The organism is Streptomyces sp. NPDC006602, from assembly GCF_042870385.1.
GTDB lineage: Bacteria > Actinomycetota > Actinomycetes > Streptomycetales > Streptomycetaceae > Streptomyces.
The window spans coordinates 1-57671 of the sequence record NZ_JBIAHG010000037.1; the positions used below are offsets into that span (position 1 = coordinate 1).

44 protein-coding genes, 1 tRNA gene, 1 rRNA gene and 3 pseudogenes are annotated in these 57671 nt (G+C 70.1%); 30 read left to right on the plus strand and 19 right to left on the minus strand.

Annotated elements, in window-relative coordinates; translation table 11 throughout:
• The 3 genes from rrf to ACFYO2_RS42300 form a co-directional block, all read left to right on the plus strand.
• Positions 1-88 (plus strand): 5S ribosomal RNA (gene rrf / locus ACFYO2_RS42290); the annotation flags it as partial.
• Positions 89-202: 114 nt separating this feature from the next.
• The gene (locus tag ACFYO2_RS42295) at positions 203-865 is read left to right on the plus strand and encodes a DegT/DnrJ/EryC1/StrS family aminotransferase (protein WP_388360917.1); all 663 of its coding nucleotides are present in this window, start codon (positions 203-205) and stop codon (positions 863-865) included.
• A gap of 84 nt (positions 866-949) precedes the next feature.
• Positions 950-1025 (plus strand) — tRNA-Thr (locus ACFYO2_RS42300).
• Positions 1026-1084: 59 nt separating this feature from the next.
• On the opposite strand, the gene ACFYO2_RS42305 is transcribed toward ACFYO2_RS42300, so the two are convergent.
• Complete coding sequence (locus ACFYO2_RS42305; RefSeq protein ID WP_388360788.1) at positions 1085-3835, minus strand: SpoIIE family protein phosphatase; 2751 nt, start codon at positions 3833-3835, stop codon at positions 1085-1087.
• Between the two features lie 376 nt (positions 3836-4211).
• Between ACFYO2_RS42305 and ACFYO2_RS42310 the strand changes: the two genes are divergently transcribed.
• The 9 genes from ACFYO2_RS42310 (at position 4212) to ACFYO2_RS42350 (ending at position 18647) form a co-directional block, all read left to right on the plus strand.
• Entirely contained in the window at positions 4212-9701 is a 5490-nt protein-coding gene (locus ACFYO2_RS42310; protein WP_388360791.1) for a HAMP domain-containing protein, read from the plus strand.
• A gap of 318 nt (positions 9702-10019) precedes the next feature.
• Entirely contained in the window at positions 10020-10700 is a 681-nt protein-coding gene (locus ACFYO2_RS42315; RefSeq protein WP_388360793.1) for a two-component system response regulator, read from the plus strand.
• Positions 10701-10824: 124 nt separating this feature from the next.
• Positions 10825-13527: a DNA translocase FtsK gene (locus tag ACFYO2_RS42320; RefSeq protein WP_388360796.1), complete on the plus strand. Its 2703-nt coding sequence runs from the start codon at positions 10825-10827 to the stop codon at positions 13525-13527.
• Positions 13528-13761: 234 nt separating this feature from the next.
• On the plus strand, positions 13762-14601 hold the full coding sequence (locus ACFYO2_RS42325) for a helix-turn-helix domain-containing protein (RefSeq protein WP_388360799.1): 840 nt from the start codon (positions 13762-13764) through the stop codon (positions 14599-14601).
• Between the two features lie 91 nt (positions 14602-14692).
• A complete protein-coding gene (rimO, locus tag ACFYO2_RS42330; RefSeq protein ID WP_388360802.1) occupies positions 14693-16165 on the plus strand; it encodes a 30S ribosomal protein S12 methylthiotransferase RimO in 1473 nt (490 codons plus the stop codon).
• On the plus strand, positions 16162-16980 hold the full coding sequence (gene pgsA, locus ACFYO2_RS42335; protein WP_388360805.1) for a CDP-diacylglycerol--glycerol-3-phosphate 3-phosphatidyltransferase: 819 nt from the start codon (positions 16162-16164) through the stop codon (positions 16978-16980). Before rimO ends, pgsA begins: the two co-directional genes overlap by 4 nt.
• Positions 16977-17534, plus strand: coding sequence for a CinA family protein (locus ACFYO2_RS42340; protein ID WP_388360808.1), 558 nt, complete (start codon positions 16977-16979; stop codon positions 17532-17534). Before pgsA ends, ACFYO2_RS42340 begins: the two co-directional genes overlap by 4 nt.
• Positions 17535-17643: 109 nt before the next feature.
• Positions 17644-18024: a helix-turn-helix domain-containing protein gene (locus ACFYO2_RS42345; RefSeq protein ID WP_003993396.1), complete on the plus strand. Its 381-nt coding sequence runs from the start codon at positions 17644-17646 to the stop codon at positions 18022-18024.
• 344 nt (positions 18025-18368) lie between these two features.
• Positions 18369-18647, plus strand: a complete 279-nt coding sequence (locus ACFYO2_RS42350; protein ID WP_388360811.1) for a hypothetical protein — start codon at positions 18369-18371, stop codon at positions 18645-18647.
• Here the strand turns inward: ACFYO2_RS42350 and ACFYO2_RS42355 are convergent.
• The 4 genes from ACFYO2_RS42355 to ACFYO2_RS42370 form a co-directional block, all read right to left on the minus strand.
• The gene (locus ACFYO2_RS42355) at positions 18595-19359 is read right to left on the minus strand and encodes an SDR family NAD(P)-dependent oxidoreductase (protein WP_388360813.1); all 765 of its coding nucleotides are present in this window, start codon (positions 19357-19359) and stop codon (positions 18595-18597) included. The two genes, ACFYO2_RS42350 and ACFYO2_RS42355, sit on opposite strands and share 53 nt — an antisense overlap.
• Before the next feature lie 33 nt (positions 19360-19392).
• Positions 19393-20235, minus strand: coding sequence for a DNA-formamidopyrimidine glycosylase family protein (locus tag ACFYO2_RS42360; RefSeq protein WP_388360816.1), 843 nt, complete (start codon positions 20233-20235; stop codon positions 19393-19395).
• An 83-nt stretch (positions 20236-20318) separates the two neighbouring features.
• Positions 20319-25307 (minus strand): ATP-dependent helicase, encoded by a 4989-nt coding sequence (locus tag ACFYO2_RS42365; protein ID WP_388360819.1) that lies wholly within the window; start codon positions 25305-25307, stop codon positions 20319-20321.
• 365 nt (positions 25308-25672) lie between these two features.
• Entirely contained in the window at positions 25673-26617 is a 945-nt protein-coding gene (locus tag ACFYO2_RS42370; protein WP_388360822.1) for a hypothetical protein, read from the minus strand.
• An 80-nt stretch (positions 26618-26697) separates the two neighbouring features.
• Here ACFYO2_RS42370 and ACFYO2_RS42375 point away from each other — a divergent pair, with 80 nt between their 5' ends.
• From ACFYO2_RS42375 to recX, 4 genes are all read left to right on the plus strand, one after another.
• Positions 26698-26892 carry a DUF3046 domain-containing protein gene (locus ACFYO2_RS42375; RefSeq protein WP_388360825.1) on the plus strand — a complete coding sequence of 65 codons (195 nt, stop codon included), beginning with the start codon at positions 26698-26700 and terminating at the stop codon, positions 26890-26892.
• 124 nt (positions 26893-27016) lie between these two features.
• Positions 27017-28273, plus strand: a complete 1257-nt coding sequence (locus ACFYO2_RS42380; protein WP_388360827.1) for an AI-2E family transporter — start codon at positions 27017-27019, stop codon at positions 28271-28273.
• 412 nt (positions 28274-28685) lie between these two features.
• Positions 28686-29822, plus strand: coding sequence for a recombinase RecA (recA, locus tag ACFYO2_RS42385; RefSeq protein WP_388360829.1), 1137 nt, complete (start codon positions 28686-28688; stop codon positions 29820-29822).
• Positions 29823-29825: 3 nt separating this feature from the next.
• Complete coding sequence (gene recX, locus ACFYO2_RS42390; RefSeq protein WP_388360832.1) at positions 29826-30725, plus strand: recombination regulator RecX; 900 nt, start codon at positions 29826-29828, stop codon at positions 30723-30725.
• Between the two features lie 547 nt (positions 30726-31272).
• On the opposite strand, the gene ACFYO2_RS42395 is transcribed toward recX, so the two are convergent.
• The 7 genes from ACFYO2_RS42395 to ACFYO2_RS42425 form a co-directional block, all read right to left on the minus strand.
• Positions 31273-31815 (minus strand): cysteine dioxygenase, encoded by a 543-nt coding sequence (locus ACFYO2_RS42395; protein ID WP_388360835.1) that lies wholly within the window; start codon positions 31813-31815, stop codon positions 31273-31275.
• An 82-nt stretch (positions 31816-31897) separates the two neighbouring features.
• Entirely contained in the window at positions 31898-32065 is a 168-nt protein-coding gene (locus ACFYO2_RS42400) for a putative leader peptide (protein ID WP_388360837.1), read from the minus strand.
• Position 32066: 1 nt separating this feature from the next.
• On the minus strand, positions 32067-33695 hold the full coding sequence (locus ACFYO2_RS42405) for an FAD-dependent monooxygenase (protein ID WP_388360840.1): 1629 nt from the start codon (positions 33693-33695) through the stop codon (positions 32067-32069).
• A 177-nt stretch (positions 33696-33872) separates the two neighbouring features.
• The gene (locus ACFYO2_RS42410) at positions 33873-34793 is read right to left on the minus strand and encodes an amino acid ABC transporter permease (protein ID WP_388360842.1); all 921 of its coding nucleotides are present in this window, start codon (positions 34791-34793) and stop codon (positions 33873-33875) included.
• Positions 34790-35458: an amino acid ABC transporter permease gene (locus tag ACFYO2_RS42415; protein WP_388360845.1), complete on the minus strand. Its 669-nt coding sequence runs from the start codon at positions 35456-35458 to the stop codon at positions 34790-34792. The genes ACFYO2_RS42410 and ACFYO2_RS42415 overlap by 4 nt, the downstream gene beginning before the upstream one ends.
• 99 nt (positions 35459-35557) lie before the next feature.
• Positions 35558-36403 carry a glutamate ABC transporter substrate-binding protein gene (locus ACFYO2_RS42420; RefSeq protein ID WP_388360848.1) on the minus strand — a complete coding sequence of 282 codons (846 nt, stop codon included), beginning with the start codon at positions 36401-36403 and terminating at the stop codon, positions 35558-35560.
• Positions 36404-36493: 90 nt separating this feature from the next.
• The gene (locus ACFYO2_RS42425; protein WP_388360851.1) at positions 36494-37270 is read right to left on the minus strand and encodes an amino acid ABC transporter ATP-binding protein; all 777 of its coding nucleotides are present in this window, start codon (positions 37268-37270) and stop codon (positions 36494-36496) included.
• A gap of 287 nt (positions 37271-37557) precedes the next feature.
• Between ACFYO2_RS42425 and ACFYO2_RS42430 the strand changes: the two genes are divergently transcribed.
• Together ACFYO2_RS42430 and ACFYO2_RS42435 are read left to right on the plus strand one after the other, a co-directional pair.
• On the plus strand, positions 37558-38244 hold the full coding sequence (locus ACFYO2_RS42430; RefSeq protein WP_388360854.1) for a response regulator transcription factor: 687 nt from the start codon (positions 37558-37560) through the stop codon (positions 38242-38244).
• Positions 38245-38253: 9 nt separating this feature from the next.
• Positions 38254-39645, plus strand: a complete 1392-nt coding sequence (locus ACFYO2_RS42435; protein WP_388360857.1) for a sensor histidine kinase — start codon at positions 38254-38256, stop codon at positions 39643-39645.
• Positions 39646-39799: 154 nt separating this feature from the next.
• Here ACFYO2_RS42435 and ACFYO2_RS42440 read toward each other — a convergent pair whose 3' ends face one another.
• A complete protein-coding gene (locus ACFYO2_RS42440; RefSeq protein WP_388360860.1) occupies positions 39800-40789 on the minus strand; it encodes a TAXI family TRAP transporter solute-binding subunit in 990 nt (329 codons plus the stop codon).
• 137 nt (positions 40790-40926) lie between these two features.
• On the opposite strand from ACFYO2_RS42440, the gene ACFYO2_RS42445 reads away from it, so the two are divergent.
• Positions 40927-41331 (plus strand): MazG nucleotide pyrophosphohydrolase domain-containing protein, encoded by a 405-nt coding sequence (locus ACFYO2_RS42445; protein WP_388360863.1) that lies wholly within the window; start codon positions 40927-40929, stop codon positions 41329-41331.
• Positions 41332-41363: 32 nt separating this feature from the next.
• Here the strand turns inward: ACFYO2_RS42445 and ACFYO2_RS42450 are convergent.
• A pseudogene (locus ACFYO2_RS42450) lies at positions 41364-41846 on the minus strand (cation:proton antiporter); the annotation flags it as partial.
• On the opposite strand from ACFYO2_RS42450, the pseudogene ACFYO2_RS42455 reads away from it, so the two are divergent.
• From ACFYO2_RS42455 to ACFYO2_RS42465, 3 genes and pseudogenes are all read left to right on the plus strand, one after another.
• A pseudogene (locus ACFYO2_RS42455) lies at positions 41838-42145 on the plus strand (sensor histidine kinase); the annotation flags it as partial. The pseudogenes ACFYO2_RS42450 and ACFYO2_RS42455 overlap by 9 nt on opposite strands.
• Positions 42146-42263: 118 nt before the next feature.
• Complete coding sequence (gene miaB / locus ACFYO2_RS42460; protein WP_388360865.1) at positions 42264-43781, plus strand: tRNA (N6-isopentenyl adenosine(37)-C2)-methylthiotransferase MiaB; 1518 nt, start codon at positions 42264-42266, stop codon at positions 43779-43781.
• Between the two features lie 133 nt (positions 43782-43914).
• The gene (locus tag ACFYO2_RS42465; protein ID WP_388360868.1) at positions 43915-44628 is read left to right on the plus strand and encodes a class III extradiol dioxygenase subunit B-like domain-containing protein; all 714 of its coding nucleotides are present in this window, start codon (positions 43915-43917) and stop codon (positions 44626-44628) included.
• 124 nt (positions 44629-44752) lie between these two features.
• Here the strand turns inward: ACFYO2_RS42465 and ACFYO2_RS42470 are convergent, their stop codons facing one another.
• On the minus strand, positions 44753-45052 hold the full coding sequence (locus tag ACFYO2_RS42470; protein ID WP_388360871.1) for an antitoxin: 300 nt from the start codon (positions 45050-45052) through the stop codon (positions 44753-44755).
• Positions 45053-45076: 24 nt separating this feature from the next.
• Positions 45077-45394 (minus strand): hypothetical protein, encoded by a 318-nt coding sequence (locus tag ACFYO2_RS42475; RefSeq protein ID WP_388360874.1) that lies wholly within the window; start codon positions 45392-45394, stop codon positions 45077-45079.
• A gap of 182 nt (positions 45395-45576) precedes the next feature.
• Here ACFYO2_RS42475 and miaA point away from each other — a divergent pair, with 182 nt between their 5' ends.
• The 6 genes from miaA (at position 45577) to hflX (ending at position 53805) form a co-directional block, all read left to right on the plus strand.
• Positions 45577-46515 carry a tRNA (adenosine(37)-N6)-dimethylallyltransferase MiaA gene (gene miaA / locus ACFYO2_RS42480; RefSeq protein WP_388360877.1) on the plus strand — a complete coding sequence of 313 codons (939 nt, stop codon included), beginning with the start codon at positions 45577-45579 and terminating at the stop codon, positions 46513-46515.
• Between the two features lie 108 nt (positions 46516-46623).
• Positions 46624-47127 (plus strand): hypothetical protein, encoded by a 504-nt coding sequence (locus ACFYO2_RS42485; RefSeq protein ID WP_388360919.1) that lies wholly within the window; start codon positions 46624-46626, stop codon positions 47125-47127.
• A gap of 78 nt (positions 47128-47205) precedes the next feature.
• Positions 47206-48075 (plus strand): diaminopimelate epimerase, encoded by an 870-nt coding sequence (gene dapF / locus ACFYO2_RS42490; protein WP_388360880.1) that lies wholly within the window; start codon positions 47206-47208, stop codon positions 48073-48075.
• Between the two features lie 209 nt (positions 48076-48284).
• The gene (locus ACFYO2_RS42495; RefSeq protein WP_388360883.1) at positions 48285-50501 is read left to right on the plus strand and encodes a RelA/SpoT family protein; all 2217 of its coding nucleotides are present in this window, start codon (positions 48285-48287) and stop codon (positions 50499-50501) included.
• Between the two features lie 139 nt (positions 50502-50640).
• A complete protein-coding gene (locus ACFYO2_RS42500; protein ID WP_388360885.1) occupies positions 50641-52143 on the plus strand; it encodes a M1 family metallopeptidase in 1503 nt (500 codons plus the stop codon).
• A gap of 168 nt (positions 52144-52311) precedes the next feature.
• Entirely contained in the window at positions 52312-53805 is a 1494-nt protein-coding gene (gene hflX, locus ACFYO2_RS42505) for a GTPase HflX (RefSeq protein WP_388360887.1), read from the plus strand.
• A gap of 67 nt (positions 53806-53872) precedes the next feature.
• Here hflX and ACFYO2_RS42510 read toward each other — a convergent pair whose 3' ends face one another.
• Both ACFYO2_RS42510 and ACFYO2_RS42515 read right to left on the minus strand, forming a co-directional pair.
• On the minus strand, positions 53873-54007 hold the full coding sequence (locus ACFYO2_RS42510; protein WP_388360889.1) for a hypothetical protein: 135 nt from the start codon (positions 54005-54007) through the stop codon (positions 53873-53875).
• A gap of 167 nt (positions 54008-54174) precedes the next feature.
• Positions 54175-55398, minus strand: a complete 1224-nt coding sequence (locus ACFYO2_RS42515; protein ID WP_388360891.1) for a trypsin-like serine peptidase — start codon at positions 55396-55398, stop codon at positions 54175-54177.
• A 332-nt stretch (positions 55399-55730) separates the two neighbouring features.
• Between ACFYO2_RS42515 and ACFYO2_RS42520 the strand changes: the two are divergent.
• Both ACFYO2_RS42520 and ACFYO2_RS42525 read left to right on the plus strand, forming a co-directional pair.
• Positions 55731-56292, plus strand: a pseudogene (locus ACFYO2_RS42520) (DM13 domain-containing protein).
• Positions 56293-56619: 327 nt separating this feature from the next.
• Positions 56620-57210 carry a class I SAM-dependent methyltransferase gene (locus tag ACFYO2_RS42525; RefSeq protein ID WP_388360893.1) on the plus strand — a complete coding sequence of 197 codons (591 nt, stop codon included), beginning with the start codon at positions 56620-56622 and terminating at the stop codon, positions 57208-57210.
• Positions 57211-57267: 57 nt separating this feature from the next.
• On the opposite strand, the gene ACFYO2_RS42530 is transcribed toward ACFYO2_RS42525, so the two are convergent.
• Positions 57268-57450: a hypothetical protein gene (locus ACFYO2_RS42530; protein WP_388360895.1), complete on the minus strand. Its 183-nt coding sequence runs from the start codon at positions 57448-57450 to the stop codon at positions 57268-57270.
• Between the last annotated feature and the right edge of the window lie 221 nt (positions 57451-57671).

The following is a 57671-nucleotide window of genomic DNA, read 5'->3' on the forward strand; positions in this document are numbered from 1 at the left end:
CGGTTACATTCCGAACCCGGAAGCTAAGCCTTACAGCGCCGATGGTACTGCAGGGGGGACCCTGTGGGAGAGTAGGACGCCGCCGAACAAATTTTCAAAGGGTTGGATCCTGAACTTCGGTTCGGGGTCCAACCCTTTTTTGTTGTGCGTTACTTGACGTTCACGTCGCGCAACCACGATCGCTGACATGGGTACTGCTGCAATGCTCAGGGCCGCCGGTGTCCGAGTCGGTGACGAGGTTGTCGTGCCGGCCTTCGGGGACGCGGACGTCGCCGAGGCCGTGGTCCTGGCCGGGGCGCTTCCGGTGTTCGCCGACATAGACCCGGTGACGTACTGCCTCGACGCGTCAGCTGTCGAGGCGGCCATAACTCCGCGGACGGCGGCCGTCGTTGTCGTACATCGCTTTGGCCGGCCGGCCGACATGGTGCGGTTGCTCGGGGTGGGGGAACGGCACGGCTTGCTCGTGCTCCAGGAGGGGGAGCCCGAGGCGCCGTACGACGACATCGCCCAGCGGCGGCAGCGGGCCGGCTATCTCGATGCGAAGTTGAGGGGTGTGCGAACGCCTGAGCGCGGTGACGGGCACACCTATCAGCAGTACGTCGTGCGGGTGCCGGGGAACGGGCGGCCGGATCGGGACGCCTTTGCGCGGGCCGTGCGGGGCAGGGGTGTCGAGTGCTGGGTGCCGGTGAAGACGCCTGTGCATCGGTTGCCCGAATACCGTCGGTGTGTGTCTTTGCCGGAGACCGAGCGGGCCGCCGACGAGACGCTCGCTCTGCCCGTCGATGCGGCGTTGACCAAGCGGGACATGCAGCGGATCGTGGGCGCGTGCAATGCCCTGGGAGGACTGCTCCAGCCGGCCTTCTGAGGGTCCGTGAGCTGGTTGGGGTACGGGTCCGTTCGGGGTATGATCTATTTCGTCGCCGCGGGGAAACCCCCGAAAATGTGACTGGCCCCTATAGCTCAGTCGGTAGAGCGTCTCCATGGTAAGGAGAAGGTCAACGGTTCGATTCCGTTTGGGGGCTCCAGAAGAAAAGGCCCTCGCCCTTCCGGGCGGGGGCCTTTCCGCATGTCCTGTTCGGTTCTCTCAGTCCTTGTGGAGGCCCGGGACGCGCATTGCGAGAATCGCCATGTCGTCGGACGGAGCGTCCTGCGCGAAGCGTTCCACTGCGCGCATGATGCGGGCGGCGACCGCTCCTGCCGTGAGGCCTGTGCAGGTCGTGAGGACATCGGCGAGGCCGTCGTCGCCCAGCATGCGGGTGCCCTCACGGCGTTCCGTGACGCCGTCCGTGACGCAGAGGAGTACGTCGCCCGGGTCGAGGGTGACCGACTGCTCGTAGAGCTCCAGGTCCTCCATGACGCCGAGGAGCGGCTGGGGTTCGGCGGCCGGTTCGACCGTGCCGTCCTGGCGCAGGCGCAGCGGCAGGGGGTGGCCGGCGCAGACCACCTTCAACTGGGCGCTGCCGTCCTCCTGGGGCCACAACTCGCCGTAGAGGAGGGTCAGGAAGCGGCTGCGGGCGCCCTCGTCGAGGATCGCGGAGTTCAGGCGCTCCAGGACCGCGGGGCCGCTCAGGCCCTCGCGGGCCAGGAGCCGGAGGGCGTGGCGGGCCAGGCCCGTGACCGCCGCCGCGTTCGGGCCCGTGCCGCAGACGTCGCCGATGGCGAAGCCGTACGCGCCGTCGCGGATCGGGAAGAGGTCGTAGAAGTCGCCGCCGACTTCGTTGCCCTCGCCGGCCGCGCGGTAGATGACCTCGACCTCGACGCCGTCGATGTCGGGGAGTTCGGGCGGCAGAAGGCTGCGCTGGAGGGACTGGCTGATGGCGGTGCGCTCTGAGTAGAGGCGGGCGTTGTCGAGGGCGAGGGCGGCCCGGCGGGACAAGTCCTCGGCCAGTTCCAGGATTTCCTGGCGGAAGTGGTCGTCCGTGGGCTTGCCGAGGGTGAGCATGCCGATGACTCGGTTGCGGGCCACCAGGGGGAGGACCACGGTTTCGCCGCCGACGGCGGAAGCCGTGGCGAGGGTGGGGCCGATGCCCGACGTGACCTGGTGCGGCGGGCCGCCGCTCATGCCGAGGCTGCGCATGGAGCTGCGCAGGGCGGCCTGGTGGGCCGCTTCGCCGGGGGCCGACCAGATGCGGGCGCCGGGGGTGGGGACCGGGTCGGGCGGGGAGATCTTCGACAGCAGGGACTTGATGCCGTCGATCAGTTCCTCGTCCTCGTGCAGGACGTACGACAGATACGGCTCGGAGGCCTGGTCGGCGATCGTGTAGACCGCGCACCAGGTGGCCAGGGTGGGGACCGTCATCTGGGCCATCAGGGCCAGGGTCTGGTCGCGGTCCAGGGTGCCGGCGAGGAGGTCGGAGGCCTCGACGAGGAAGCTCAGGGAGCCTCGGCGCAGGCGTTCGAGTTCGCCGAGACGGGCGGACTCGACCGCCAACGCGATGCGGTCGGCGGCGAATTGGAGGCGCAGGGCCTCTTCGTTCGAGTATCTCCCGGGGGACTCGGCGGCGACGCCCAGTGAGCCGGTGAGGCGGCCCTCCACCTTCAGGGGGACCGTGACGACCGAGCGCATGCCGGTGCCGCTCAAGAGGGGCACGGCGCCCGGTACGGCCGTGAGGTCGTCGTGGACGGCCGGCATGCGGGCCGAGCCGTAGCGGCCGGGGCCCGCCTCCACGGGGACGCGGGCGAAGCGCTGGCGGGCGGAAGGCAGGCCGGTGGAGGCGCGGACCTCCAACTCCGTTTCGTCGTCGGTTGCGAGGAGAAGGAAGGCGGAGTCGCCGTCGAGCATGTCGCGGGCGCGTTCCACCGTGCGCTGGAGGAGGCCGTCCAGGTCGTCCGGGGCCGGGGAGCCGATGAACACCTCGAAGGGGTCGGCGCTCTGTCCGTCGGACGTGGAGGCGCTGTCGGCCGGGACGCGCAACGGGGACTGCAGGACGGCCCGTTCGTGGTCGCGGACCAGGAGGCAGACGGTGGAGGGCTCGCCGCCCGTGTCGCGGACGCGGAGGTGGGAGGCGTACACCGAGCTGACGCGGCCGTTGGCGGCCCTGATGCCGTAAGTGCCCTCCCAGCGCGAGAGTTGGAGGGCCTCCGCGATGCCGGTGCTGGTGCCCGGGGTGTGCGGCCAGGCGGCGAGGTCGGTCAGCGGTTTGCCGAGGACCTGTTCGACGGAGTAGCCGAAGAGTTCCTCGGCGTCCTCGTTCCACGACGTGAGGGCGCCCGTGCGGTCGATCTGGACCACGGCGACGCGGACGCGGCCGTCGGCGAGCGGGAGGAGGTCGGCGGGCAGCGCGGGGCCTGCGGCGCGGGTGCCCACCGGGCGTCCGGGGAGGTCGAGTTGGAACCAGACGTGCTTGTGGGTGGGCGTGTACTCCACGCCCCAGTGGCCGGCCAGCGCGGCGCAGAGCTGGAGGCCGCGGCCGCCCTCGCGGTCGGGGCTGCCCATGTCGACGGCCTGGCCCTGGAGGGGGATCTCGCGCTCCGGATACCGGTCGGCGACCTCGATCCGTACGCCTTCGTCGCTCCGTAGACACAGCACGTCCGCGGAGGTGCCGGCGTGCACCACGGCGTTGGTCACGAGTTCGCTGGTGAGGACCACCGCGTCGTCGATGATGTCGGCGAAGCCCCAGCCCTGGAGGGTGTCGCGGACGAAGGAGCGGGCGCTCGCGACCGATCGCCCGACGGGCTCGAAGCTGGCGGCCGCGCGAGCGGTGATCACAGAACTCCTCGACCGGTTGTCGACGTGCAGGGCTTCCTGGCCGCCAAGCTCGTGCCGCTGATGCGGCGGACGGCTGGTCGGCCGGGGGTCCGGGGGCTGTCCCCCAGGGATCAGTCCGGTGGTCATGTGTGCGGCCGCCCCTCCGATGCCCGCTCGTTCTTGTGCCACCGCCCAGGCCGGACGGACCGGCGCGGCTGGACAGCCGCATGCAAGGTTACTTACCTTCCGCGTCCATGCGGATGCCGGTCTGCAGTGTTTCCGTCCGGAGGGTGTGCGGACGATGTGCGAAGCTGCCGAACTGTTATGGCCTGGTTCAGCCAGGGTGAAACACTGGGCAAGCTTCTGGTGAAGGTACTGGCAGGCTGAGTGTGATGTGCACACGTTGGGCAGCAGCCCCGGGTGTGGCCCGGTACAGCGGGCATGGATACGCAGCAGTAAGCGACAGGCCGAGCAGTAATACCTGAGCACAGCAGTAACGGTCGACCCCTGCGGGAGGGACACAGTGGAGTCTGGCGCAGCGACGCGGGGCACTAAGACGCGCGCGAAAGGCGGACAGTCCCTGAGTAACCAGCGCAAACCGCGCAATGGGACCACCGCGGTGGATACGGCCGCCCTGAACAAGCTGTTGGCGGCACTCGTGTCGATGCGGGACGGGAACTTCCGCAAGCGGCTCACCGTGTCCGGCGACGGCGTGATGTCGGAGATCGCCGCGGTCTTCAACGAGGTGGCTGACCGGAATCTCCATTTGACGGGTGAATTGTCGCGCGTCCGGCGCATGGTGGGGCGCGAGGGAAAGCTCACAGAACGGCTGGAAACAGGCGCCTGTGAGGGCTCCTGGGCATCGGCCATCGATGCTTCGAACGCGCTGGTCGACGATCTCGTACGGCCTGTCGCCGAGGTCAGCCGGGTGCTGTCCGCGGTGGCCGAGGGCGATCTGTCGCCGCGTATGGAACTGCGGACCCAGGCGCCCGACGGGACCGGGCATCCGCTGCGCGGGGAGTTTCTGAAGGTCGGGCGGACCGTCAACAACCTGGTCGATCAGCTGTCGACGTTCACCGACGAGGTCACGCGGGTGGCCAGCGAGGTGGGCACCGAGGGCAAGCTGGGCGGCCAGGCCCGGGTGCGCGGTATGTCGGGTTCGTGGAAGGACCTGACCGAGTCCGTCAACACGATGGCGTATCGGCTGACGGCCCAGGTACGGGACATCGCGCTGGTGACGACGGCGGTTGCCAAGGGTGACTTGTCCCGGAAGGTCACGGTTCATGTCGCCGGCGAGATGCTGGAGCTCAAGAACACCGTCAACACGATGGTGGACCAGCTGTCGTCCTTCTCCTCCGAGGTGACGCGAGTCGCGCGCGAGGTGGGCGTTGAGGGCGAGCTGGGCGGTCAGGCGCAGGTGCCCGGCGTGGCCGGTGTGTGGAAGGACCTCACCGATTCGGTGAACCTGATGGCCGGCAACCTGACGGCTCAAGTGCGTGGCATCTCCCAGGTGACGACCGCGGTCGCCAGCGGTGACCTGTCGCAGAAGGTGACGGTCTCGGCGCGCGGCGAGGTGGCGCAGCTCGCGGACACGATCAACCAGATGACCGAGACGCTGCGGATCTTCGCGGACGAGGTCACGCGCGTGGCCAACGAGGTCGGTGCCGAGGGACAGCTCGGCGGGCAGGCGAACGTGCCGGGTGCGGCGGGGACGTGGAAGGACCTCACCGATTCGGTGAACACGGTCTTCCGGAACCTCACAACGCAGGTGCGGGACATCGCGGCCGTGACGACCGCCGTGGCCAACGGTGACCTCTCGCAGAAGGTCACCGTGGACGTGGCCGGCGAGATGCTGGAGCTGAAGAACACCGTAAACGGGATGGTGGACCAGCTGTCCGCGTTCGGTGCCGAGGTCACGCGCGTGGCGCGCGAGGTCGGGGTCGAGGGTGAGCTGGGCGGGCAGGCGCAGGTGCCCGGGGCCGCCGGTACGTGGAAGGACCTGACCGACTCCGTCAACACCGCGTTCCGGAACCTCACCGGACAGGTGAGGAACATCGCCCAGGTGACGACGGCCGTGGCCAACGGTGACCTGTCCCAGAAGGTCACCGTGGACGTCTCCGGCGAGATGCTCCAGCTGAAGAACACCGTGAACACGATGGTCGACCAGCTGTCCGCCTTCGCCGACCAGGTGACGCGGATGGCCCGGGACGTGGGCACCGAGGGACGGCTGGGCGGTCAGGCCGTGGTGCCGGGGGTGTCCGGTACGTGGAAGGAGCTCACCGACTCCGTCAACTTCATGGGCGGCAACCTCACCTCGCAGGTGCGGCAGATCGCCCAGGTGACGACCGCGGTGGCCCGGGGTGACCTGTCGCAGAAGATCGACGTCGACGCGCGCGGCGAGATCCTGGAGCTGAAGAACACCATCAACACGATGGTCGACCAGCTGTCCGCCTTCGCGGACCAGGTGACGCGGGTCGCCCGCGAGGTGGGTACCGAGGGCCGCCTCGGCGGGCAGGCGCAGGTGCCCGGCGTCGCCGGTGTGTGGCGTGACCTGACCGACTCCGTGAACGGCATGGCGGGCAACCTCACCGCCCAGGTGCGCAACATCGCGCAGGTCGCCACGGCGGTGGCCCGCGGTGACCTCTCCCAGAAGATCACCGTGGACGCGCGCGGCGAGATCCTGGAGCTGAAGAACACCCTGAACACGATGGTCGACCAGCTGTCGTCGTTCGCCGAGGAGGTCACGCGTGTGGCCCGCGAGGTGGGTACGGAGGGCATTCTCGGCGGCCAGGCCGAGGTGCAGGGTGTCTCCGGGACCTGGAAGGACCTCACGCAGTCCGTGAACTTCATGGCGAACAACCTGACCATCCAGGTGCGTCAGATCGCCGAGGTCACGACCGCTGTCGCCAAGGGCGACCTGTCGAAGAAGATCACCGTGGACGCGAAGGGCGAGATCCTTGAGCTCGTCAGCACCGTCAACACGATGGTCGACCAGCTGTCGTCCTTCGCCGAGCAGGTGACCCGGGTGGCCCGTGAGGTGGGCACCGAGGGCATCCTGGGCGGCCAGGCCCATGTGCCGGGCGTCGTGGGCATCTGGAAGGACCTGAGCGACAACGTCAACCTGATGGCCAACAACCTGACCGTGCAGGTGCGCAACATCTCCCAGGTCGCGTCGGCGGTCGCCAACGGTGACCTGACGCGGACGGTGACGATCGAGGCGCGCGGCGAGGTCGCGCAGCTCGCGGACACCTTCAACACCATGGTGAAGACGCTGAGTTCGTTCGCCGACCAGGTCACCAAGGTGGCCCGCGAGGTGGGCACGGACGGGATCCTGGGCGGGCAGGCGCGGGTGCCGGGTGTGGCCGGTACCTGGAAGGACCTCACCGAGTCGGTGAATCAGATGGCGTCCAACCTGACCGGTCAGGTGCGGAACATCGCCATGGTGACCACGGCCATCGCCAAGGGTGACCTGACCAAGAAGATCGACATTGACGCGCGCGGCGAGATCCTCGAGCTCAAGACGACGATCAACACCATGGTCGACCAGCTGTCGTCCTTCGCCGAGGAGGTCACCCGAGTCGCCCGTGAGGTGGGTACGGAGGGCCAGCTGGGCGGTCAGGCACGCGTGCGTGACGTCGACGGAACCTGGCGCGACCTCACCGAGTCGGTGAACGAGATGGCCGGGAACCTGACCCGGCAGGTGCGTGCCATCGCGCGCGTGGCTACCGCGGTGACCCGTGGTGACCTGAACCTGAAGATCGACGTGGACGCCTCCGGCGAGATCCAGGAACTCCAGGACTACATCAACAAGATGATCGCCAACCTGCGCGACACCACGATCGCCAACAAGGAGCAGGACTGGCTCAAGGGCAACCTCGCCCGTATTTCCGCGCTGATGCAGGGCCGCCGGGACCTGGCCGACGTGGCCTCGCTGATCATGAGCGAGCTGACGCCGGTCGTGACCGCGCAGCACGGCGCGTTCTTCGTCGCGATGCCGCTCCTGGACGGCAAGGACCTGAGCGCCGAGGCGGAGGACCAGTACGAGCTGCGGATGCTCGGGTCGTACGGCTACTCGATGGGCTCCATGCCGACGTCCTTCAGGCCGGGTGAGGCGCTGATCGGGACGGCCGCCGAGGAGAAGCGCACGATCCTCGTGGAGAACGCGCCCAGCGGCTATCTGAAGATCTCCTCCGGGCTCGGAGAGGCGCCGCCCGCGCAAGTGATCGTCCTCCCGGTGCTGTTCGAGGGCAAGGTGCTCGGTGTCATCGAGCTGGCCTCCTTCACTCCCTTTACGCAGATCCAGAAGGACTTCCTCAACCAGATCGCCGAGATGATCGCGACCAGCGTCAACACCATCTCCGTCAACACCAAGACGGAGGTGCTGCTGAAGCAGTCTCAGGAGCTGACCGAGCAGCTGCGCGAGAGGTCGGCCGAGTTGGAGAACCGGCAGAAGGCCCTCCAGGCCTCCAACGCCGAACTCGAGGAGAAGGCGGAGCTGCTGGCTCAGCAGAACCGCGACATCGAGGTGAAGAACACCGAGATCGAGGAGGCGCGGCAGGTCCTGGAGGAGCGCGCCGAGCAGCTCGCCGTGTCGATGCGCTACAAGAGCGAGTTCCTCGCCAACATGTCGCACGAGCTGCGTACGCCGCTCAACTCGCTGCTGATCCTCGCCAAGTTGCTCGCCGACAACGCGGAGGGCAACCTCTCCCCGAAGCAGGTCGAGTTCGCCGAGACGATCCACGGGGCCGGCTCCGACCTGCTCCAGCTGATCAACGACATCCTCGACCTGTCGAAGGTCGAGGCGGGCAAGATGGACGTCTCCCCGACGCGCATCGCCCTCGTCCAGCTCGTGGACTACGTGGAGGCCACCTTCCGGCCGCTGACCGCAGAGAAGGGCCTGGACCTGTCGGTGCGGGTGTCGCCGGAGCTGCCGGCCACGCTGCACACCGACGAACAGCGGCTCCTTCAGGTGCTGCGCAACCTGCTGTCCAATGCGGTGAAGTTCACCGACTCCGGGGCCGTCGAGCTGGTCATCCGGCCCGCCGGCCGGGATGTGCCGATGGCGATCCGGGAGCAGCTGCTGGAGACCGGTTCGCTGCGTGATCCGGACGGGGACCTGATCGCGTTCTCCGTGACGGACACGGGGATCGGGATCGCGGCCAGCAAGATGCGGGTGATCTTCGAGGCTTTCAAGCAGGCGGACGGTACGACGAGTCGCAAGTACGGCGGTACGGGCCTCGGGCTGTCGATCTCCCGGGAGATCGCGCAGTTGCTGGGCGGTGAGATCTACGCACAGAGCGAGCCGGGGCGCGGATCGACCTTCACGCTGTATTTGCCGCTGTACCCGAGCGAACTGCCGCCCCAGGGCTATCAGCAGCTCGCGCCGCCCGCCCTCGAGGCCGGTGACCTGGTGGCGTCCACCTCGGGGCGGCACGAGCCGACCGAGTTGTCCGAGGTGGAGATCGAGACGCCGGCCGAGGTGAGGTCGTACCGGGAGACGCAGAACGGTGCCGCGGCGCTCTTCAGGCGCCGCCGGCGGCCGATTCCGGAGATCGAGCAGCGTCTCGCGCAGCAGGAGCAGTGGCCGGTGGCGGCGGAGCAGCAGGCGGCGCCGAAGTCGCGCCGGGGTATCCGGTTCGGCGGGGAGAAGGTGCTGATCGTCGACGACGACATCCGCAACGTCTTCGCGCTGACCAGCGTCCTCGAACAACACGGACTGTCCGTGCTGTACGCCGAGAACGGGCGTGAGGGCATCGAGGTACTGGAACAGCACGACGACGTGGCGGTCGTCCTGATGGACATCATGATGCCCGAGATGGACGGTTATGCGACGACCACGGCGATCCGCAGGATGCCGCAGTTCGCCGGGTTGCCGATCATCGCGCTGACCGCGAAGGCGATGAAGGGCGACCGGGAGAAGGCGATCGAGTCGGGTGCCTCCGACTACGTGACCAAGCCGGTCGACCCCGATCACCTGCTGACGGTGATGGACCAGTGGATGCGTGGCGAGTGACGGGACCGGTCGGGCTTTGCGTGGGCTTCGTGCGGATGTGGCGGGAACCTGCGGCGGGTACCCGGAGTTGCTGACTCTGGGTGGCCGAAGCCGTGTAGAAGTACGGGATTCGGGGAACCTTCTGGTCTCCCGCCGCGTTTCTGCTACGAGCACAGTGACATCACGGTGACAGGGTGTGGCGACGGGCGGGGTGCGGCTACGATGACCGGCACAAGGACGGGCGGCGCAAGGGAGTCGTCCCCTGGGGCGGCGCCGGTCGGCGTCACCCCAAGTCCTACGGACAGGGGAGGCCCCACGCCGGGGCGAGGAGGGCGGGCCATGGTGCAGAAGGCCAAGATCCTCCTGGTCGATGACCGGCCGGAGAATCTGCTGGCGCTGGAGGCCATCCTCTCTGCGCTCGATCAGACACTGGTGCGGGCATCGTCCGGGGAGGAAGCGCTCAAAGCACTGCTCACGGACGACTTCGCGGTCATTCTGCTGGACGTTCAGATGCCGGGAATGGACGGCTTCGAGACAGCCGCGCACATCAAGCGGCGAGAACGGACCCGGGACATCCCGATCATCTTCCTCACCGCGATCAACCACGGACCGCACCACACGTTCCGCGGCTACGCGGCGGGCGCGGTCGACTACATCTCCAAGCCGTTCGACCCCTGGGTGCTGCGCGCCAAGGTCTCCGTCTTCGTCGAGCTGTATATGAAGAACTGCCAGCTGAGGGAGCAGGCAGCTCTGCTGCGGCTCCAGTTGGAGGGCGGCGGCAAGGTGGCCGCCGGGGACGCGAAGGAGCCGGCGGGGTTGCTCGCCGAGCTGTCGGCGCGGCTGGCGGCGGTGGAGGAGCAGGCCGAGGCGCTGTCGAAGCAGCTGGACGACGAGTCCGCGGATGCGGCGGCGGTGGCCACGGCGGCTCATCTCGAACGCAAACTCACGGGATTGCGGCGGGCGCTGGACGCGCTGGAGCCGGGCACGGGCAGCTCTACCTCGGTGCCCTCACAGAACTGACGCGTGCCGCAGGCGTCGTTGCGCGTGAGCGTGCGTCAGTTGAGCGCCTTTTCCTGGGCGACACGAACGGGTGAAGCATCGGGCACACGTGTCCGTTGTCGTCTCCACCGGTAACCTCACACCTATGGCCTCACGTCCCTCCGCAGCCAAGAAGCCCGCCAAGAAGGCGGCCGCTCCCGCGAAGGGTCCTGCGAAGAAGGCCGCCGCGAAAAAGGCCCCCGCGAAAAAAGCGCCCGCCAAGAAGGCCGCGGCGAAGAAGGCCGCGCCGCCGAAGCCGGCGCCCAGCCCGACGGGGGGCATCTACCGGCTCGTGCGCGCGCTCTGGCTCGGGGTCGCGCACGCCGTCGGTGCGGTGTTCCGCGGCATAGGGCAGGGCGCGAAGAACCTCGACCCGGCCCACCGCAAGGACGGCGTCGCGCTGCTGCTGCTCGGCCTCGGTCTGATCGTGGCCGCCGGTACCTGGTCCAACCTGCGCGGTCCCGTCGGTGACCTCGTGGAGATGCTGGTGACCGGCGCCTTCGGCCGGCTCGATCTGCTGGTGCCGATACTGCTCGCGGTCATCGCCGTACGGTTCATCCGGCACCCCGAACAGCCCGAGGCCAACGGCCGCATCGTGATCGGCCTGTCCGCGCTCGTCATCGGAGTGCTCGGCCAGGTCCACATCGCCTGCGGCTCGCCCGCCCGCGGTGCGGGCATGCAGGCGATAAGGGACGCCGGCGGTCTCATCGGCTGGGGAGCGGCGACCCCGCTGACGTACGCCATGGGCGACGTCCTCGCCGTACCGCTGCTCGTGCTGCTGACGATCTTCGGGCTGCTCGTCGTCACGGCCACCCCTGTCAACGCCATCCCGCAACGGCTGCGGCTGCTCGGGGTGCGGCTCGGGATCGTGCACGACCCCGCCGAGGACGAGTTCGGGGAGGACGCCGAGCGCTACGACGACCAGTGGCGCGAGGCGCAGCCCGCGCGCCCCCGCCGACGCGGTCCTGCCCCCGCGGCGTACGACCCCGACGGAGCGGAGCAGGAGGCCCTCTCGCGGCGTCGTGGCCGTCCCCGGCGCTCCGCGGTGCCGCAGCCCGATCTGGACCGCCCCATGGACGCCGTGGACGTCGCAGCGGCCGCCGCCGCGGCCCTCGACGGTGCGGTGCTGCACGGCATGCCGCCCTCGCCGATCGTTGCCGACCTCACCCAGGGCGTGAGCGTGGGGGAGCGCGAGGAGGCGACCCCTGCTCCCACCCCGGTCCCGGCCGCGCGCCCCAAGCAGGAGAAGCTCGACGTGGGGGTCGCGGACCTCACCAAGTCCGCGCCCGACGTGCCCCGCGAACTCCCTGCGCGCGCCGAGCAGCTGCAACTGTCCGGGGACATCACCTACGCGCTGCCGTCGCTCGACCTCCTCACGCGCGGGGGCCCCGGAAAGTCCCGCAGCGCCGCGAACGACGCGGTCGTCGCCTCGCTCACGACCGTCTTCTCCGAGTTCAAGGTCGACGCCGCGGTCACCGGCTTCACGCGCGGGCCGACGGTCACGCGCTACGAGGTCGAGCTCGGTCCCGCCGTGAAGGTCGAGCGGATCACCGCGCTCACCAAGAACATCGCGTACGCCGTCGCCAGTCCGGACGTACGGATCATCAGCCCGATCCCCGGCAAGTCGGCGGTCGGCATCGAGATCCCCAACACCGACCGGGAGATGGTCAACCTCGGTGACGTCCTCCGGCTGGCCGCGGCCGCCGAGGACGAGCACCCGATGCTGGTGGCGCTCGGCAAGGACGTCGAGGGCGGCTATGTGATGGCCAACCTGGCGAAGATGCCGCACGTCCTCGTCGCCGGAGCCACCGGTTCCGGCAAGTCGTCGTGCATCAACTGCCTGATCACGTCGATCATGGTCCGCGCGACTCCCGAGGACGTCCGCATGGTCCTCGTCGACCCCAAGCGCGTCGAGCTGACCGCCTATGAGGGCATCCCGCACCTGATCACGCCCATCATCACCAACCCCAAGCGGGCCGCCGAGGCGCTCCAGTGGGTCGTACGGGAGATGGACCTTCGGTACGACGACCTCGCGGCGTACGGCTACCGGCACATCGACGACTTCAACGAGGCCGTGCGCAACGGCAAGGTGAAGTCGCCGGAGGGCAGTGAGCGGGAGCTCCAGCCGTATCCGTATCTGCTGGTGATCGTCGACGAGCTTGCCGACCTGATGATGGTCGCCCCGCGGGACGTCGAGGACTCGATCGTGCGGATCACGCAGCTCGCGCGCGCGGCCGGCATCCACCTGGTGCTCGCCACGCAACGGCCGTCGGTCGACGTCGTCACCGGCCTGATCAAGGCGAACGTGCCCTCGCGGCTCGCCTTCGCCACCTCCTCGCTCGCCGACTCGCGGGTCATCCTCGACCAGCCCGGTGCCGAGAAGCTGATCGGCAAGGGCGACGGGCTGTACCTGCCGATGGGCCAGAACAAGCCCACCCGTATGCAGGGCGCCTTCGTGACCGAGGACGAGGTCGCGGCGGTCGTGCAGCACTGCAAGGATCAGATGGCGCCGGTCTTCCGGGACGACGTCACCGTGGGTACCAAGCAGAAGAAGGAGATCGACGAGGAGATCGGCGACGATCTCGACCTGCTGTGCCAGGCCGCCGAGCTCGTCGTCTCCACGCAGTTCGGGTCGACCTCCATGCTGCAGCGGAAGCTGCGGGTCGGCTTCGCCAAGGCGGGGCGGCTCATGGACCTCATGGAGTCCCGGGGGATCGTCGGGCCGAGCGAAGGCTCCAAGGCTCGTGATGTTCTTGTGAAGGCTGACGAGCTGGACGGAGTGCTCGCGGTGATCCGCGGGGAGGCTTAAAGGGAGTCACAAGGCCGATGTTCGATCGTGACTCATCCGTAAGGGATCATTGAGCAACTGTTTCCCTTCCGCGTACGTCAAGTTGAGGGAAGCGAAAAGCTGCTGCCCCACCATCGGCGTGTCCGGCCATTCCGATGGCGTACAAAGTGCCACCGCCCGGTTGCCCCACCCTTTCGTACCCCCCCTAGACTGAACCTCCAGCACAGGCGGCTAAAACGCTCGAAAGGCGCCCCCGTGTCCATCGGCAACTCCCCTGAAGACGAGCGTCCGTTCGAAGACGACCGTGAGGAAGACCGCCCCTCGATCGGCCGTGCCCTCCAGCAGGCGCGTATCGCGGCGGGGCTGACCGTCGACGACGTCAGTTCCGCCACTCGGGTCCGTATCGCCATCGTGCACGCCATCGAGGCGGACGACTTCGACCCCTGTGGTGGTGACGTCTACGCCCGCGGTCACATCCGGACCCTGGCCAAGGCTGTCCGTCTCGATCCCGCCCCGCTGCTCGCCCAGTACGACGCCGGTCACGGCGGGCGCCCGGCGCCGACCCCGGCGGCCCCGCTGTTCGAGGCGGAACGCATTCGTCCGGAGCGGCGCGGACCCAACTGGACCGCCGCCATGGTCGCCGCGATCGTCGCGGTGGTCGGCTTCGTCGGGTTCACCGCGTTCGAGGGCGGTGACGACGGGGGCACGAAAACTCAGGTCGCCGAGGGTTCCAAGCCCTCGACCAGCAAGACCGCCTCGCCCACCCCGAAGAACGACAAGCCCGAGGACCCCACGCCCGACCCCACGGACAGCGCCATCGCCGCCGCGCCCCAGGACAAGGTCACTGTCCAGGTCAGCGCAGCCGACGGGAAGAGCTGGATCTCCGCCAAGGACCACAACGGCCGACTCCTGTTCGACGGGCTCCTCAAGCAGGGCGAGTCCAAGACCTTCCAGGACAACGAGAAGATCAACCTCGTCCTCGGTGACGCCGGGGCGATCCAGCTGTATGTGAACGGCAAGAAGATCGACGACGACTGGCAGCCGGGGGCCGTGGAGCGGCTCACGTATACGAAGGGTGACCCTCAGGTCGGTTAGGACCGCGTGACGGGGTGTGTGGACGGGGTTGGCCAAGATCGGCCAACCCCGTCGACGTGGGGTGTCAGTGGGACGAAGTAGTCTTGAGCCCATGCCTGAACGCCGTACCGTCGCACTCGTCACTCTTGGCTGCGCCCGTAACGAGGTGGACTCGGAGGAGCTCGCAGGCCGCTTGGAGGCGGACGGCTGGGCCCTCGTGGAGGACGCCTCGGACGCTGACGTCGCCGTCGTCAACACGTGCGGCTTCGTCGACGCCGCCAAGAAGGACTCCGTCGACGCCCTCCTGGAGGCCAACGACCTCAAGGGGCACGGCAGAACCCAGGCCGTCGTGGCGGTGGGCTGCATGGCCGAGCGGTACGGCAAGGACCTCGCCGAGGCTCTCCCGGAGGCCGACGGCGTGCTCGGCTTCGACGACTACGCCGACATCTCCGACCGGCTGCAGACCATCCTGAACGGCGGAATCCACGCCTCCCACACCCCGCGCGACCGGCGCAAGTTGCTGCCGATCAGCCCCGCCGAGCGGCAGTCGGTCTCCGACGTCGCACTGCCCGGGCACGGTGGCGCGTCCGACCTGCCGGAGGGGCTCGCTCCGGCCTCCGGTCCTCGTGCGCCCCTGCGCCGCCGCCTCGACGGCTCTCCGGTCGCCTCGGTGAAGCTCGCCTCCGGTTGCGACCGGCGCTGCTCCTTCTGCGCCATCCCGTCCTTCCGCGGTTCCTTCATCTCGCGCCGCCCCAGCGACGTGCTGAACGAGACCCGGTGGCTGGGCGAGCAGGGCGTCAAGGAGATCATGCTGGTCTCCGAGAACAACACGTCGTACGGCAAGGATCTGGGCGACATCCGCCTGCTCGAGTCCCTGCTGCCCGAGCTCGCCGAGGTCGATGGCATCGAGCGGGTGCGCGTCAGCTACCTCCAGCCCGCCGAGATGCGTCCCGGACTCATCGACGTGCTGACCTCCACACCCAAGGTCGTGCCCTACTTCGACCTGTCCTTCCAGCACTCCGCGCCCGACGTGCTGCGCGCGATGCGCCGCTTCGGCGACACCGACCGCTTCCTGGAGCTGCTCGACACCATCCGGAGCAAGGCGCCCCAGGCCGGCGTGCGCTCCAACTTCATCGTGGGCTTCCCCGGCGAGAGCGAGGCCGACCTGGCCGAGCTGGAGCGCTTCCTGAACGGCGCGCGGCTGGACGCCATCGGCGTCTTCGGGTACTCCGACGAGGAGGGCACCGAAGCGGCGACCTATGAGAACAAGCTCGACGAGGACGTCGTCGCCGAGCGGCTGGCCCGCGTCTCCCGACTCGCCGAGGAACTCGTCTCGCAGCGGGCCGAGGAGCGGGTGGGCGAGACCGTGCACGTGCTCGTGGAGTCGGTGGACCCCGTCGAGGGTGTGTACGGCCGTGGCGAGCACCAGGCGCCCGAGACCGACGGCCAGGTGCTGCTCACGAGCGGCGAGGGACTGAGCGTCGGTCGTATCGTCGAGGCGAAGGTGGTCGGTACGGAAGGTGTCGACCTGGTGGCCGAGCCGCTGCAGGGCTCGCTCGCATGTAGTGAGGAGGCGGGCAGATGACCGGAGTTCCGGCGTCCGCTGCGGGTGGCTCCTCCGCCGCGAAGGGCACGGCCGCGGGCACGGCTTCGGGTGCTGCCTCCGCGTCCGGCGGGTCCGGTAGCTCTGGCGCCTCTGCCACATCCGGTGCTCCTGCTATCGCCGGTACCTCTGGTGCATCCGGTACCTCCGGTGCCGATTCCGGTTCGAAGACCGCGCGGGGCGGGAAGCTGGCGGCGGCCGCCGTCAACCAGGCCAGCGTCTGGAACATCGCCAATCTGCTGACCATGCTCCGGCTGCTCCTCGTGCCCGGCTTCGTCGCGCTGATGCTCGCCGACGGCGGTTACGACCCGGCATGGCGCGCGTTCGCCTGGGCGGCCTTCGCCGTCGCCATGATCACCGACCTTTTCGACGGGCATCTGGCCCGCAGGTACGACCTCGTCACCGACTTCGGAAAGATCGCGGACCCCATCGCCGACAAGGCGATCATGGGGGCGGCGCTGATCTGTCTGTCCGCGCTCGGAGACCTGCCGTGGTGGGTGACGGCCGTCATCCTCGGCCGGGAGCTCGGGATCACGCTGCTGCGTTTTCTGGTCATCCGGTACGGCGTCATTCCCGCGAGCCGCGGCGGCAAGCTGAAGACCCTCACACAGGGCGTGGCCGTGGGGATGTACGTCCTGGCGTTGACGGGTTGGCTGGCCACCCTGAGGTTCTGGGTGATGGCGGCCGCGGTGGTGCTGACCGTGGTGACCGGACTGGACTATGTGAGACAGGCCATTGTGCTGCGCCGGCAGGGAATCGCCGAGCGCAAGGCGGCGTTGGAGGAGACGGAAGCGTGAGTTCCCCGGCCGCCGACGTGGCCGTAGAAGTGGTACGACTACTCACGGTGAAAGGTGAGACGCTCGCCGTTGCCGAGTCGCTCACGGGCGGACTGGTTGCGGCGGAAATCACAGCGGTGCCCGGCGCGTCCAAGGCCTTCCGGGGTTCGGTGACCGCCTACGCCACCGAACTGAAGCATGAACTGCTGGGCGTCGACGCCACTGTGCTGGCGGCGCGCGGGGCAGTGGATCCGCAGGTGGCGAGCCTGATGGCGGCCGGAGTGCGCAAGGCGCTCGGTGCCGACTGGGGCATCGCGACCACCGGAGTCGCCGGCCCGGATCCGCAGGACGGCAAGCCCGTCGGAACGGTTTTCGTGGCCGTCGACGGGCCCCTCGCAGGGGATCCCGGCGCCATGGGTGGCGGGAAAGTGACCGCGTTGCGGTTGAACGGCGACCGTGCGGAAATTCGTATGGAGAGTGTACGGAGCGTACTCGCACTGCTCCTGGAGGGGCTTGCGAGCGAACAGACTGGGAATGAGCGGACACAGGATACGGAACGGAACGGGGGGTTTTGATGTTTGCAGCCCTGAGTGAACACGACATCGCTCCCCGCACGGCCGCGGCGCAAGGCGGTACGGTGGGGCGAGAAGGATGCGGCTACGCGGTCCGAGGAGGGAGCCACCGATGATTCTGCTCCGTCGCCTGCTGGGTGACGTGCTGCGTCGGCAGCGCCAACGCCAGGGCCGTACTCTGCGCGAAGTCTCCTCGTCCGCCCGAGTCTCACTCGGCTATCTCTCCGAGGTGGAGCGGGGGCAGAAGGAGGCTTCCTCCGAGCTGCTCTCCGCCATCTGCGACGCGCTGGACGTACGGATGTCCGAGCTCATGCGGGAAGTGAGCGACGAGCTCGCCCTCGCCGAGCTGGCCCAGTCTGCTGCGGCCACCCCCAGCGAGCCTGTACCGACGCCGGTTCGCCCGATGCTGGGTTCCGTCTCGGTGACCGGTGTGCCACCGGAACGGGTGACGATCAAGGCGCCTGCCGAAGCGGTGGACGTCGTCGCCGCGTGACGCTCATGCGGGTGTGCTTGCGCTGACGGACGTGTGCTGATCGCGTCCGAATGCGCTCAGGAAGTGTGTGAGGCCCCGGCCGGGGCTTCCCCGGGAGATCCGGAGGAGAGCGGTCGGGGTTTTTCGCGTTGTGGGGGTGTTTCGGGGGTGCCCGGGGGTGGGCTTCTTCGGGTGTGGGGCCTCGGGTCCGTTTGCCGGTGGGGTCCGTGGCGGTGATGGTGGAGCTGGGTTGTGCCAGGCCGGGACCGAGTGACGGGCGGTGCTTCCGTGTACCGCCGGTGCGCCCTCCCCGTGGGTGAGACGGCGGCCTGGCGTCGGGACTGGTCGGGCTGGAGGTGACGTCCATGGCGAGGCCGATAGTGCGCTGGGGGGCGGTTCTCGGGCTCGGGTCGCTGTGGTGGTGGGCCGTGTTGCGGCTCGCCCTTGCGCCGGACGCGGGGGTGCTGGAGGGGGTGGTCGCGGCCGGGGGATGGGGGCTGAGTCTGCTGCCGGTGCACTGTGTGCCCAAGGACCGGGCCGCGGGGGCCGTGGCTTCGGGGCGGTGGGCGGCGGCCTGGCGGGCGGCGCCGGTCACCACGGCATCGCCACACCGCCGTTCGGACGCAGGATCTGGCCGGTCATGAAGGACGAGGCGTCGCAGGCCAGGTAGAGCACCGCCTGCGCGACGTCCTCCGGTTCGCCCACCCGGCCCAGTGGTGACATACGGGCCATGAGCGACTCGGTGTGCGTCTGTGCCTCGGTGTCGTGGCGGTCGGTCATGGGGGTGCGGATCCAGCCCGGCGCGACCGCGTTGACCCGGATGCCGTGCCGGCCGACCTCGGTCGCCAGCGTCTTCGTGAGCTGGACGACGGCCGCCTTGGCCGCGCCGTAGCAGAGCAGGCCGGGGCCGCCGGTGTCCACGGCGCCCGAGGCCATCGTGACGATGCTGCCCCTGATGTGCCGGGCGAGCATCAGGCGGGCCGCCTCCTGGCAGGCGTGGAGCACGCCTTTGAAGTTGACGTTCAGCACCCGGTCGAGGTCCTCGTCCCGGGTCTCCAGGACCGGGCTGCTGTGCATGATGCCGGCGACCGCGGCCATCACGTCCAGTCGCTCGCACGAGGCGACCGCCTCGCGCAGCTGTTCGCGGTCGGTGACGTCGAGGTGGTGGGTGTGGGCCGTGCCGCCGGTGTTCCTGATGGCCTTGGCGGTCTCTTCGAGGCTCGGTGCGTCGAGGTCCGCACAGTGCACGGTGGCGCCGGCAGCGGCGATCAGGACGGCCGAGGCGCGGCCTATGCCACTGGCGGCGCCGGTGACGAACGCGGTGCGGCCGGTGAGGTCGTACGCCTTGAGGGGCATGAAGGGGACGGTACGAGGGTTTCTGACGGGTCGTCAATTAGTCGTACGGCGCTGTGTTCCGCGGAGCGGGGTGGTGGCCGGTGCCGGGCCCCGCTGGCAGGTCGGGCACCAGTACGTGGGGCGTTCGCGGGAGCCGTCGCCCTGGTCGGCCACGCGGACGGGGGTGTGGCAGCGGAGGCAGGGGCGAGGTGCGCGGCCGTACACGAACAGGTCCTGACCGCGGCGGCCCGTCGTGGTGGTGGCGCGGATCGGGCGGTCGCGGTTGGCTTCCAGGAGCTGCTTGGCGAGCGCGGGCAGCTGTGCGGCGCGATCGGCGGGGAGGGCGCCGACGGGCAGCCAGGGGGTGACGCCGAGGAGGAAGCAGAGCTCGCTCTTGTAGACGTTGCCGATGCCGGCGAGGTTGCGCTGGTCGAGCAGGGCCTCGCCGAGGGGGCGGGCGGGGTCGGCGAGGAGGTTGGCCAGGGCCTGGTCAGGGTTCCAGTCCGGGCCCAGGAGGTCGGGGCCGAGGTGGCCGACGGCGCGGTGCTCGTCGGTGGTGCGCAGGAGTTCGAGTACGGGGAGGCGGTAGCCGACGGCCGTGCGGTCGGCGGTGCCCAGGATCGCGCGGATCTGGTGGGTGGGGCCGCCGGTCCAGCGCTGGTGGTTGGCGTACACCTTCCACGAGCCGTCCATGCGCAGGTGTGAGTGGAGGGTGAGGCCCCCCTCGATGCGGGTGAGGAGGTGTTTGCCGCGCGGGGCGACCTCCAGGACGGTGCGGCCCGTGAGATCCGCCGTGGCGTACTTCGGCACCCGGAGGTCGCTGCGGGTCAGGACCTTGCCGGCCAGGGCGTCGTGCAGCCGCCGGGCGGCCTGCCAGACCGTGTCTCCTTCGGGCATGGGTCAAGGGTGGCACTCGGATGCGCACGCGGGGCGGGCGGAGGCGGGATGCGTGGGGCGGGCCGGGGGTGCGGCATTGTGGTTCATGCGCGTAGTCGCAGGCCGCGTGGCGTGGCGATGAAGCCCGCTCCTTCCAGGAGGGTGCCGATGGGGGATGTCAGGGCCGAGGCTCCGTTGACACGTTCGACGGTGACGGTGCCGAGGGAGCCTGCCTTGGCCGCGGTGGCGAGGGCCTGTGCCGCGGCTTGGAGACGTGGGTCGTCGGTGGCAGTGCCGGACGGCTCGGAGGGCCAGGCCAGCAGGGTCTTACCGCCCCGCTCCATGTACAGCGTCAGCTCGCCGTCGACCAGAACCACCAGGGAGCCTGCCTTCCGGCCCGGCTTGTGGCCGGCGTCGGTCGGGGGATCCGGCCAGGGAAGAGCCGCGCCGTACGCGTTCGCGGGGTCGGCGGCGGCGAGGACGACGGCTCCGGAGTCGGGACCGCGGCGGGTCGAGGAGGGGGAGGCGTATGGGCCGTATGCGGGGCCGGTCGGTGGGGGGAAGTCGCGGGGGGAGGTCCACTCGCTCCGCGAGGTGGGGGCGGGGAAGGGCGGCCAGTCGTCTGTGAGGCCGGGGTCGAAGGCGTGGGCACCTTGGTCTGTGTGGCCGTCGGCTTGGTCTGCGTGGCCGTCGGCCGGGTTCGGTCCGTCTGTCGTGTGGGGGGCCGGTGACGCGAACGGGTCGGGTGCGAAGTCGGTGGGCGAATGGAAGGGGGGCGGCGCGAAGGGGGTGTGGGGGCCGAAGCCGTCCTGAGTGCCGTTGCCGCGGGGCGGCGGTGGCAGGGTTTCGCCCCGGTCGCGGGCGTTGGCCACCGCGCGGAGGCGGTCGACCGCGCCGTCCATGGCGAACTGGGCGGCGCCGAGTCCCTCCACCACGTAACCGCGTCGTGCCTGGCCGTTGTCCTCGAAGGCGGACAGGATGCGGTACACCGCGGAGAAGCCGCCTTCGACGCCCTCCGCGGAAACCGCTCCCCGGGTCACCACGCCGTGCCGGTCGAGGAGGACGCGGGCCAGGGCGTGGGCGCGCACGGTGGGGTCGGCATCGCGGTCCGGGAGCAGTGACCAGCGGCCGGCGACGGTCGGCGGGCCGGTGCGTGACGCGGGGCGTGCGGCGGCCGTGAGAGAGCCGTAGCGCCCGCGCGGGACGGTGCGCTTGGCGCGGTGGGCCGTGGAACCGGCGGTGCGGCCCGAGCCCAGGAGGGAGCGCATGGGGGCGAGCGTGTCGTTCGTGAGCCGTCCGGACCAGGCCAGGTCCCATACGGCGTCGGCCAGTTGGGGATCGGTGGCCTCGGGATGGGTGGTGGCGCGGACCTGGTCGGCGATTTGGCGGAAGAACAGGCCATAGCCGCCGGACAGGGCGTCCAGGACGGACTGATGGAGCGCCGTCAGCTCAAGGGGATGGGGTGGCGGGAGGAGCAGGGGGGCCGCGTCCGCGATGTACAGGCAGACCCAGCCGTCCTTCCCAGGGAGGGCTCCCGCGCCGGCCCAGACGATCTCGCCGGCCGCGGTGAGTTCGTCCAGCATGGCGGGCGTGTAGTTGGCGACGCGGGAGGGGAGGACGAGCTTCTCCAGGGCGGACGCGGGAACGGACGCGCCCTGCAACTGCTCGACGGCACGCACCAGTCCGTCGATGCCCCGCAGGCCGTGGCCCTTGCCGATGTGCTGCCACTGGGGGAGGAACTGGGCCAGCGCGGGCGGCGGCACCGGTTCCAGTTCGTGGCGCAGGGCGGCGAGAGAGCGGCGGCGGAGGCGGCGCAGGACGGTGGCGTCGCACCACTCCTGACCGATCCCGGCCGGGTGGAACTCGCCCTGTACGACCCTGCCCGTCGCCGCGAGCCGCTGGAGGGCGCCCTCGGTGACCGCCACGCCCAGGCCGAAGCGGGCCGCCGCGGTGGCCGACGTGAACGGGCCGTGGGTGCGGGCATAGCGCGCGAGGAGGTCGCCCAGCGGGTCCTTGACGGGCTCCATGAAGGCTTCGGGGACGCCTACCGGCAGTGCCGTGCCGAGCGCGTCGCGCAGGCGGCCCGCGTCCTCGATCGCCGCCCAGTGGTCGGTGCCGGCGACACGGACCCGGATGGCGCGGCGGGTGGCGGCCAGCTCCTGGGCCCACTGGGGTTCGGCACCCCGCTGGGCCAGCTCGGCCCCGGTGAGCGGGCCGAGCAGGCGCAGCAGGTCGGCGACGCCCTCGACATCCTTGACGCGGCGGTCCTCGGTGAGCCACTGGAGTTCTTGTTCCAGCTCGGTCAGTACCTCGGCGTCGAGCAGTTCACGCAGTTCCGCCTGGCCGAGGAGTTCGGCCAGCAGACGCGAGTCCAGGGAGAGGGCGGCGGCGCGGCGCTCGGCGAGCGGGGAGTCTCCCTCGTACAGGAACTGGGCGACGTATCCGAAGAGGAGGGAGCGGGCGAAGGGGGAGGGCTCGGGGGTGGTGACCTCGACGAGGCGCACCTTGCGGGACTCCAGGTCACCCATCAGCTCGACGAGGCCAGGGACGTCGAAGACGTCCTGGAGGCACTCGCGGACGGCTTCTAGGACGATCGGGAACGAGCCGAACTCGCTGGCCACCTGGAGCAGTTGAGAGGCACGCTGGCGCTGCTGCCAGAGCGGAGTGCGCTTGCCCGGGTTGCGGCGTGGGAGCAGGAGTGCGCGGGCGGCGCACTCCCGGAAGCGGGACGCGAACAGGGCCGAACTGCCCACCTGGTCGGTGACGATCTGTTCGACCTCGCCCTTGTCGAAGACGACGTCCGCAGCGCCGACGGGGGCTTGGTCCGCGTCGTACTCGGTGCCGGTCTTTGTCGGTTCCTGGTCGAGCAGGTCCAGGCCCATGAGGTCGGCGTCGGGCAGCCGCAGGACGATGCCGTCGTCGGCGTGCATGACCTGTGCGTCCATGCCGTACCGCTCGGAGAGTTTGGTGCCGAGGGCGAGGGCCCAGGGGGCGTGTACCTGGGCGCCGAAGGGGGAGTGCACGACAACCCGCCAGTCGCCCAACTCGTCGCGGAAGCGCTCCACGACGATCGTGCGGTCGTCCGGGATGTGGCCGCAGGCCTCGCGCTGCTCGTCCAGGTAGGACAGCACGTTGTCCGCGGCCCAGGCGTCCAGGCCCGCGGCGAGGAGGCGTAGGCGGGCATCCTCCTCGGTGAGGGACCCGACCTCGCGCAGGAACGCGCCCACCGCGCGGCCCAGCTCGAGCGGGCGGCCCAGTTGGTCGCCCTTCCAGAAGGGGAGCCTGCCCGGCACGCCCGGCGCGGGGGAGACCAGGACACGGTCGCGGGTGATGTCTTCGATGCGCCAGGAGCTGGTGCCGAGCGTGAAGACGTCGCCGACCCGGGACTCGTAGACCATCTCCTCGTCCAGCTCGCCGACCCGGCCGCCGCCCTTCTTGGGGTCGGAACCGGCGAGGAAGACCCCGAAGAGGCCGCGGTCCGGGATCGTGCCGCCGGAGGTGACGGCGAGGCGCTGGGCGCCCGGACGGCCTGTGATCGTGCCGGCGACTCGATCCCAGACCACGCGCGGGCGCAGTTCCGCGAAGGCGTCGGACGGGTAGCGGCCGGCGAGCATGTCGAGGACGGCCGTGAAGGCGGATTCGGGAAGTGAGGCGAAGGGGGCGGCGCGGCGGACCATCGCGAGGAGGTCGTCGAGCTGCCAGGTGTCCATCGCGGTCATCGCCACGAGTTGCTGGGCGAGGACGTCCAGCGGGTTGGCGGGGACTTTAAGAGACTCGATGGAGCCGGTGCGCATACGTTCGGTGACGACTGCCGCCTGGACCAGGTCGCCGCGGTACTTGGGGAAGACCACACCGGTGGAGACCGCGCCGACCTGGTGGCCCGCGCGGCCGACGCGCTGGAGGCCGGAGGCGACGGAGGGTGGGGATTCGACCTGGATGACGAGGTCGACCGCGCCCATGTCGATGCCGAGTTCGAGGCTGGAGGTGGCCACCACGGCGGGGAGGCGGCCTGCTTTGAGATCCTCTTCGACCAAGGCGCGCTGCTCCTTGGAGACCGAGCCGTGGTGGGCTCGGGCGATGACCGGGGGTGCGCCCTGGGCCGCGCCTGAGCCGCCCATGAGTTCGGCGGGGGCGTGGTGCTCGTCCAGGGGTTCGCCGGTGGCTCGCTCGTAGGCGATCTCGTTGAGCCTGTTGCAGAGGCGCTCTGCGAGGCGGCGGGAGTTGGCGAACACGATCGTGGAGCGGTGGGCCTGGACCAGGTCGGTGATGCGCTCCTCTACGTGCGGCCAGATCGACGGGCGTTCCGCGCCCTCCGAGCCGTCGGCGACCGGGGAGCCGCCGAGCTCGCCCAGGTCCTCGACCGGGACGACGACCGAGAGGTCGAACTCCTTGCCGGACTTCGGCTGGACGATCTCCACCTTGCGGCGGGGGGAGAGGTAGCGGGCGACCTCGTCGACGGGGCGGACCGTGGCCGAGAGGCCGATACGGCGGGCCGGTTTCGGCAGGATCTCGTCCAGGCGCTCCAGGGAGACGGCGAGGTGCGCGCCTCGCTTGGTGCCGGCGACTGCGTGGACCTCGTCGAGGATCACCGTCTCGATGCCGGTCAGGGCGTCGCGGGTGGCCGACGTCAGCATCAGGAACAATGATTCCGGGGTGGTGATCAGGATGTCAGGGGGGCGGGTGGACAGGGCACGGCGCTCGGCGGCCGGTGTGTCGCCGGAGCGGATGCCGACCTTGACCTCAGGTTCGGGCAGGCCCAGGCGGACGCACTCCTGGCGGATGCCGGTCAGGGGGCTGCGGAGGTTGCGCTCCACGTCCACGGCGAGGGCTTTGAGCGGCGAGACGTACAGGACCCGGCAGCGCTTCCTGGGGTCGGCGGGTGGGGGTGTGGCGGCGAGCTGGTCCAGGGCGGCGAGGAAGGCGGCCAGGGTCTTGCCGGAGCCGGTGGGGGCTACGACCAGCACGTCCGAGCCCTCTGCGATGGCCTGCCACGCGCCTGCCTGGGCGGCGGTGGGCGCGTCGAAGGCGCCCGTGAACCAGCCGCGGGTCGCGGGGGAGAAGGCTTTTAGGGCCTCGTGTGCGGAGCTGACCATGTGTCCATCCTGCACCCGGGGACTGACAATGTGTTCTGACCTGCGGTAATGGTGCGCTGGAGCTTGGGTTGGGTGCCTGCGGTGCGGCCTGTGGGGGTGCGCGTTGCGGGAGAGGGGGCTGCTGGGGGTGTCCGCTGGTCTGTGCGTACCGAGGCGGCCGTCGTGGCGGGGTGCTGGTGACCGCGGGGGTGCGGCGATGGGCGGGTGAGCCGACGCCCGGCGGTGCCTTCAAGGTCTCCTGGGTGAGGTGTCGCGTCACTACTCATGACAAAGAGGCAGCCGTGCGACGCGGGCGGGCCGAGGAGGAGGCGTCGCTGATCGAGATGGTGGATCTTCTGCTCCGCCTCGACGGGCCCGCCGGAGACTCAGCTCAGGGGACGGCCGTACGCCCGCAAAGCGCGCAGCGCATCGAGCGTCACCAGTGGGCGCGCCTCCAGGGCTGGGCCCGGCGCCCATTGGCGCCAGCGGATCGGCCAGCCGCCGTCCTCCTGCTGTTCGTCCGCGAGGAAGTCCAGCGAACGGGCCATCTCGTCGTCCGTGAACCATCCGCGCGCGAGGGAGGTCGGCGTCTTCGCGTAGTCGTGCGGGAAGTGGTGCTCCCCGGGGGCGTAGCCCGGCGCGACCGGGTACGCGTCGAGACGATCGGGGTCCAGGGCCGCGAGCCGGTGTTCGCGTACCAGACGGCCCAGACGATCGGCGACCGCCTCCGCGCGCGGGCGGTCGGGAGCGGAGTCCAGGAAGGCGACGGCGGCCTGGACCTCGTACGGGTGGGACTGCTCCAGGGACTCGACCGCCTGCCAGCAGAAGTCCGTTGCCCGGAACAGCCAGGCATGCCAGACCTCGTTGCGGTGCAGGAGGCCCACCACCGGGCCGGTGGCGAGGAGTTCGCTCGGCGGGTCGTCCAGGACCGGGATGAAGGGGGCCGCCGGATAGCCGCGCTGGCCGGGGTGGATCGCCGGCAGTGCGCCGTCCGGTGTGGTCACGGAGGTCAGATACCGGCACGCGCGCTCCACGCGCTGTCCGCCGCAGCGCCCGATCGCGTCCAGGACCCGTAGGGCGTGAGCGGTGTGCAGCGGCTGGCTGACCGGGCCCCGCAGATCGGGTTCCAGCGCGTGTCCGTAGCCGCCGTCCTCGTTGCGGTAGGCGTCCAGCGCCGTCTCCACCGGGTCGGCGCTTCCTTTCAGGAAGTGGTACGCGAAAAGGCGCTGCTCCAGCACGCGCGCGGTGAGCCAGACGAAGTGCTCGGCGCGCGCGAGCGGGGAGTGCGCCGCGGGCGTCGGGGGGAGTGGGGAAGCTCCTGTTTCGGCCATGCGTCAGACCGTAGGGCGGAAAGCGGTCTCGGCACGCGGTCCCGGCTCAGGCCCACCCTCAGGGGCGGGATACTGGAGTCATGCGGTTGACGGTCTTCTGGGAGCGGATGACGGATCACTTCGGTCCGGGCTACGCCGACACCTTCGCGCGCGACCATGTGATGGCGGAGCTCGGCGGGCGCACGGTGCACCAGGCGCTGGACGCCGGCTGGGACGCCAAGGATGTGTGGCGGGTCGTCTGCACCGTCATGAACGTTCCGTGGGAGAAGCACTGACCTGTCATGAACGGTCGAGGGGAAACATCGCTCGGTCATGAAACTGCTGCCCGGGAAGCACTGATCGGTCACGAAGATCGCACGACGGCAGCCGATTGTCAGCCGCGTGGGTGAGACTTGCACCGTGGCACCCACTGACGAGACCGGCCAGGTCACCCCGCACGCATCCCCGTTCGGCACGACGCCGCCGGGCCGGCCCCCGGCCGCCGGCGCCGCCGGGCCGAACGCCCGCATGCCGCGCTGGCTGCCGCGCGCCATGGTGCTCGCGCTCGCCCTCATCGCCGTCTTCCAACTGGGCAGTTGGGCCTTCCACCAGCTCACCGGCCTGCTGATCAACATCCTCATCGCGTTCTTCCTGGCCCTGGCCATCGAGCCCGCGGTGAGCTGGATGGCCTCGCGGGGCATGCGCAGGGGGCTGGCGACCGGCCTTGTCTTCCTTGGCGTGATGATCGCCTCGGCGGGCTTCGTGACGCTGCTCGGCTCCATGCTGGCGGGTCAGATCATCAAGATCGTCGAGGACTTCCCGCAGTACCTCGACTCCGTCATCAACTGGGTCAACGCGCACTTCAACACCGAGCTGAAACGGGTGGACGTCCAGGAGGGCCTGCTCCGCTCCGACTGGCTGCGCAACTACGTGCAGAACAGTGCCACCGGCGTCCTGGACGTGTCCGCCCAGGTCCTCGGCGGGCTCTTCCAACTCCTGACGATCACGCTGTTCTCGTTCTACTTCGCCGCCGACGGCCCGCGTCTGCGTCGCGCGATCTGCTCCGTGCTCCCGCCCGCCAAGCAGGCCGAGGTGCTGCGCGCGTGGGAGATCGCCGTGAACAAGACCGGCGGCTACATCTACTCGCGCGGCCTGATGGCCCTCATCTCCGGAGTCGCGCACTACATCCTGCTGCAGGCGCTGAACGTGCCGTACGCGCCCGTGCTCGCCGTGTGGGTGGGGCTGGTCTCGCAGTTCATCCCCACGATCGGTACGTATCTCGCGGGTGCTCTGCCCATGCTGATCGCCTTCACGGTCGACCCCTGGTACGCGCTGTGGGTGCTGATCTTCGTCGTGGTCTACCAGCAGTTCGAGAACTACGTGCTGCAGCCCAAGCTGACCTCGAAGACCGTCGACATCCACCCGGCGGTCGCGTTCGGCTCCGTCGTCGCCGGCACCGCCCTCCTCGGAGCTGTCGGCGCGCTGATCGCCATCCCGGCTGTCGCCACGCTGCAGGCATTCCTCGGTGCGTACGTGAAGCGATACGTCGTCACGGACGACCCTCGGGTCCACGGGCACCGGAGACGTGGGGCCGGAGGCGGTCCGCTCGGGCGCTTGCGCGCGTTGTGGGCGCGGCGGCCGGGGGCGGAGGACTCCGCCGCCGACGGCTCCTCGTGAGCGCAGGACCAGGACGACGTGCGGTCGAGGCCGTGTACGTCCCGGGTTCGATGCGGGGCGATGAACCCGACCGCCGAGGACCCACCTTTCAGGACCCTGAGGATCACCCTTCGGGGACTTGTCCATCTTTCGGCAGATTCCTGAGGATCGGCCGGAGGGGCACTTCACGGCCGTCCGGCAGTGGGCCCCCAGACGTAGTCTCGGAGGTGCCGCGTGGTGCGCTTGACACAAAAATCGAACATGCATTCTGATTAGGGCTCCGGCGGGACTGTCGGCGGGCGTTTCGGCACGGTTTTGAGGGAGAAGTGCCCGAGTTATCCACAGGCCGGACGGGCGTCGGGGCCCATTGTCAGTGGCAGGCGTTAGCGTCTTTGACGTGAAGCGATCGACTCAAGCAAATCGGGTGGAACCCATGGCAGGAACCGACCGCGAGAAGGCGCTGGACGCCGCGCTCGCACAGATTGAACGGCAATTCGGCAAGGGCGCGGTGATGCGCCTGGGCGAGCGGCCGAACGAGCCCATCGAGGTCATCCCCACCGGGTCGACCGCACTCGACGTCGCCCTCGGGGTCGGAGGCCTGCCCCGCGGCCGTGTCGTGGAGGTGTACGGCCCGGAGTCCTCCGGCAAGACGACCCTGACCCTGCACGCCGTGGCCAACGCTCAGAAGGCCGGCGGCCAGGTGGCGTTCGTGGACGCGGAGCACGCCCTCGACCCCGAGTACGCGAAGAAGCTCGGCGTCGACATCGACAACCTGATCCTGTCCCAGCCGGACAACGGCGAGCAGGCCCTGGAGATCGTGGACATGCTGGTCCGCTCCGGCGCCCTCGACCTCATCGTCATCGACTCCGTCGCCGCGCTGGTCCCGCGAGCGGAGATCGAGGGCGAGATGGGTGACAGTCACGTCGGTCTGCAGGCCCGTCTGATGAGCCAGGCCCTGCGGAAGATCACCAGCGCGCTCAACCAGTCCAAGACCACCGCGATCTTCATCAACCAGCTCCGCGAGAAGATCGGCGTGATGTTCGGCTCGCCGGAGACCACGACCGGTGGCCGCGCGCTGAAGTTCTACGCCTCGGTGCGGCTCGACATCCGACGTATCGAGACGCTGAAGGACGGCACCGACGCCGTCGGCAACCGTACCCGCGTCAAGGTTGTCAAGAACAAGTGCGCTCCGCCCTTCAAGCAGGCCGAGTTCGACATCCTCTACGGGCAGGGCATCAGCCGCGAGGGCGGCCTGATCGACATGGGCGTGGAAAACGGCTTCGTCCGCAAGGCCGGCGCCTGGTACACGTACGAGGGCGACCAGCTCGGGCAGGGCAAGGAGAACGCGCGCAACTTCCTGAAGGACAACCCCGACCTGGCCAACGAGATCGAGAAGAAGATCAAGGACAAGCTGGGCGTCGGGGTCCGGCCCGAGAAGCCGGCCGCCGAGCCGGGTGCGGACGCCGTGGTCTCCGCCGCCGCCACCACCGACGACGCCGCGAAGACGGTGCCCGCTCCGGCGGCGGCAAAGGCAGCCAAGACCAAGGCCGCGGCGGCGGCCAAGAGCTGATCCGTGACACGGCGAACCGACTGGGCCGAGTACGCCGCCCACCCGGACCCCCCGCGTGAGTGGAGCGATGTGGGCGATGGGGGATTCGTCGGCATGAGCGGCGGTGACGCGGTCCATGACGTGGACGGGGACTACGCCCGCACGGCGTCGTACGGCACGAGGGGGTCGTACGACGACGAGCCGGGCGGTGGACAGTGGCCGGATGGGCCTGGTGGTCCGGATGGGCCGGACAGCGGCGGTTCCTCTGCGTTCGGCGCGGATTCGCCTTCGGGCGGCTCGCGTCGGAGCGGTGGAGCACGGAGCGCGGGTGGCTCACGCGGGCGCCGTCGGCGCGGCCGCGCCGAGTCGTCCGGTGAAGACGGAGGCGCCTTCTCGTCGAGGGCCGAGAAAGGGCAGCCCCCGGGGGACCCGGTCGAGCAGGCGCGGGCGATCTGTCTGCGCCTGCTCACCGGAACCCCGCGCACGCGGAAGCAACTCGCGGACGCCCTGCGCAAGCGGGAGATCCCGGATGACGCCGCCGAGGAGGTGCTGTCGAGGTTCGAGGAGGTGGGGCTGATCAACGACAGCGCGTTCGCGGACGCCTGGGTGGAGTCCCGGCACCACGGACGGGGGCTGGCCCGGCGCGCGCTCGTCCAGGAACTGCGGACCAAGGGCGTCGACCCCACCCTGATCGACGCGGCCGTCGCGCAGCTCGACTCCGAACAGGAGGAGACGACCGCACGCGAACTCGTCGCCCGCAAGCTGCGCTCCACTCGCGGCCTCGACCGCGACAAACGACTGCGCCGCCTCGCCGGCATGCTCGCCCGCAAGGGCTACCCGGAGGGCATGGCTCTGCGGGTGGTGCGTCAGGCGCTGGAGGAGGAAGGCGAGGACACGGAGTTCCTCGGAGACGAGGGAGTCTGAGTACGGGGGCCCGAGGGGCGAGCGGTTCCGAAATGGTGAACGCGGTGGTGTGACTGAACGCGGTGCTGCCGCTCAGTGGCCCGGACGCGGTGGACGCGCGGGGGCGCCCATCGAGTTCGAGAGAGGGGTGCGGTGCTGGAGGCACCGCCGGTCACGGCGCTTGGCCTTGACGCCGTGTCCACCGACGTCACCTCTCACCAGGCCCTCTCCGGTGTCGTCCGCCGTATCGTCGTCCGAGCTGTGGCGCCGGGCCCGCCTCGCTTGCCGTGGCGGCCTCGCCTGCGGCTCGCTGGTCGTCCAGACGCCCGCCTCGGAGTGGTTTCCACCAACCGAGAAGGCAGCTGCCGCGGATCAGGCCGTCCCGCTCGCGCAGGCCGTGCCGGGGACGCCCACCAGCAGCGCGTCCCCTGCCAAGCCGGTGTGTCGTACGCCTCCTGCGGTTAGACCCGCTCGAAGCCCCCGCGCACTCGCTCCAGCAACTCTTCGACACCGTCGGCAGGAACCGGCGGTTCGTCGGCCTCGCCCACTTCCAGACCAACCGCACCGCTCACTGCCAGTCCTCCGGGCGCTCCACCTGCTCCAGTCGCAGGATCGGCCCGCTGCGGCTGTAGCGGCGGATCTGCGGCAGGGGCGGGTAGTAGGCGTGGACGGAGATCGCGTGGTGTTCGGTCGACTCGTTGAGGACCTCGTGGACGTGGTGGCGGCCGAAGGCGCGGCCCTGTCCGGCCGAAAGGCGGCGCTCCCGGTCCACGTCCTCGGTCAGTTCCAGCGTCTTCCAGCCGTCGGTGGGCAGCCGTGCGGCGAGCGAGTTCTCCTTGAGCTCACCGGACGCGGTCAGGAAGGCGCCGACCGACTCGGCGTGGTCGTGCCAGCCGGTGCCGGTGCCGGGCGGCCAGCCGATCAGCCAGGCCTCGCTGCCACCCGGCCCTTCCAGCCGCACCCAGGTGCGGCCCTCCGGGTCGAGCGGAAGCGAGTCGATCAGCTCGGCGTCGGCGGCCGTACGCCGTACGAAGTCGAGGAGGTCCGCCTGCGTCGGCACGGAAACAGCGGAAGCGGAGGGGACAGCAGTAGAGACAGGGGAGACAGACACGGGCACCGTCCTGAAGAGCGTTCGCGTGAAGCGCGCGTCAACGCGGAAGCGGAGCGCGCCAAGAGAGAGGAGGAATGCGAATTCAGAAGGACGGGCGACACATGCAGCCCGCGTAGCGGACGAGGTCCACATGGACCTTCCGCCACAGGTGCACACAGGTGTCGGTCACGATCCGGAGTACACCATGGCGGTCCGGGCCGGTCAACTCACTGTCACTATGTGGACCCACAGTGACAGTGACCACAGACACGTCAACGGGATCCGGCGCCCGCCCCGGCTTCCGCCTCCGCCCGCGTCGGCCCGCCCAGCGCCGCCTCGGCCGCCGCGTACAGGTCGGCCGGTCGGACCCCGGTCAGCGCCGTGACGAGGTGACCGTCGGGTCGGACGAGCAGGACGGTGTGCGGGGCCGCGCCCGGGTACTCCTCTGCGACCAGCAGCTCGGCGGGGTTCGGCAGTGCGGTCACCGCCGCCGCCAGCCGGGGCATGATCCCGGCGGTCACCCAGTGCTTGCGCTCCCACACGCCGGTGCCCGGCGCGATCAGCACGACGAGCAGCACGCCGCGACCCAGGCGATCCCGTAGTTGTACGAAGGTGCCGTCCTCCGCCGTCACCCGCACATCGGTGACCGGCGCGCCGGGCGCCGTGTCGACGAGGGCCTCTCCTTCGAGGTGCCGCGGCGCGAGCGGCGAGTTGGCGTACGCCCCCGGCGCACCGAGCGGGCCGCGCCCCAAGTGACCGTCGGCAACCAGCGCGTCATGGCCGCGGGCCGAACCGGGGACGTACACGCGCAGCCCTCCACCCCCGCGCAGCAGCGGCAGGGCCTGGTCGGCGGCGCGCAGCCGGGCGGCGACGACCGAGCGCCGTTCCGCCTGGTAGCTGTCGAGCAGCGCCTCGTGCGGCCCGTGGTGCCAGGCCAGCGCGAGCTTCCAGGCGAGATTGTCGGCATCCTTGAGCCCTTCCTCGACGCCCTGGGTGCCGAGCGCGCCGAGCAGGTGTGCCGCGTCCCCGGCGAGGAAGACACGCCCCGCGCGCCAGCGGCGGGCCAGCCGGTGGTGGACGATGTGGACGCCGGTGTCCAGGAGTTCGTACGACGGTGTCGAGCCGCCCGTCCAGCCGGCCAGGGTCTCCCGGACGCGGGCTACGAGCAGTTCCGGCGTGACCAGGTCCTTGCCCGGCGGCAGCAGCCAGTCGAGGCGCCACACGCCGTCCGGCAGGGGGCGCCCGGTGATCTCGCCGGCCGAGGGGCCGGTCGTGCGCCAGGGCGGCGTCCGGTGGAGCAACGCCTGGTCGGGCCAGGGGAGTTCCGTGCGCAGGGCTGCCACCGCGTGACGTTCCACCGCCGTCCGGCCTGGGAAGCGGATGTCGTGGAGCTTGCGCACCGTCGAGCGCGGGCCGTCGCAGCCGACCAGGTAACTGCCGCGCCACCAGGTGCCCTTGGGGCCGCGAGTGTGGGCGGTGACGCCGGAGGCTTCCTGTTCGACGCCGTCGAGGCGGCTGTCCACGGCGATCTTGACGAGGCTCTCGCCGGCGAGGGCGGCGCGCAGGGCGCCGGTCAGCACGTGCTGGGCGATGTGCAAGGGGGCGGGACCGGCCTCGCCCCCCGCGTCGATGTCGTCCCCGAACGTGACCTCGCGCATCACCTGCTTGCGCCGCATCGACCGCCATCCGGCCCAGTGGACGCCGGCGCCGGCGAGCGGCACGCCGGTCAGCCTTTCCATGAGGGCCGCGGTGTCCTCGCGCAGCACAACGGTGCGAGCCAGGCGCGGTTCGTCCTTGCCCGGCCCCTCGTCGAGCACGACGGACGGCACTTCCTGACGGGCCAGCGCCAGGGCGAGCGTAAGCCCCACGGGCCCCGCGCCGACGATGATCACCGGTTCCACGGCGCGGCGCCCCCTGCCCGCAGCGGTGTCGCGAGAGACCTAGGTGAACAGGAAGTTGGAGCAGGGTGCACGATCACAGAACGTATGCAACCCATTGCCGAAGCTTGCGTCAAGTGACGGAGGGCAGTGGCGATCATGCCGCTGCCCTCCGTGTTGCTCAGGTCACCTGACTGGTTGTCAGAAGCCCCCGCCGCCGCCGCCGGTGTTTTCACCGGTTCCGAAGGCACCGCGCACCGCCGCGGGGTTGACCTCCACCGTGTCCTCGCCGAGGACTGCCCCCGTGCTCTTCTTGCTGCGTCGCAGCCTGCCCTCGAGCCAGCTCGCGAAGCTGGTGAGGGTGAAGTTCACGACGATGTAGATGACCGCCACCACGATGAAGCTGGGGACCACGGTGGCGTAGTTGGCCGCCAGCGTCTGGCGCGAGTTGAGCAGCTCGGTGAAGCCCAGCATCACACCGCCCAGCGCGGTGTCCTTCACGATGACGACGAGCTGGCTGACGATGGCCGGCAGCATGGCCGTGACGGCCTGCGGCAGCAGAACGCTGGTCATCGTCTGCCCCTTGCGCAGACCGACCGCCATGGCGGCCTCCGTCTGCCCCTTGGGGAGGGAGAGGATGCCCGCCCGCACGATCTCGGCGAGGACGGACGCGTTGTAGAGCACCAGGCCGGTGACGACTGCGTACATGGGCCGCTGCTCGCTGCTGATGTCCGTGGAGCGGACGTACAACTCGTTGGCGAACAGCATGAGCAGCAGGACGGGGATCGCCCGGAAGAACTCGACCACCGTGCCGGCCGAAGCCCGCACCCACCGATGGTCCGAGAGACGCGCGATGCCGAAGACCGCGCCCAGCGGCAGGGCGATCACCATGGCGAGCGCCGCGGCCTTCATCGTGTCGGCGAGGCCCGGCAGCAGATACGTCGTCCAGGCCTCCGACTGGGTGAACGGCTTCCACAGGGCCCACTTCAGCTGGCCCTTGTCGTCCATCGTCCGCCAGATCCACCACAGGAGCAGGGCCAGCAGGACGAAGAAGACCACGGAGAAGAGCACGTTGCGCCGTTTGGCGCGAGGGCCGGGAGCGTCGTAGAGAACGGAGGTCATCGCTTCACCGCCAGTCGCTTGCTCAGCCAGCCGAGGATGAGGCCGGTGGGCAGGGTCAGTACCACGAACCCGAGAGCGAACACCGCGCCGATGGCCAGCGTCTGTGCCTCGTTCTCGATCATTTCCTTCATCAGGAGGGCGGCTTCCGCCACGCCGATCGCGGCCGCCACGGTCGTGTTCTTGGTCAGCGCGATCAGCACGTTGGCCAGCGGTCCGATGACCGAACGGAAGGCCTGGGGCAGGATGATGTGCCCCAGGATCTGGCTGAAGGTCAGGCCGATGGCGCGGGCCGCCTCGGCCTGTCCGACGGGCACGGTGTTGATGCCGGAGCGGATCGCCTCGCAGACGAACGCGGCGGTGTAGACGACGAAGCCGAGGATGGCCAGCCGGAAGCTCTGGGCGTCGAAGTCGTCGGCGGCGCCCATCGTCATGCCGAAGATGTCGGAGAGACCGAGTGAGGTGAAGACGATGATGACGGTCAGCGGGATGTTCCGGACGATGTTCACATAGGCGGTGCCGAACCCGCGCATGAGCGGGACCGGGCTGACCCGCATCGCGGCCAGCAGGGTGCCCCAGACCAGGGAGCCGAGGGCGGAGATGAGGGTGAGTTTCACCGTCATCCAGAACGCCCCTAGGACGTCGTAACCTTCAAGAAAGTCGAACACGATCTCCCGCGCTTCCGGGTGTGTGGCGTACGTGGACGGCGCGGCGCGCCGCCGCCGTGATCGCGTGGGCTGCGGCGCGCCGGTGGAATCCCTGCGGCGCTACTTGACGATGTTGCCGATCTTCGGCGCGGGCTCGTTCTTGTAGTTGGCCGGACCGAAGTTGTCCGTGACCGCCTTCTCCCAGGCGCCGTCGCTGACCATCTTCTCCAGGGCACTGTTGATCTTGTTCACGGTCGCGGTGTCGCCCTTCTTGACGCCGATGCCGTAGTTCTCGTTGCTCAGCTTGAGGCCGGCGAGCTTGAACTGGCCCTTGTACTGGTCCTGCGCGGCGAAGCCCGCGAGGATCGAGTCGTCGGTGGTCACCGCGTCCACGGCGCCGCTCTGCAGGCCGGCGATGCACTCCGAGTAGCCGCCGTACTGCTTCAGCTGGGCCTTCGGGGCGATGGTGTCATGGACGTTCTGCGCCGAAGTGGAGCCGGTCACGGAGCACAGCTTCTTGCCGTTGAGGTCCGTGGCCTTGGTGATGTCCGAGTCGGCCTTGACCAGCAGGTCCTGGTGGGCCAGCAGGTACGGGCCGGCGAAGTCGACCTTCTGCTTGCGCTCGTCGGTGATCGAGTAGGTGGCCGCGATGAACTTCACGTCGCCACGGGCCAGCGCGTTCTCGCGGTCGGCGCTCTTGGTCTCGACGAACTCGATCTGGTCGGGCTTGTAGCCGAGCTCCTTGGCCACGTACGTCGCCACGTCGACATCGAAGCCGGAGAAGGAGCCGTCGGGCTTCTTCAGGCCCAGACCGGGCTGGTCGTACTTGATGCCGACCTTGATCGTGGAGCCGCCACTCGAGCCCGAGCCGCTGTCGCCGTCACCGTCGTCGCTGCCACAGGCGGTGGCAGTCAGGGCGAGGACGAGCGCGGTGGCCGCCGCGGCGGAGACCTTGCGGAGCTTCATGGTGAACATCCTTTGTGTGGTGAGGAGAATGCCGTCGTTGCGGGTGACACAGGCCTTGAGTGATCCGGGCGCGTCGTCGGTGCGGATTCGTCAGTGGTGCAGGATCTTCGACAGGAAGTCCTTGGCGCGGTCGCTGCGCGGGTTGCTGAAGAACTGATCCGGCACAGCTTCTTCGACGATCCGACCGTCCGCCATGAACACCACTCGGTTGGCGGCCGAACGGGCGAAGCCCATCTCATGCGTGACGACGATCATGGTCATGCCGTCGCGGGCGAGCTGCTGCATGACCTCCAGCACCTCGTTGATCATCTCCGGGTCGAGAGCCGACGTGGGCTCGTCGAAGAGCATGACCTTCGGATCCATGGCCAGGGCGCGCGCGATCGCGACGCGCTGCTGCTGGCCGCCGGAGAGCTGTGCGGGGTACTTGTCGGCCTGGTTGGCGACGCCCACCCGGTCGAGCAGCTGGCGGGCCTTCTCCGCCGCCACGTTCTTGTCTGCCCGGCGGACCTTGATCTGGCCGAGCATCACGTTCTCGAGCACGGTCTTGTGCGCGAACAGGTTGAAGGACTGGAAGACCATTCCGACGTCTGCGCGCAGCCGGGCCAGCGCCTTGCCCTCCTGGGGCAGGGGCTTGCCGTCGATGGCGATAGTGCCGGAGTCGATCGTCTCCAGGCGGTTGATGGCGCGGCACAGGGTGGACTTGCCGGATCCGGAGGGTCCGATGACCACGACAACCTCGCCGCGGGCGATCGTCAGATCGATGTCCTGGAGAACGTGCAACGCGCCGAAATGCTTGTTGACGCTCTTCAGGACGACCAGTTCTCCGGTCGCGGCCACATCGTCCTTGGCCACCGATACTTCGGTCATCGCTTTAAGGCTCCGTCCTCCTCGGTTTCGGAGGACAGTAGTAACCACTCGCGACCAGCGTCATTACATCTGAGGTGAATCTGAGCATCACGATCCGATAGCAATCGGACACGTGTCGTAGCACTTGCGAGCTGGTCGCGTATCGGCCGGGTAACGGAAGCGGCGCGCAACCGGAACCCTCTTGACGCCGTCCTCTTCCATCAGCGTGACTGCCATGTGCACGCGCGCGCGTGCACACGTTTTTTACACATCCTGATCGTACGTCCGATGAACCGAAGGGGGCCCGGATGAGACTGCTCCTCGTCGAGGACGACAACCATGTGGCAGCCGCCCTGTCCGCGGTCCTCGCGAGGCACGGTTTCGACGTCACGCACGCCCGCAGCGGCGAGGAGGCCCTGCAGGCCCTCGTCCCGGAATGCGACGGCTTCGGAGTCGTCCTCCTCGACCTCGGGCTTCCGGACCAGGACGGCTACGAGGTCTGCGGCAAGATCCGCAAGCGCACCAGCACCCCGGTGATCATGGTGACCGCGCGCTCCGACGTACGCTCCCGCATCCACGGTCTCAACCTCGGCGCCGACGACTACGTCGTGAAGCCGTACGACACCGGGGAGCTGCTGGCCCGCATCCACGCCGTCGCCCGGCGCACCGCCCACGACGACGTCCCGGGGGCGAGTGAGACCGGCCTGCGCCTCGGCCCGGTCCACATCGAACTGCCCACGCGCCAGGTCAGCGTGGACGGTTCGGTCGTCCAGCTGACCCGCAAGGAGTTCGACCTCCTCGCCCTGCTGGCCCAGCGCCCCGGGGTGGTCTTCCGCCGTGAGCAGATCATCAGTGAGGTGTGGCGCACCAGCTGGGAGGGGACCGGGCGCACTCTTGAGGTGCACGTCGCGTCCCTGCGCGCCAAGCTGCGCATGCCGGCGCTCATCGAGACCGTACGCGGCGTGGGCTACCGGCTCGTCGCCCCGGGCGCGTAGCGGGCCCGGGTGCGCACACGTCTGCTTCCGCTGCTCATCGTCCTGATGGCGGCCGTCCTGCTCGCCCTCGGTATCCCGCTCGCCATCAGCGTGGCCGCGGCCCAGCAGCAGAAGGTCGTCGTCGACCGGATCGACGACACCGCCCGCTTCGCCGCCCTGGCCCAGTACGTCACCGACCCGCCCGGCGAGGCGAACGAGCGCAAGGACACGCTGGGCATCGAACTCGCCAGCTACTACGACGTCTACGGCATCCGGGCGGGCGTCTTCTACCGCAACGCCACCCCCATGGCCAAGGCGCCGCCGGTCTTCGTCCTCCCCGAGGAGGGCGAGGTCCGCCAAGCGTTCGACGAGGCGCTGCTCAGTCGGCGCAGCCACGATCCGAAGCAGGTGTGGCCCTGGCAGCGCCACCGCCTGGTCGTCGCCTCGCCGGTCATCCGGGACGGCGACGTCGTCGCGGTCGTCGTCACCGACTCGCCGACCGGGCCGATGCGTTCGCGGATCCTGCACGGCTGGCTGGTCATCGGCGCGGGCGAGGTCGCCGCGATGCTGCTGGCCGTGGGCGCCGCGCTCCGGCTCACCGGCTGGGTCCTCAGGCCCGTACGCGTCCTGGACGCCACCACGCACGCGATCACGAGCGGGGCCATGAAGTCCAGGGTCGCGGTTGCCGGCGGACCTCCGGAACTCAGGCGCCTGGCCCGGTCGTTCAACGAGATGGCGGACAACGTCGAGGACGTCCTGGAGCAGCAGCGCGCCTTCGTCGCCGACGCCTCGCACCAGCTGCGCAACCCCCTCGCGGCGCTGCTGCTGCGCATCGAACTGCTCGCCTTCGAACTCCCGGAGGGCAACCAGGAGATCGCCTCCGTCCAGGCCGAGGGCAAGCGCCTGGCCCAGGTCCTGGACGACCTGCTCGACCTGGCCCTGGCCGAGCACACCGAGGCGGATCTCCGGGTCACCGACATCGGCGCCCTGACCGCCGAGCGCGTCGCGGCCTGGACACCGACCGCCGAGGCCAAGGGCGTACGGCTGGTGGGCACCTGTCCGCCCACCACCGCCTGGGCCGACCCGGTCACGCTGTCCAGCGCTCTGGACGCGGTGATCGACAACGCGGTGAAGTTCACGCCGAAGGACGAGAGCGTCGAGGTCACGGTCGCCGCCGACGGCGACACCTCCACCGTCGTGGTCACCGACGACGGCCCGGGGCTGACCGACGAGGAACTCGCCCGCGTCGGCGACCGCTTCTGGCGCAGCGGCCGCCACCAGAACATCAAGGGCTCCGGCCTCGGGCTGTCCATCTCCCGCGCCCTGCTAGCCGCGGGCGGCGGCTCGATCATCTACGACCACCACCAGCCGCACGGGCTGAAGGTGACGGTACGGGTGCCGCGATCGGGTCCGGCTGCGTGAGGTTCGGTACCGCGTGTACGGCGGGTGGCCGAGGGCTCGCTGCGTGCCTGCGCGGGGTGTGCACCGGGTCTCACGGTGAGTCTTCCCGCGCCGGCCGACGAGACGTTCGTACGGCGTCTGCGCGAGGTTTCGCACGACGTGCGCCGGGCGTCGGCTACGGCTTGACCGAGCGGTAGTAGCGGCGGGCGCCTTCGTGCAGGGCCAGCGGGTCCGTATAGATCGCCGTGCGTACGTCGACCAGTTGGGCGGAGTGGACGTGGGCGCCGATGCCGTCCCGGCTCTTGAGCACGGTCCGGGTCAGCCACTCGGTGAGCCGCGGGTCCATGTCCGTGCGTGTCATCAACAGGTTGGACACCGCGATCGTCGCCACCGTGGCCCCCTTCTGGATGGGCGGATAGGCCGACTCCGGCATGTTCGTGGCGCGGTAGTAGCGGGACGCGCCGCCCTGTTCGTGCAGCTTGGCGACGAGGTCGGTGCCGATCGGCACGAACCGGAAGGCGTACGTGGCGGACAGCTTCTCCAATCCCGCGGTCGGCAGCCCGCTCGACCAGAAGAACGCGTCCATCTCGCCCCGCTTGAGCCGGTCCGGGCCGGTGTCGATCCCGTCGGACAACGGCGTGATGTCCTTCTTGGCGTCGATGCCGGCCGCCTTGAGCACCCGGTTGGCGATCAGCCGCACACCCGAGTGGGGCAGCCCTATGGCCACGCGCTTGCCCTTCAGGTCCGCGACGGACTCGACGTCCGAGTCGCGCGGGACGACGAGCTGTACGTAGTCGTCGTACAGGCGGGCGACACCGCGCAGCCGGTCGGCGCCGGGGCCGGTGTACGTCGCAACGGCGTCGGCCGCCGCGATGGTGAAGTCCGCCTTGCCGGTGGCCACGCTCGTGACGTTCTCCTGAGAGCCGTCACTGGTCAGCAGCCGCACCTTCAGGTTCGGCATGTCCTTGTCGAGCTCGGCGCGAAGCAACCGCCCGTACTCCTGGTAGACGCCGGCTTTCGTCCCCGTGCTGAACGTGATCGTCCCGCTCGGTGGCGCCTCGCCCAGGGGCAGCAGCCACCACAGCAGCAGCCCGAACGCGACCAACCCGGCGGCCGTGCTCTGCAGGGCCCGGCGCCTGCCGATACGGGGGAGCACTCTGGACATGCGGGCGATCCTGCCAGTCGGGGCGCGGTGCTGACCAGGGGCGGCGGCTCAGGGGGCGGTCCGGGGCCAGTGCTGGAGCGGCCTCGGAGGGCGGATTCACCTACGGCGTTGTCGGAGGCGGTCGATAGAGTCGGCGTATGAGCCCCTCGCCCGTCGACCTGGTCCGTGAATTCCACCTCGCCGTCGGGCTCGCCGCCCGCAGTACGCCCACCGAGGTCTCGCCCGAACTGGCCGCCCACCGCGGTGAGCTGCTTGCCGAGGAGGCCGCGGAGGTCGCCGAAGTCTCCGTCACCGGCCCGCTCGACCGGCTCGCGCACGAACTCGCCGACGTCGTCTACGTCGCATACGGCACGGCCCTCGTCCACGGCATCGACCTCGACGCGGTGATCGCCGAGATCCACCGCTCCAACATGACCAAGCGCGGCCCCGACGGCCGCGTCGCCCGCCGCGCCGACGGCAAGGTCCTCAAGGGCGACCATTACGAGGCACCGGACGTGCCGGGGGTGCTGCGCAGGCAGGGATGGGTGCCGGGCGCGGAGTGACGGAGCCTGGCGGGGCGTATGAAATCGGCGGCTCAGTCACTGCCCACCGAAGCGCCCGCCTCCGTCTCCGCTGCCGCCCGCGATGAGGCTTCGCGAGTCTCCCGGCGCTCCCCCGCACGGCGGGTCCACCAGGACGCCAAGGGCTCCGTGTAGCGCGCGGTGAGGGGACCGAGGACGACCAGGATGAGGACGTACGCCGTGGCGAGCGGGCCGAGGGACGGTTCGATGCCGGCGCTCACGGCCAGCCCCGCGATGACGATCGAGAACTCGCCCCGTGCCACCAGCGCGCCGCCGGTGCGCCAGCGGCCCTTGATCGAGATCCCGGCCCGCCGGGCCGCCCAGTACCCGGTGGTGATCTTCGTCGCGGCGGTCAGGACCGCCAGCGCGAGGGCGGGCAGCAGTACGGGCGGGATGCTGGCCGGGTCGGTGTGCAGCCCGAAGAAAACGAAGAACACGGCGGCGAACAGGTCCCGCAAGGGGCTCAGCAGTGTGTGCGCGCCCTCCGCGATCTGCCCCGGCTGACCGAGGAGTCCGAGCTCGTGGTCTACCGCGTCGCCAGGAGGGCCTCACCAACACCGCGAGGCATGCGGCCGCCGACCGTGCGGAACTACGGCTGCAGCCTGTCACGGACGGCGTCGAACTCCTTCTGCGCGACAACGGAAAGGGCCTGGGCGAAGCACCGGAGGGCTCCGGCATCAGCGGCATGCGCGAACGTGCCCTCCTCATAGGCGCCGCGCTCTCACTGGAGCCCGCCCCGGAGCGGGGCACCGACATACGGCTGCGCATTCCGGCCGCGGGCGCGGAGCGCCGCTGATGGCACCCACTGGGCCGAACGGGCGAGGGCGCGACTTCTGCCCGGGCCTCCCGGCGGGTCGTCCCTCGCCGGGAGCGCAGCGGCAGGGTGCACTCCGCACACCGCCTACCCTTGTCGCATGAGCAGCAGCGACCGGAGCCTGGCAGTGGGCGTGAAGACATACGAGGTGCGCACCTACGGGTGCCAGATGAACGTCCACGATTCCGAGCGATTGTCCGGGCTGCTCGAGGACGCCGGGTACGTGCGCGCGCCCGAGGGGTCGGACGGGGACGCGGACGTCGTCGTCTTCAACACGTGCGCGGTGCGCGAGAACGCCGACAACCGGCTGTACGGCAACCTCGGCCGTCTCGCCCCACGCAAGGCCAGCCGTCCCGGGATGCAGATCGCGGTCGGCGGGTGCCTGGCGCAGAAGGACCGCGACACCATCGTGAAGAAGGCGCCCTGGGTGGATGTCGTCTTCGGCACGCACAACATCGGCAAGCTGCCGGTCCTCCTGGAGCGCGCCCGCATCCAGGAAGAGGCGCAGGTCGAGATCGCCGAGTCGCTCGAAGCCTTCCCCTCCACCCTGCCGACGCGGCGCGAGAGCGCGTACGCGGCCTGGGTCTCCATCTCCGTAGGCTGCAACAACACGTGCACCTTCTGCATCGTCCCGGCCCTGCGCGGCAAGGAGAAGGACCGCAGGACCGGCGACATCCTGGCCGAGATCGAGGCCCTGGTCGACGAGGGCGTCTCCGAGATCACGCTGCTCGGCCAGAACGTCAACGCGTACGGCTCCGACATCGGCGACCGCGAGGCATTCAGCAAGCTGCTGCGGGCCTGCGGCGCCATCGAGGGCCTGGAGCGCGTCCGCTTCACCTCCCCGCACCCGCGCGACTTCACCGACGACGTGATCGCGGCCATGGCCGAGACGCCGAACGTGATGCCGCAGCTGCACATGCCCCTGCAGTCCGGCTCGGACACGGTCCTGAAGGCGATGCGCCGCTCCTACCGCCAGGAGCGCTACCTCGGGATCATCGAGAAGGTCCGCGCCGCCATCCCGCACGCGGCGATCACCACCGACATCATCGTGGGCTTCCCCGGCGAGACGGAGGAGGACTTCGAGCAGACGCTGCACGTCGTCCGCGAGGCGCGGTTCGCGCAAGCGTTTACGTTCCAGTACTCCAAGCGCCCCGGCACCCCCGCCGCGACCATGGAAGACCAGATCCCCAAGAAGGTCGTCCAGGCGCGCTACGAGCGTCTTGTCGCCCTTCAGGAGGAGATCTCCTGGGAGGAGAACAAGAAGCAGGTCGGCCGCACGCTCGACCTCATGGTCGCCGAGGGCGAGGGCCGCAAGGACGGCGCCACCCACCGTCTCTCCGGCCGCGCCCCCGACAACCGCCTGGTCCACTTCACCAAGCCGGAGCAGGAGGTCCGCCCCGGTGACGTGGTCACCGTCGAGATCACCTACGCCGCCCCGCACCACCTCCTCGCCGAGGGACCCACCCTCGCCGTGCGCCCCACGCGCGCGGGTGACGCCTGGGAGAAGCGCAACGCCGAGAAGGCCGCCAAGCCGGCCGGCGTCATGCTCGGTCTCCCGAAGATCGGCGCCCCGGAGCCGCTCCCGGCCACGTCGGGCAGCGGCTGCGGCTGCGACTGACACCGGGCAGGGGCGAGCCTGCGGCTGCGATTGAGCCGCGCGGGGCGATTCTGCGGCTGCGACTGAACGCGCGGGCGATCCTGCGGCTGACGCTGCCTGTGGCGGGTCTGCGGCTTGACGTACCCTGCCGATCATGCTTGTCGCCGCCGCAGTCTGCCCCTGCCCGCCCCTGCTCGTGCCCGAGATCGCCGCCGGCGCCGCGCCTGAGTTGAACGCCGCGCGTGCCGCCTGCACGGACGCGCTGGGTGTCCTCGCCGCCGCCCGGCCCGACCGGCTCGTGGTCGTCGGGCCGGCCGAGCGGAGCGGGCACGGGACGCATCCGGAGGGCACCCGGGGCTCGTTCCACGGGTTCGGCGTGGACATCGACGTACGCCTGGGCGCGGACAGGGGCACGGCGACCGGGCGCCTGCTCCCGCCCTCGCTCGCGGTGGGCGCGTGGCTGCTGGAGCGGGCCGGATGGGCGGATGCCCCGATCGAGGGACTCGGCGTGGGGGAACCTCTCGTGGCCGAGCGGTGTATTGAATTCGGACGGCAAATCGCCGCGGGGGCCGAGCGGGTGGCGCTCCTGGTGATGGGCGACGCCAGCGCATGCCGAACGCTCAAGGCGCCGGGTTATCTCGACGAGCGGGCGGCACCCTTCGACGCGGAGGTCGCGCGGGCGCTGGGTTCGGCGGACGTGGCGGCTCTCGAGACGCTGGACGCGGGACTGGCGTACGAGCTGAAGGCATCCGGCCGGGCCTCCTGGCAGGTGCTGGCCGGCGCGGCCGAGGGCACGGACCTCGGCGGCACACTCCTGTACGAGGACGCGCCGTACGGGGTGGGGTACGTGGTCGCAGCCTGGTCATAACGGCCCGGTTCCAACGACCGGGGATACGACCCGGGGATACGACCAGGTCGCACGCCGAGGCGACGAACACGGCGGACGGCCGGGAGCGTCGTGCTCCGCGGCCGTCCGTCGGTGTGCCGTGCCGTCAGGATGTCGGCGGGGGGCCGGCAGGTGGCGGGCCGGCAGGTGGCGGAGAGGCAGGTGGCGTGCCGATGCCGCCTCCCGTTTCTGTGCCGTCCTTGTGCGCGAGTCTGTCCACGGCGCCCTTGGCCTTGCCCGTCCCCGACTGGATCTTGTGGCTGTACTTGCCCTTGGTCTTCTCGTCGACGACCTTCGCGGCCTTGTCGAGACTGTGCTCGATCTTGTCCCCGTGCCGCTGCGCGAGGTCGGTGACCTTGTCCTTGGCCGGGTTGAGTCTGGTCTTCAGATTGTCCAGGAGACCCATGTTCCACCTTCCCTCGCGGGGCGGTTACGTGCGGGCGCCTTCGCCCGCCTCGTTGTCGGCAGCCTCATCGGCGGACTGCTGCTTGGGGATCTCGACGCCCTCGGCGGAGCCGGAAGGGTCCTCGGCGGCCCCAGCCGCCGTCTCCTCCGCCGCGTCCTCGGCCGCTGCCTTCGTCTCGGACTTGGTCCCGGCCGCCGTCTCCGCCTCGGTCTCGACCGACCCCTTCGCCTCTGCCGCCTCCTGAGCCACGGGCTCGACCGTCGGTGTGCCGGCCTGCGCCTCGGCAGTCGACGCCTCCTCCGTGGTCTTCGACCTCCGAAGAAGTCGTGCGAAAACGCCCATATCCACTCCATACGTTACTCGTGCGGGCGAAATCCCGCGTCGTCCGGTGCGTCCGTTTGCGCCGCCCGGTCGCCGCCCCTGTGATCGGGCGGCGGAAGACCTCGCAACTGGCAACGACCCCGCGCGCGTGCCGTCACGTAACTCGTTCGAGGAGCGGGCGCGAGGTTTGCGAGACTGGGGCGGTGAGTAGCGCACCCCCCGCCCCCCGAGTCATCGCCGTCGTCGGACCCACCGCGGCCGGAAAGTCCGATCTGGGCGTTTTCCTGGCCCGGCGTCTCGGCGGCGAGGTCGTCAATGCCGACTCCATGCAGCTCTACCGAGGGATGGACATCGGCACCGCCAAACTGACGCCCGAGGAGCGCGAAGGCGTCCCGCACCACCTTCTGGACATCTGGGACGTCACGGTCACCGCCTCCGTCGCCGAGTACCAGAAACTGGCCCGCGCGAGAATCGAAGCGCTGCTCGCCGAGGGCCGCTGGCCGATTCTGGTCGGCGGATCCGGCCTGTACGTGCGCGGGGCCGTCGACAACCTGGAGTTCCCCGGCACCGACCCCGAAGTCAGGGCCCGGCTGGAGGACGAACTCACCCTGCGCGGCTCGGGGGCGCTGCACGCGCGCCTGGCCGCCGCCGACCCCGAGGCCGGGCACGCGATCCTGCCCAGCAACGGCCGCCGTATCGTCCGAGCCCTCGAGGTGATCGAGATCACCGGCCGGCCCTTCACCGCCAACCTCCCCGGCCACGACTCCGTCTACGACACGCTCCAGATCGGTGTCGACGTGGCGCGGCCCGAGCTCGACGAGCGCATCGCGCGCAGGGTCGACCGGATGTGGGACGCCGGGCTGGTGGAGGAAGTGCGCTCCCTTGCGGCGCAAGGGTTGCGCGAGGGGCGTACGGCCTCGCGCGCGCTCGGCTACCAGCAGGTGCTCGCGGCGTTCGCCGGGGAGTGCACCGACGAAGAGGCGCGGGCCGAGACCGTACGAGCCACCAAGCGCTTCGCGCGCCGTCAGGATTCGTGGTTCAGGCGCGATCCCCGGGTGCACTGGTTGAGTGGGGCTGCGGCGGACCTCACAGAACTTCCGCAGCTCGCACTGGCATTGGTCGAACGACCGGTTACAGCCTGATCACGTCATGGCATCGGGACGCTCCGGCCGTCATCGCGGCCTTCGGCGCCGTGCCATCATCGAGCTTCGATCGACCAAGTGGAGTCCGAGTTGGGAGGGCGCGTGGCGATGGAGGCCGGCCCTCGCGACACCGCACAAGGTACCGAGCCCCGCACCGTCGAAGGCGGTGAAGCGGAGCAGGACGGCGATCGTCTGAGCCCCGACGGGCCCGACGAGATGCAGGACGGTGTGACCGCCGACGGTCCGGAGCCCGAGGAGATGTTCGCGGGCGGCCCGGAGGTCGAGGTCGAGCTGCGCCCGCAGCGCCGGATGCGTATCTGGCAGCTCGCTCCCATCGTGAGCCTGGCGGCGGTCGGCTCCCTGATGTTCGCCTTCCCGCTGGCCTTCGACTTCGGCGACAGCGGTGCCGTGATCGCCATGCTGGGGATGCTGATCTGCTCCTGCGCGGCCGGCTGGGGCATGATGGCCGCCCGCCGCGTCGGTTACACGTGGCCCGGGCTGCCGCAGCGGGGCTCCGGGCGGCGTCCGGACTGGCGGATCGTGATCGCGTACGTCGTGCTGGTCGCCGCGGTGGTCGTGCTGGCCGTGTGGCGCGTGGCCCGGCTGCGCTGAGGCAGCCCTGGAGTGGTCGGCTCCGGTGACCTCACGCGTGCGCGTGGGGTTGTCGTACCCACCCCGTACGATCGAGGAATGAGCACGCGGATCGCCTTCCTCAAGGGTCATGGCACCGAGAACGACTTCGTGATCGTCCCGGACCCCGAGAACACCATCGACCTGCCCCCGGTCTCCGTCACCGCCCTGTGCGACCGCCGCGCCGGCATCGGTGGTGACGGCCTGCTGCACGTGGTGCGGTCCGCAGCGCATCCCGAGGCCGTGGACATGGCCGCCGAAGCGGAGTGGTTCATGGACTACCGCAACGGCGACGGCTCCATCGCGGAGATGTGCGGCAACGGCGTGCGCGTCTTCGTGCGGTACCTCCAGCGCGCTGGACTCGTCGGCGAGGGCGACCTCGCCGTCGCCACGCGCGCGGGCGTGAAGACGGTGCACATCGCCAAGGAGGGCGACATCACCGTCGGCATGGGCAAGGCGCTCCTCCCCGAGGGGGACGTCACGGTGAGCGTCGGCGAGCGCAGTTGGCCCGCGCGGAACGTGAACATGGGCAACCCGCACGCCGTCGCCTTCGTGGACGACCTGGCATACGCGGGCAACCTGTATTCCCCGCCGCACTTCAGCCCGGCCGCCGCCTACCCGGACGGGGTGAACGTCGAGTTCGTGGCCGACCGCGGCCCCCGGCACGTGGCCCTGCGCGTGTACGAGCGCGGCTCCGGCGAGACCCGCTCGTGCGGCACGGGCGCGTGCGCCGTCGCCGTGGCCACCGCCCGCCGGGACGGCGCCGACCCGACCGTCACCGGAACCCCGGCGACGTACACCGTCGACGTGCCCGGCGGCACCCTGGTGATCACCGAGCGGCCCGACGGCGAGATCGAGATGACCGGCCCCGCGGTGATCGTCGCCGAGGGTGAGATCGACGCGGAGTGGCTGGAAGACTCCGTTCGCTGACCCGGCCGCAGTCACGGCGCACGAAACCGTAAACCTACAAACCGTCGCTCGAATGGGTGATCCTTTTCACGCTCGACGAGAGGCGGTCAGGCGCACGTGATGGGCTCGGTAGCATCAAGCACCGGCCCGGACGGGGGACCGATGCCATCCCCCGAGCCGTGTCCGCCCTGGGGCACCCCGTCCGCCGGTCGACGCAGCCGGAGGTGCCCATGAGTGCGGAGGCCACGAATCCCGCGAGCCCAGGCCCGGTGACAACAGGCCCGGTACTGCCGACAGTGCCTCGCAGGAAGGCTCGCCCCCGGATCGACCTGCGCCGCCTCGGCCGGGCCGCGCTGCTCGGTACCACCGCCCGTGACCGGCTGCCCGACGCCATCGGCCACGTGGCCGAGGCACACCGCGCCCACTACCCCGACGCCGACCTCGAACCGCTGCGCCGCGCCTACGTCTTGGCCGAGTCCTCGCACCGCGGTCAGATGCGCAAGAGCGGTGAGCCGTACATCACCCACCCGCTCGCGGTGACCCTGATCCTCGCCGAACTAGGCGCGGAGACAACGACCCTGACGGCGTCTCTCCTCCATGACACCGTCGAGGACACGGACGTGACGCTCGATCAGGTCCGTGAGGAGTTCGGCGAGGAGGTGCGCTTCCTCGTCGACGGCGTCACGAAACTGGAGAAGGTCGACTACGGCGCCGCCGCCGAGCCCGAGACCTTCCGCAAGATGCTCGTCGCCACGGGCAACGACGTCCGCGTGATGTCGATCAAACTCGCCGACCGGCTGCACAACATGCGCACCCTCGGCGTGATGCGCCCCGAGAAGCAGGCCCGCATCGCCAAGGTCACCCGGGACGTCCTCATCCCGCTCGCGGAACGGCTCGGCGTCCAGGCCCTCAAGACCGAACTGGAGGATCTGGTCTTCGCGATCCTCCTCCCTGAGGAGTACGAGCACACGCGTGAGTTGATCGTCGACAACGCCTCCCGCGCGGACGACCCCCTCGCAGAGATGGCCGACGAGATGCGCACGGTCCTGCGGGACGCCGACATCCCGGCCGAAGTCCTCATCCGGCCCCGGCACTTCGTCTCCGTGCACCGCAGGTCCCGCAAACGCGGCAGGCTGCGCGGCACCGACTTCGGCCGTCTGCTGGTGCTGGTGAACGAGGACGCCGACTGTTACGGCGTGCTCGGCGAACTGCACACCTGTATGACGCCCGTCGTCTCGGAGTTCAAGGACTTCATCGCCGTCCCCAAGTTCAACCTGTACCAGTCGCTGCACACCGCGGTGGCCCGCGAGGACGGCCAGGTCGCCGAAGTCCTCATCCGCACCCATCAGATGCACAAGGTCGCCGAGGCCGGCGTCGTCGCGCTCGGCAATCCCTACGCTCCTCCTTCGGAGGAGCAGACCGTTTCGAGCGACGGCGAGCGCGCCGATCCCACCCGGCCCGGCTGGCTCTCCCGCCTCCTCGACTGGCAGGAGGCCGCGCCGGACCCCGACACCTTCTGGTCCACCCTGCGCGAGGACCTCGCCCAGGACCGTGAGATCACCGTCTTCCGTCCTGACGGCGGCACCCTGGGCCTGCCGGAGGGCGCGACCTGTGTGGACGCCGCGTACGCCCAGTACGGCGAGGACGCGCACGCATGCATCGGCGCCCGCGTCAACGGCCGCCTGGCGACCTTGAGTACCGTGCTGAAGGACGGCGACACCGTCCAGCTCCTCATGGGCCAGGACCCCGCCTCCGAGCCCTCCAGAGAGTGGCTGGAGCACGCCCACACGGCCGCCGCCCGGATCGCCATCCAGCGGTGGCTGGCCACGCACCCGGCGGCCGCCGAGGCGCAGGAGGAAGGGCCGGCTCCGACCCTCGGGTCCGGCGAGGCATCTTCCCGGTCAGTCGGCGACGGGAGCTCCGCGACCTCCTCGGAGGGCGTCGCCCCCCGGACCGCTGACCGGCCGACCACCGGGAACGCCGAAGCGCCCCGCCCCGCCGCCGCGAACGCCGTCGTCGACCAGCCCGGCGCGAGTGTACGGCTCGCGGGCTGCTGCACGCCCGTACCGCCCGACGAGGTGATCGGCTTCTCCGTGCGCGGGGGAGCGGTGACCGTCCACCGCGTGGAGTGCGCGGCCGTGGCGCGCATGAAGAGCGCGCGGCGCGCCGAGGTCGGCGTGCGCTGGGGGGAGTCCACCGGGTGCCGGGTCACCCTGTTCGCCGAATCGTTCGGCCGCCCGCATCTGCTGGCGGACCTCACCGAAGCGATGGCCTCGGAAGGCGCCGAGATCGTCTCCGCGACCGTCGAGCCCCCGAGCCGACAACGCGTACGCCACACCTACACCGTGCAACTCCCCGACGCGGCGCACCTGCCGGCGCTGATGCGGGCGATGCGGAATGTGCCGGGGGTGTACGACGTGAGCCGGGACCAGACGCCGGGGGCGTGAGGTTGCCCGCGGGCGCTGCACCCGCGCGCGTGCGGCGCAGTTGCGCGTGGTGGCCCCGTCCTCCCGCTGATCTACCCGTTCGAGTGGGCCGATCGCGCGCCGCCGCTGTACCGCAGGCGCCCCCTGGTAGCCGTGGTGCATGCTGCTCACCCCCCGAACCCCGGCTCCCCGAGCCCGCCTCACGCCCTCCCGGCGCCGAAAGGCCGCCGCGCTCCTCGCCTCCGCCGTCTCCGTCTGCCTCCTGGCCGCGAGCGCCCCGGCCGCTCCGCTCGGCCTCGGCGACCGCCTCTTCCCGTACCTGGGCAATCCGGGATACGACGTCGCGTCGTACGACCTCTCGTTCACCTATCCGGGCACCAACAGCAAGCCCCTGCAGGCGGTCACCACGATCGACGCATGGACGACGACCTCGCTGGACCACGTGAACCTCGACTTCGCGCACGGCAAGGTCGACTCGGTCGAGGTCGACGGCGAGCCCGCCGCCTTCACCAGCGCCGGCGAGGACCTGGTGGTCACACCCGAGGAGCGGCTGTCCGAGGGCAGCTGGATGCGGGTCACCGTCCGGCACACCAGCGACCCCGTGTCCGCCGCGGACCGTGACGGCGGCTGGGTGCGCACCGCGGACGGCCTCGCCATGGCCAACCAGGCCGACGCCGCCCACCTGGTGTTCCCGTGCAACGACCACCCCTCCGACAAGGCGATGTTCACCATCAGGGTCACCGCGCCCAAGGGCTACACGGCCGTCGCCAACGGTCTGCCGACCGGCGTGGACCGGGCCGGCCGGGCGACGACCTGGACGTACCGGACCCAGCACCCCATGGCCACCGAGCTCGCCCAGGTGTCCATCGGCCGCTCCAACGTGCTGCGCCGCACCGGCCCGCACGCGCTGCCCGTGCGGGACGTCGTGCCCACCAAGGACCGCGAGCGGCTGGAGCCGTGGCTGAAGAAGACCCCCGCCCAGATCGCCTGGATGGAGGGCAAGGTCGGGCCGTTTCCCTTCGAGACGTACGGCCTGCTCATGGCCGAGGCCAGCACGGGCTTCGAGCTGGAGACGCAGACCCTCTCTCTCTTCGAGAAAGACCTGTTCACCGAGCCTGCCTACCCGAAGTGGTACGTCGAGTCGCTCATGGTGCACGAGCTGGCCCATCAGTGGTTCGGTGACAGCGTCAGCCCGCGCTCCTGGTCCGACCTGTGGCTGAACGAGGGGCACGCCACCTGGTACGAGGCCCTGTACGCGGAGGAGAAGGCGGACCGGCCCATGGAAGCGCGGATGAAGGCGGCGTACGGCGCCTCCGACCGCTGGCGGGCGGCCGGCGGACCGCCCGCCGCCCCCAAGGCACCCGACCGGGGCCAGAAGATCAGCATCTTCCGGCCGAACGTCTACGACGGCGCCGCGCTGGCTCTGTACGCCCTCCGCCAGGAGATCGGCCGCCCCGCCTTCGAACGCCTGGAGAGGGCCTGGGTGAGCCGTTACCAGGACGACGTCGCCACCACCGCGGACTTCGTCGAGCTCGCCGAGGAAGTCTCCGGACGGGAGCTGGGCGGTTTCTTCGAGAGCTGGCTCTACGGTGCGAAGACCCCGCCGATGCCCGGCCACCCGGACTGGAAGTCGGCCGCACCCCAGTCGGCCGCCGCGAAATAACACGGTGACGAGACGGGCCGTGCCGTGCGACCATCTACAGGTCGGCGCGGCACGGGACACGGGAATCTCCCGGGGCACTCGTGCGTTGTGAGCAGTGACGGTCGGCTCAGAAGTTCGGCTTCGGCTCTGTCGCCGCTTTATCGGAATCCCCATCGACGTAAGGACCCAATGACCTCCTCTTCATCTTCTTCCCAGGACACTGAGCGCTTCGCGCATGCCTACCCCGAAGGTCTTCGGGCCGATGCCCTGATGGAAGAGGACGTCGCCTGGAGCCACGAGATCGACGAAGACCGGGACGGCGACCAGTTCGACCGCTCCGAGCGCGCGGCCCTGCGCCGCGTCGCGGGCCTCTCCACCGAGCTCGAGGACGTCACCGAGGTCGAGTACCGCCAGCTACGCCTGGAGCGGGTCGTGCTCGTCGGCGTCTGGACCACGGGGACAGCACAGGACGCGGACAACTCCCTCGCGGAGCTCGCCGCCCTCGCGGAGACCGCGGGCGCGCTGGTGCTCGACGGCGTGATCCAGCGCCGCGACAAGCCCGACGCGGCCACCTACATCGGTTCCGGCAAGGCCGAAGAGCTGCGCGACATCGTGCTCGAGACGGGCGCGGACACCGTCATCTGCGACGGTGAGCTCAGCCCGGGCCAGCTCATCCACCTCGAAGACGTCGTCAAGGTCAAGGTCATCGACCGTACGGCCCTGATCCTCGACATCTTCGCCCAGCACGCCAAGTCCCGAGAGGGCAAGGCACAGGTCGCGCTCGCGCAGATGCAGTACATGCTGCCGAGGCTGCGAGGCTGGGGTCAGTCGCTGTCCCGTCAGATGGGCGGCGGCAAGGGCGGCGGCCTCGCCACCCGTGGTCCCGGTGAGACCAAGATCGAGACAGACCGGCGTCGGATCCGCGAGAAGATGGCGAAGATGCGCCGGGAGATCGCGGACATGAAGACCGGCCGCGAGATCAAGCGCCAGGAGCGCAAGCGCAACAAGGTGCCCTCGGTCGCCATCGCCGGCTACACCAACGCCGGCAAGTCCTCGCTGCTCAACCGCCTCACGGGCGCGGGCGTCCTGGTCGAGAACGCCCTGTTCGCGACCCTCGACCCGACCGTGCGCCGGGCGGAGACGCCCAGTGGCCGCCTGTACACGCTGGCGGACACCGTCGGCTTCGTCCGACACCTGCCGCACCACCTGGTGGAGGCGTTCCGCTCCACCATGGAGGAGGTCGGCGAGTCCGACCTGATCCTGCATGTGGTGGACGGCTCGCACCCGAACCCGGAGGAGCAGCTGGCCGCCGTACGCGAGGTGATCAGGGATGTCGGCGCCACCGGCGTACCTGAAATCGTCGTGATCAACAAGGCGGACGCGGCCGACCCGCTGACGCTCCAGCGGCTCATGCGGATCGAGAAGCGTTCGATCGCGGTCTCGGCCCGCACCGGCCGGGGCATCGCCGATCTGCTCGCGCTGATCGACAACGAGCTGCCGCGGCCGTCGGTCGAGGTCGAGGCGCTCGTGCCGTACACGCACGGCAAGCTGGTCGCCCGCGCTCACGACGAGGGTGAGGTGATCTCCGCGGAGCACACCCCGGAGGGCACCCTGCTCAAGGTGCGGGTGCACGAGGAACTGGCGGCGGATCTCGCGCCGTACGTTCCGGCGCCGCTCGCCTGACTGTCCTGGAACAGCCTGGAGGCCCGCCGCCTGCTCGTCGCAGGCGGCGGGCCTTCGGTGTGCGCGGCTACTGACCGACGTACGTCTTACGCATGGTCTCGTAGAGCGTCTCGGCGTCCTGACCGAGCTGCGGGCCCGCGAGACAGGTGTTGTCGGTCGGGCCGATCGGGAGGTTGGAGACCAACCTGGTCTCGCCGTCCATCACGCGGAACCAGCCGCCGCCGGACGAGCGCCGGTCATGGTGCAGCCGATGCGGTACCTCGACGGCAGCAGCACGGCGTAGCCGTAGGCGGCACCATGAGGGTGAACGGCGGTGAGGTGGTGACGGTTTCCCGACACATCCCACCGCCGTCCGTGCTCAGCGGGCGGTCACTGGCCCGCGAACTTCTCGCTCACCGAGTCGTACACGCCCTTGGCCACCTCACCCAGCCGCGGACCGGCCAGCCAGCCCGCGGTCACCGGGCCGATCGAGGTGTTGGAGACCAGCGCGGGCTTGCCGTCCGAGCCGGCCGCGACCCAGCCGCCGCCGGACGAGCCGCCGGTCATGGTGCAGCCGATGCGGTACATCGTCGGGTCCGGGGCGCTGATCGACAGCCGTCCCGGCTTGTCCGTGCACTGGTACATGGTCTGGCCGTCGAACGGCGCCGCGGCCGGGTAACCGGTCGCCGTGATGCTCGCCGTCTTTGCAACGGCCGGCGCCTTGAAGTCCACCGGCAGAGCCGAACCGACCGTCTCCTCCAGCGACTTGCCGCCGCTGCCCTCCTCCGGGGTCACATGGATGACGGCGAAGTCGTACGAGGCGCCGTCACCGCCCGTCGCCCCGCCCTGCTCGATCCACTGGTCGGAGGTCTGCGCCCAGTCGCCCCACCAGACGCCGTGCGGAGCGACCTCCTCCTTGGCGGCGCTCTCCAACTCCTGGGTCCCCATGGCCTGGTTGTTGTACGACGGCACGAACGCGATGTTGCGGTACCAGCCGCCGTCCTTGCCCGCGTGCACGCAGTGGCCGGCCGTCCACACCAGGTTGGACTTGCCCGGGTTGGCCGGGTCCTGTACGACCGTCGCCGAGCAGACCATCGTGCCCTCGGGGGAGTCGAAGAACACCTTGCCCGCTTCGGGAACGTTGGCCTCGTACGTAGGCGCCACGGCCTTCGCGTCCACCGGCGCGGGCTCCGGGTCGGTCACACCCTGGTCATCGGAGAGGTCGCTGTCGTCGACGGCCTTCTCCGGGTCTTCGGCATCCCGCATCCGGTCCTGGTCCCACAGGCCCTCGATGATCGGGTTGATGTACTCGTCGGCCTCGCGCAGCCAGTCCTCCTTGCTCCAGTCCTTCCAGGCGCCGTTGCGCCACTTGTCGAGGTCGATCCCGTGCTCTTTGAGCTTGTCCTTGATGTCGTCCGGGATCGTGATCTTGTCGTCGCCCGCGGACGTGGCGGTGGCAGAGGCCTCGCCGCTTGCCTCGGCATCGCCCGAGTCGCATGCGGTGGCGGTGAGCAGGAGTGCCGAGGCGAGGGCAACGGCGGTCAGCGCGGGGGAGATTCTGCGGCGCGCGTTCCTTCCGCGACGAGCGGTGAAGGATGGCCGTATGGGTCGCATTGTCGAACTCCCCCTGAGGTGAAATGGGTTGGCTCTCGCGCTTGGCTCACGCGGTGTTGGAACGGCATCACACACTAGGTGGTCGCTGTGGGCGACTTCCCGCGGAACGGCAACGGTTTCGCTACGAGCTGTCTGATCAGGCAATCATCCGAAGATCTGCGGATTCGACGTCCTCTCGCGTCTGCTCGTGTCGAGGGCGTCGCCCGCACTGATGTCAACGACCGATGTCGAGCGACGTAAGGCTTCCGTCATCTCGTGTGGGTTACGGGGCGGCCGTTCCCGCCCGTTGAATGGGGCAGAGATCAGGTGGACTCCAAGAGGTGAGGGCGGGGATGGTGCGCGTGCGGAAGGTACTGACCGGGCCGTTGGTCACCGGAGCGCTGGTGGTGGCGGTTGTCGGAGCCGGTTTCGGGCTGTACTGGTTCCAGCCGTGGAAGCTGTGGCAGGACCAGACCGTCGAGGAGGCCCTGCCCGGCGTGGTGGAGACCTCCGCGCCGCCGGCTGCGGTGCCCTCGAAAGCGCCCTCCGCGTCGCGTTCCCCGGCCACGGGACCGCAGGCGCTCGCGCGTGGTGAGCTGATCAGCCACGAGCACGCGACATCGGGCACGGTGAAGCTCGTACGGCTCCCACGTCGTCCGGCTGGAGAACCTCGAGACCAGTAACGGGCCGGACCTGCGGGTGTGGCTGACCGACGCACCGGTGAAGGAGGGCAAGGCGGACTGGCACGTCTTCGACGACGGGGAATACGTCAACCTCGGGAAACTCAAGGGCAACAAGGGAAGCCAGAACTACCCCCTGCCGGAGGGCATCGACCCCGCCCGCTACTCCAGCGTCAGCATCTGGTGCGACCGTTTCGACGTGTCCTTCGGTGCCGCCGAACTCACCTTCGCGTGACGCCGGGGTGCCCTTCCCGGCGCGTCCACCCGGTCCGGTCCGCAACTGAAAAGCTTCCCCGGCAGACAGGAGACCGAGCAGCCAGGAGCCGAGGAGCCCGCCGCTACCAACCCACCGTGCCACCCGGCCGGGACGACGTCACAACGCCCGCTGCTGCGGACAGCCCGGCGGATGGCCGTACGACGTCCCGATGCGCCGCGTCCTAGGCTGGTCGCGACAGTAGGGCACCGTCGGCAGGGAAGAGCGCTCGTTACGGATGGCTCGGGAGAGGAGCTGGACGAGAGGCAGCGCGCGCACTGGCAGTACACCTACGCCGCTCATCCTGGCATGTACGGCGAGAAACCCTCCGCCCCCGCGATCCACGCCGCCGCCGTCTTCCGCGCGGCCGGCGCCACGGATGTCCTGGAGCTGGGCGCCGGACACGGTCGCGATGCCCTGTACTTCGCTCGCGAGGGCTTCACCGTCCATGCCACCGACTTCAGCCCGGTCGGCCTCCGGCAACTGCGGTACGCCGCTGACGAGCAGGATGTCGCCGAACGGATCACCACCATGGTGCAGGACGTGGGCGAGCCGCTGCGTCTGCCGGACGGTTCCGTGGACGCGGTCTTCGCGCACATGCTGCTGTGCATGGCCCTGTCCACCAGGGAGATCCACGCCCTGGTCGGCGAAATCCGGCGCGTCCTGCGTCCGGACGGCACCTTCGTCTACACCGTCCGCCACACCGGCGACGCCCACTACGGCGCCGGCACCGCACACGGTGACGACATCTACATGCACGGCGGCTTCGCCGTGCACTTCTTCCCCCGTCACCTGGTCGACAGCCTCGCCGAGGGCTGGACCCTGGACGAGGTCCACCCGTTCGAGGAGGGCGACCTGCCCCGCCGCCTATGGCGCGTCACCCAGACCCTGGCCGGGTGATCAGCGCTCGCTCGTACCGGCGGCGCATCGTCCACTGGGGCCCTCGGCCGCTGAACGTCACGGACCGCGAACGTCGCCCTGCTCGAGACCACGGACCGTCTGGACTCGGGCGAGGAACTGCTGCCCGAGGAACGCGAGGGACTGCTGCAGCGGATACGGGGCTTCGAGCAGGCCGCACAGCACCGGGTCGAGGATCTGCGCACCCAGTTGGCCCGGGCGCTGAGGAGTTCGCGGCCACACTGGCGGAGCGCCTCACCTGGACCCCCGCCCCCCTGACACCGCCCCACCGAAGCCACTGCGCGCCGCCGAGACCGTTGTGGGGTGACGACCCGCTTGTCCCCGTCCTGGCCTGCGCCGTGCGCTGCGGTACTCGTGTTCAGCGCACAGGCCGACGGTGCCACGGTCATGACGGCGTGGAGTCGGGAGCGTGCATAGCGCCGCCAAGCCGTGCCACGGGAGAC

Bases quoted from the DNA above. Each gene is read 5' to 3' on its own strand.
- ACFYO2_RS42295 (WP_388360917.1), top strand. From the start codon at position 203: ATGCTCAGGGCCGCCGGTGTCCGAGTCGGTGACGAGGTTGTCGTGCCG.
- ACFYO2_RS42305 (WP_388360788.1), bottom strand. From the start codon at position 3,835: ATGACCACCGGACTGATCCCTGGGGGACAGCCCCCGGACCCCCGGCCG.
- ACFYO2_RS42315 (WP_388360793.1), top strand. From the start codon at position 10,020: ATGGTGCAGAAGGCCAAGATCCTCCTGGTCGATGACCGGCCGGAGAAT.
- ACFYO2_RS42320 (WP_388360796.1), top strand. From the start codon at position 10,825: ATGGCCTCACGTCCCTCCGCAGCCAAGAAGCCCGCCAAGAAGGCGGCC.
- rimO (WP_388360802.1), top strand. From the start codon at position 14,693: ATGCCTGAACGCCGTACCGTCGCACTCGTCACTCTTGGCTGCGCCCGT.
- pgsA (WP_388360805.1), top strand. From the start codon at position 16,162: ATGACCGGAGTTCCGGCGTCCGCTGCGGGTGGCTCCTCCGCCGCGAAG.
- ACFYO2_RS42345 (WP_003993396.1), top strand. From the start codon at position 17,644: ATGATTCTGCTCCGTCGCCTGCTGGGTGACGTGCTGCGTCGGCAGCGC.
- ACFYO2_RS42350 (WP_388360811.1), top strand. From the start codon at position 18,369: ATGGCGAGGCCGATAGTGCGCTGGGGGGCGGTTCTCGGGCTCGGGTCG.
- ACFYO2_RS42355 (WP_388360813.1), bottom strand. From the start codon at position 19,359: ATGCCCCTCAAGGCGTACGACCTCACCGGCCGCACCGCGTTCGTCACC.
- ACFYO2_RS42360 (WP_388360816.1), bottom strand. From the start codon at position 20,235: ATGCCCGAAGGAGACACGGTCTGGCAGGCCGCCCGGCGGCTGCACGAC.
- ACFYO2_RS42365 (WP_388360819.1), bottom strand. From the start codon at position 25,307: ATGGTCAGCTCCGCACACGAGGCCCTAAAAGCCTTCTCCCCCGCGACC.
- ACFYO2_RS42370 (WP_388360822.1), bottom strand. From the start codon at position 26,617: ATGGCCGAAACAGGAGCTTCCCCACTCCCCCCGACGCCCGCGGCGCAC.
- ACFYO2_RS42375 (WP_388360825.1), top strand. From the start codon at position 26,698: ATGCGGTTGACGGTCTTCTGGGAGCGGATGACGGATCACTTCGGTCCG.
- recA (WP_388360829.1), top strand. From the start codon at position 28,686: ATGGCAGGAACCGACCGCGAGAAGGCGCTGGACGCCGCGCTCGCACAG.
- ACFYO2_RS42410 (WP_388360842.1), bottom strand. From the start codon at position 34,793: ATGACCTCCGTTCTCTACGACGCTCCCGGCCCTCGCGCCAAACGGCGC.
- ACFYO2_RS42420 (WP_388360848.1), bottom strand. From the start codon at position 36,403: ATGAAGCTCCGCAAGGTCTCCGCCGCGGCGGCCACCGCGCTCGTCCTC.
- ACFYO2_RS42425 (WP_388360851.1), bottom strand. From the start codon at position 37,270: ATGACCGAAGTATCGGTGGCCAAGGACGATGTGGCCGCGACCGGAGAA.
- ACFYO2_RS42430 (WP_388360854.1), top strand. From the start codon at position 37,558: ATGAGACTGCTCCTCGTCGAGGACGACAACCATGTGGCAGCCGCCCTG.
- ACFYO2_RS42440 (WP_388360860.1), bottom strand. From the start codon at position 40,789: ATGTCCAGAGTGCTCCCCCGTATCGGCAGGCGCCGGGCCCTGCAGAGC.
- ACFYO2_RS42445 (WP_388360863.1), top strand. From the start codon at position 40,927: ATGAGCCCCTCGCCCGTCGACCTGGTCCGTGAATTCCACCTCGCCGTC.
- miaB (WP_388360865.1), top strand. From the start codon at position 42,264: ATGAGCAGCAGCGACCGGAGCCTGGCAGTGGGCGTGAAGACATACGAG.
- ACFYO2_RS42465 (WP_388360868.1), top strand. From the start codon at position 43,915: ATGCTTGTCGCCGCCGCAGTCTGCCCCTGCCCGCCCCTGCTCGTGCCC.
- ACFYO2_RS42470 (WP_388360871.1), bottom strand. From the start codon at position 45,052: ATGGGTCTCCTGGACAATCTGAAGACCAGACTCAACCCGGCCAAGGAC.
- ACFYO2_RS42475 (WP_388360874.1), bottom strand. From the start codon at position 45,394: ATGGGCGTTTTCGCACGACTTCTTCGGAGGTCGAAGACCACGGAGGAG.
- ACFYO2_RS42485 (WP_388360919.1), top strand. From the start codon at position 46,624: ATGGAGGCCGGCCCTCGCGACACCGCACAAGGTACCGAGCCCCGCACC.
- dapF (WP_388360880.1), top strand. From the start codon at position 47,206: ATGAGCACGCGGATCGCCTTCCTCAAGGGTCATGGCACCGAGAACGAC.
- ACFYO2_RS42495 (WP_388360883.1), top strand. From the start codon at position 48,285: ATGAGTGCGGAGGCCACGAATCCCGCGAGCCCAGGCCCGGTGACAACA.
- ACFYO2_RS42500 (WP_388360885.1), top strand. From the start codon at position 50,641: ATGCTGCTCACCCCCCGAACCCCGGCTCCCCGAGCCCGCCTCACGCCC.
- hflX (WP_388360887.1), top strand. From the start codon at position 52,312: ATGACCTCCTCTTCATCTTCTTCCCAGGACACTGAGCGCTTCGCGCAT.
- ACFYO2_RS42510 (WP_388360889.1), bottom strand. From the start codon at position 54,007: ATGGACGGCGAGACCAGGTTGGTCTCCAACCTCCCGATCGGCCCGACC.
- ACFYO2_RS42515 (WP_388360891.1), bottom strand. From the start codon at position 55,398: ATGCGACCCATACGGCCATCCTTCACCGCTCGTCGCGGAAGGAACGCG.
- ACFYO2_RS42525 (WP_388360893.1), top strand. From the start codon at position 56,620: ATGTACGGCGAGAAACCCTCCGCCCCCGCGATCCACGCCGCCGCCGTC.